This is a genomic window from Chryseobacterium sp. BGA-UO-ETr-SB22 (genome assembly GCF_059567885.1).
In genome coordinates this window covers 2,132,087-2,189,757 of sequence record NZ_JCAQOV010000005.1, presented here as the reverse complement: position 1 = coordinate 2,189,757, position 57,671 = coordinate 2,132,087, and the positions used below count along the sequence as shown (strand labels likewise).

At 34.8% G+C, this 57,671-nt stretch carries 58 protein-coding genes (2 of these 58 running past the window's edge); 42 read left to right on the top strand and 16 right to left on the bottom strand.

Annotated features, from left to right (window positions below; all coding sequences use genetic code 11):
• The 16 genes from AC57AW_RS17360 to AC57AW_RS17285 form a co-directional block, all read left to right on the top strand.
• On the top strand, positions 1-179 hold the 3' portion of the coding sequence (locus tag AC57AW_RS17360; RefSeq protein WP_496352877.1) for a hypothetical protein. 763 nt of this gene lie to the left of the window's left edge; only the last 179 of its 942 coding nucleotides appear in the window; its start codon lies beyond the left edge, outside the window; the stop codon is at positions 177-179.
• Between the two features lie 9 nt (positions 180-188).
• A complete protein-coding gene (locus tag AC57AW_RS17355; protein ID WP_496352876.1) occupies positions 189-3,794 on the top strand; it encodes a DUF6443 domain-containing protein in 3,606 nt (1,201 codons plus the stop codon).
• A 12-nt stretch (positions 3,795-3,806) separates the two neighbouring features.
• A complete protein-coding gene (locus AC57AW_RS17350; protein ID WP_496352875.1) occupies positions 3,807-4,169 on the top strand; it encodes a hypothetical protein in 363 nt (120 codons plus the stop codon).
• 234 nt (positions 4,170-4,403) lie between these two features.
• Complete coding sequence (locus tag AC57AW_RS17345; protein WP_496352874.1) at positions 4,404-5,474, top strand: RHS repeat domain-containing protein; 1,071 nt, start codon at positions 4,404-4,406, stop codon at positions 5,472-5,474.
• Entirely contained in the window at positions 5,471-5,902 is a 432-nt protein-coding gene (locus AC57AW_RS17340; RefSeq protein ID WP_496352873.1) for a hypothetical protein, read from the top strand. The genes AC57AW_RS17345 and AC57AW_RS17340 overlap by 4 nt, the downstream gene beginning before the upstream one ends.
• Before the next feature lie 103 nt (positions 5,903-6,005).
• On the top strand, positions 6,006-7,751 hold the full coding sequence (locus AC57AW_RS17335) for a CocE/NonD family hydrolase (RefSeq protein ID WP_496352872.1): 1,746 nt from the start codon (positions 6,006-6,008) through the stop codon (positions 7,749-7,751).
• Positions 7,752-8,434: 683 nt separating this feature from the next.
• Entirely contained in the window at positions 8,435-8,755 is a 321-nt protein-coding gene (locus AC57AW_RS17330) for a hypothetical protein (protein ID WP_496352871.1), read from the top strand.
• 75 nt (positions 8,756-8,830) lie between these two features.
• Positions 8,831-9,178 (top strand): hypothetical protein, encoded by a 348-nt coding sequence (locus tag AC57AW_RS17325; protein WP_496352870.1) that lies wholly within the window; start codon positions 8,831-8,833, stop codon positions 9,176-9,178.
• 995 nt (positions 9,179-10,173) lie between these two features.
• The gene (locus AC57AW_RS17320) at positions 10,174-10,314 is read left to right on the top strand and encodes a bacteriocin-like protein (protein WP_153816321.1); all 141 of its coding nucleotides are present in this window, start codon (positions 10,174-10,176) and stop codon (positions 10,312-10,314) included.
• A gap of 877 nt (positions 10,315-11,191) precedes the next feature.
• A complete protein-coding gene (gene purB / locus AC57AW_RS17315) occupies positions 11,192-12,619 on the top strand; it encodes an adenylosuccinate lyase (RefSeq protein WP_047377647.1) in 1,428 nt (475 codons plus the stop codon).
• 51 nt (positions 12,620-12,670) lie between these two features.
• On the top strand, positions 12,671-13,645 hold the full coding sequence (locus AC57AW_RS17310; RefSeq protein WP_496352869.1) for a WG repeat-containing protein: 975 nt from the start codon (positions 12,671-12,673) through the stop codon (positions 13,643-13,645).
• 183 nt (positions 13,646-13,828) lie between these two features.
• Positions 13,829-17,524, top strand: a complete 3,696-nt coding sequence (locus AC57AW_RS17305) for a phosphoribosylformylglycinamidine synthase (RefSeq protein ID WP_496352868.1) — start codon at positions 13,829-13,831, stop codon at positions 17,522-17,524.
• Entirely contained in the window at positions 17,505-17,918 is a 414-nt protein-coding gene (locus tag AC57AW_RS17300) for a barstar family protein (RefSeq protein WP_496352867.1), read from the top strand. Before AC57AW_RS17305 ends, AC57AW_RS17300 begins: the two co-directional genes overlap by 20 nt.
• Positions 17,919-18,284: 366 nt before the next feature.
• Complete coding sequence (locus tag AC57AW_RS17295; RefSeq protein ID WP_496352866.1) at positions 18,285-18,914, top strand: SGNH/GDSL hydrolase family protein; 630 nt, start codon at positions 18,285-18,287, stop codon at positions 18,912-18,914.
• On the top strand, positions 18,914-19,246 hold the full coding sequence (locus AC57AW_RS17290; RefSeq protein ID WP_496352865.1) for a gamma-glutamylcyclotransferase family protein: 333 nt from the start codon (positions 18,914-18,916) through the stop codon (positions 19,244-19,246). The genes AC57AW_RS17295 and AC57AW_RS17290 overlap by 1 nt, the downstream gene beginning before the upstream one ends.
• Before the next feature lie 161 nt (positions 19,247-19,407).
• Positions 19,408-19,866: a GyrI-like domain-containing protein gene (locus AC57AW_RS17285; RefSeq protein WP_496352864.1), complete on the top strand. Its 459-nt coding sequence runs from the start codon at positions 19,408-19,410 to the stop codon at positions 19,864-19,866.
• A gap of 136 nt (positions 19,867-20,002) precedes the next feature.
• Here the strand turns inward: AC57AW_RS17285 and AC57AW_RS17280 are convergent, their stop codons facing one another.
• The gene (locus AC57AW_RS17280) at positions 20,003-20,359 is read right to left on the bottom strand and encodes a diacylglycerol kinase family protein (protein WP_496352863.1); all 357 of its coding nucleotides are present in this window, start codon (positions 20,357-20,359) and stop codon (positions 20,003-20,005) included.
• A gap of 332 nt (positions 20,360-20,691) precedes the next feature.
• Between AC57AW_RS17280 and dnaN the strand changes: the two genes are divergently transcribed.
• From dnaN to AC57AW_RS17250, 6 genes are all read left to right on the top strand, one after another.
• Positions 20,692-21,822 (top strand): DNA polymerase III subunit beta, encoded by a 1,131-nt coding sequence (gene dnaN, locus AC57AW_RS17275; RefSeq protein ID WP_318845231.1) that lies wholly within the window; start codon positions 20,692-20,694, stop codon positions 21,820-21,822.
• Between the two features lie 201 nt (positions 21,823-22,023).
• Entirely contained in the window at positions 22,024-22,857 is an 834-nt protein-coding gene (locus tag AC57AW_RS17270) for a M23 family metallopeptidase (RefSeq protein ID WP_496352862.1), read from the top strand.
• A gap of 63 nt (positions 22,858-22,920) precedes the next feature.
• A complete protein-coding gene (locus AC57AW_RS17265; protein WP_496352861.1) occupies positions 22,921-23,751 on the top strand; it encodes an AraC family transcriptional regulator in 831 nt (276 codons plus the stop codon).
• Between the two features lie 63 nt (positions 23,752-23,814).
• Positions 23,815-24,459: a DUF417 family protein gene (locus AC57AW_RS17260; RefSeq protein ID WP_496352860.1), complete on the top strand. Its 645-nt coding sequence runs from the start codon at positions 23,815-23,817 to the stop codon at positions 24,457-24,459.
• 179 nt (positions 24,460-24,638) lie between these two features.
• Positions 24,639-27,041: a phenylalanine--tRNA ligase subunit beta gene (gene pheT, locus AC57AW_RS17255; protein WP_496352859.1), complete on the top strand. Its 2,403-nt coding sequence runs from the start codon at positions 24,639-24,641 to the stop codon at positions 27,039-27,041.
• A 517-nt stretch (positions 27,042-27,558) separates the two neighbouring features.
• Entirely contained in the window at positions 27,559-27,969 is a 411-nt protein-coding gene (locus AC57AW_RS17250) for an META domain-containing protein (RefSeq protein WP_318845236.1), read from the top strand.
• Positions 27,970-28,017: 48 nt separating this feature from the next.
• Here AC57AW_RS17250 and AC57AW_RS17245 read toward each other — a convergent pair whose 3' ends face one another.
• From AC57AW_RS17245 to AC57AW_RS17215, 7 genes are all read right to left on the bottom strand, one after another.
• Positions 28,018-28,257: a DUF8828 family protein gene (locus AC57AW_RS17245; RefSeq protein WP_002977986.1), complete on the bottom strand. Its 240-nt coding sequence runs from the start codon at positions 28,255-28,257 to the stop codon at positions 28,018-28,020.
• Between the two features lie 52 nt (positions 28,258-28,309).
• Positions 28,310-29,200, bottom strand: coding sequence for a 3-hydroxybutyryl-CoA dehydrogenase (locus AC57AW_RS17240; RefSeq protein ID WP_496353889.1), 891 nt, complete (start codon positions 29,198-29,200; stop codon positions 28,310-28,312).
• A 10-nt stretch (positions 29,201-29,210) separates the two neighbouring features.
• The gene (locus AC57AW_RS17235; RefSeq protein WP_496352858.1) at positions 29,211-29,621 is read right to left on the bottom strand and encodes a hypothetical protein; all 411 of its coding nucleotides are present in this window, start codon (positions 29,619-29,621) and stop codon (positions 29,211-29,213) included.
• 33 nt (positions 29,622-29,654) lie between these two features.
• On the bottom strand, positions 29,655-30,533 hold the full coding sequence (gene bla-A, locus AC57AW_RS17230) for a CGA/CIA family class A beta-lactamase (protein ID WP_496352857.1): 879 nt from the start codon (positions 30,531-30,533) through the stop codon (positions 29,655-29,657).
• A gap of 65 nt (positions 30,534-30,598) precedes the next feature.
• On the bottom strand, positions 30,599-32,329 hold the full coding sequence (locus AC57AW_RS17225) for a cellulase family glycosylhydrolase (RefSeq protein WP_496352856.1): 1,731 nt from the start codon (positions 32,327-32,329) through the stop codon (positions 30,599-30,601).
• A 43-nt stretch (positions 32,330-32,372) separates the two neighbouring features.
• Positions 32,373-33,110, bottom strand: coding sequence for a hypothetical protein (locus tag AC57AW_RS17220; protein WP_496352855.1), 738 nt, complete (start codon positions 33,108-33,110; stop codon positions 32,373-32,375).
• 1 nt (position 33,111) lies between these two features.
• Complete coding sequence (locus AC57AW_RS17215; protein WP_496352854.1) at positions 33,112-34,074, bottom strand: Gfo/Idh/MocA family protein; 963 nt, start codon at positions 34,072-34,074, stop codon at positions 33,112-33,114.
• A 134-nt stretch (positions 34,075-34,208) separates the two neighbouring features.
• Here AC57AW_RS17215 and AC57AW_RS17210 point away from each other — a divergent pair, with 134 nt between their 5' ends.
• From AC57AW_RS17210 to AC57AW_RS17190, 5 genes are all read left to right on the top strand, one after another.
• Entirely contained in the window at positions 34,209-34,856 is a 648-nt protein-coding gene (locus AC57AW_RS17210; protein ID WP_496352853.1) for a hypothetical protein, read from the top strand.
• Between the two features lie 101 nt (positions 34,857-34,957).
• Entirely contained in the window at positions 34,958-35,608 is a 651-nt protein-coding gene (locus AC57AW_RS17205) for a protein-L-isoaspartate(D-aspartate) O-methyltransferase (RefSeq protein WP_496352852.1), read from the top strand.
• A gap of 187 nt (positions 35,609-35,795) precedes the next feature.
• The gene (locus AC57AW_RS17200) at positions 35,796-36,059 is read left to right on the top strand and encodes a prevent-host-death protein (protein WP_496352851.1); all 264 of its coding nucleotides are present in this window, start codon (positions 35,796-35,798) and stop codon (positions 36,057-36,059) included.
• A 75-nt stretch (positions 36,060-36,134) separates the two neighbouring features.
• A complete protein-coding gene (locus tag AC57AW_RS17195) occupies positions 36,135-37,121 on the top strand; it encodes a 2-hydroxyacid dehydrogenase (RefSeq protein WP_496352850.1) in 987 nt (328 codons plus the stop codon).
• A 48-nt stretch (positions 37,122-37,169) separates the two neighbouring features.
• Positions 37,170-37,463, top strand: a complete 294-nt coding sequence (locus tag AC57AW_RS17190; RefSeq protein WP_496352849.1) for a hypothetical protein — start codon at positions 37,170-37,172, stop codon at positions 37,461-37,463.
• Positions 37,464-37,574: 111 nt separating this feature from the next.
• Here AC57AW_RS17190 and AC57AW_RS17185 read toward each other — a convergent pair whose 3' ends face one another.
• On the bottom strand, positions 37,575-38,009 hold the full coding sequence (locus AC57AW_RS17185; RefSeq protein ID WP_496352848.1) for an endonuclease domain-containing protein: 435 nt from the start codon (positions 38,007-38,009) through the stop codon (positions 37,575-37,577).
• Positions 38,010-38,257: 248 nt separating this feature from the next.
• Here AC57AW_RS17185 and hutU point away from each other — a divergent pair, with 248 nt between their 5' ends.
• Positions 38,258-40,243 carry a urocanate hydratase gene (hutU, locus tag AC57AW_RS17180; RefSeq protein WP_496352847.1) on the top strand — a complete coding sequence of 662 codons (1,986 nt, stop codon included), beginning with the start codon at positions 38,258-38,260 and terminating at the stop codon, positions 40,241-40,243.
• A gap of 487 nt (positions 40,244-40,730) precedes the next feature.
• Here the strand turns inward: hutU and AC57AW_RS17175 are convergent, their stop codons facing one another.
• The 3 genes from AC57AW_RS17175 to AC57AW_RS17165 form a co-directional block, all read right to left on the bottom strand.
• On the bottom strand, positions 40,731-41,096 hold the full coding sequence (locus AC57AW_RS17175; RefSeq protein ID WP_496352846.1) for a hypothetical protein: 366 nt from the start codon (positions 41,094-41,096) through the stop codon (positions 40,731-40,733).
• Positions 41,097-41,167: 71 nt separating this feature from the next.
• Positions 41,168-42,232, bottom strand: coding sequence for a Shedu anti-phage system protein SduA domain-containing protein (locus AC57AW_RS17170; RefSeq protein ID WP_496352845.1), 1,065 nt, complete (start codon positions 42,230-42,232; stop codon positions 41,168-41,170).
• Positions 42,229-42,537: a hypothetical protein gene (locus AC57AW_RS17165; protein ID WP_496352844.1), complete on the bottom strand. Its 309-nt coding sequence runs from the start codon at positions 42,535-42,537 to the stop codon at positions 42,229-42,231. The genes AC57AW_RS17170 and AC57AW_RS17165 overlap by 4 nt, the downstream gene beginning before the upstream one ends.
• A 146-nt stretch (positions 42,538-42,683) precedes the next feature.
• Here AC57AW_RS17165 and AC57AW_RS17160 point away from each other — a divergent pair, with 146 nt between their 5' ends.
• Together AC57AW_RS17160 and AC57AW_RS17155 are read left to right on the top strand one after the other, a co-directional pair.
• Positions 42,684-42,806, top strand: a complete 123-nt coding sequence (locus AC57AW_RS17160) for a hypothetical protein (RefSeq protein WP_496352843.1) — start codon at positions 42,684-42,686, stop codon at positions 42,804-42,806.
• Positions 42,807-42,873: 67 nt separating this feature from the next.
• Entirely contained in the window at positions 42,874-43,584 is a 711-nt protein-coding gene (locus AC57AW_RS17155) for a DUF6261 family protein (RefSeq protein WP_496352842.1), read from the top strand.
• Positions 43,585-44,085: 501 nt separating this feature from the next.
• On the opposite strand, the gene AC57AW_RS17150 is transcribed toward AC57AW_RS17155, so the two are convergent.
• Complete coding sequence (locus AC57AW_RS17150) at positions 44,086-44,463, bottom strand: helix-turn-helix domain-containing protein (protein ID WP_496352841.1); 378 nt, start codon at positions 44,461-44,463, stop codon at positions 44,086-44,088.
• 572 nt (positions 44,464-45,035) lie between these two features.
• Between AC57AW_RS17150 and AC57AW_RS17145 the strand changes: the two genes are divergently transcribed.
• Together AC57AW_RS17145 and AC57AW_RS17140 are read left to right on the top strand one after the other, a co-directional pair.
• Entirely contained in the window at positions 45,036-45,731 is a 696-nt protein-coding gene (locus AC57AW_RS17145) for a TonB-dependent receptor plug domain-containing protein (RefSeq protein ID WP_496352840.1), read from the top strand.
• Positions 45,732-45,812: 81 nt separating this feature from the next.
• On the top strand, positions 45,813-46,379 hold the full coding sequence (locus tag AC57AW_RS17140) for a hypothetical protein (RefSeq protein WP_496352839.1): 567 nt from the start codon (positions 45,813-45,815) through the stop codon (positions 46,377-46,379).
• A 97-nt stretch (positions 46,380-46,476) separates the two neighbouring features.
• On the opposite strand, the gene tpx is transcribed toward AC57AW_RS17140, so the two are convergent.
• A complete protein-coding gene (gene tpx, locus AC57AW_RS17135; protein WP_496352838.1) occupies positions 46,477-47,046 on the bottom strand; it encodes a thiol peroxidase in 570 nt (189 codons plus the stop codon).
• A 289-nt stretch (positions 47,047-47,335) separates the two neighbouring features.
• Here tpx and AC57AW_RS17130 point away from each other — a divergent pair, with 289 nt between their 5' ends.
• The 6 genes from AC57AW_RS17130 to AC57AW_RS17105 all read left to right on the top strand — a co-directional run bounded on the left by AC57AW_RS17130 (position 47,336) and on the right by AC57AW_RS17105 (position 52,242).
• Positions 47,336-48,964, top strand: coding sequence for an NADP-dependent glyceraldehyde-3-phosphate dehydrogenase (locus AC57AW_RS17130; RefSeq protein WP_496352837.1), 1,629 nt, complete (start codon positions 47,336-47,338; stop codon positions 48,962-48,964).
• A gap of 148 nt (positions 48,965-49,112) precedes the next feature.
• On the top strand, positions 49,113-49,622 hold the full coding sequence (locus AC57AW_RS17125) for an RNA polymerase sigma factor (RefSeq protein ID WP_318845253.1): 510 nt from the start codon (positions 49,113-49,115) through the stop codon (positions 49,620-49,622).
• Between the two features lie 11 nt (positions 49,623-49,633).
• Complete coding sequence (locus AC57AW_RS17120) at positions 49,634-50,449, top strand: hypothetical protein (protein ID WP_496352836.1); 816 nt, start codon at positions 49,634-49,636, stop codon at positions 50,447-50,449.
• Between the two features lie 62 nt (positions 50,450-50,511).
• The gene (locus tag AC57AW_RS17115; protein WP_318845255.1) at positions 50,512-50,871 is read left to right on the top strand and encodes a DUF7716 domain-containing protein; all 360 of its coding nucleotides are present in this window, start codon (positions 50,512-50,514) and stop codon (positions 50,869-50,871) included.
• 257 nt (positions 50,872-51,128) lie between these two features.
• Entirely contained in the window at positions 51,129-51,638 is a 510-nt protein-coding gene (locus AC57AW_RS17110) for an RNA polymerase sigma factor (RefSeq protein ID WP_318845256.1), read from the top strand.
• 13 nt (positions 51,639-51,651) lie between these two features.
• On the top strand, positions 51,652-52,242 hold the full coding sequence (locus tag AC57AW_RS17105) for a hypothetical protein (RefSeq protein ID WP_318845257.1): 591 nt from the start codon (positions 51,652-51,654) through the stop codon (positions 52,240-52,242).
• A gap of 42 nt (positions 52,243-52,284) precedes the next feature.
• Here AC57AW_RS17105 and AC57AW_RS17100 read toward each other — a convergent pair whose 3' ends face one another.
• A complete protein-coding gene (locus tag AC57AW_RS17100) occupies positions 52,285-53,823 on the bottom strand; it encodes a S41 family peptidase (protein ID WP_496352835.1) in 1,539 nt (512 codons plus the stop codon).
• 171 nt (positions 53,824-53,994) lie between these two features.
• Between AC57AW_RS17100 and AC57AW_RS17095 the strand changes: the two genes are divergently transcribed.
• Positions 53,995-55,092, top strand: coding sequence for an MBL fold metallo-hydrolase (locus AC57AW_RS17095; RefSeq protein ID WP_496352834.1), 1,098 nt, complete (start codon positions 53,995-53,997; stop codon positions 55,090-55,092).
• Here AC57AW_RS17095 and AC57AW_RS17090 read toward each other — a convergent pair whose 3' ends face one another.
• A complete protein-coding gene (locus tag AC57AW_RS17090) occupies positions 55,093-55,380 on the bottom strand; it encodes a GNAT family N-acetyltransferase (protein ID WP_318845260.1) in 288 nt (95 codons plus the stop codon).
• 537 nt (positions 55,381-55,917) lie between these two features.
• Here AC57AW_RS17090 and AC57AW_RS17085 point away from each other — a divergent pair.
• The 3 genes from AC57AW_RS17085 to AC57AW_RS17075 form a co-directional block, all read left to right on the top strand.
• The gene (locus AC57AW_RS17085; RefSeq protein WP_318845261.1) at positions 55,918-56,382 is read left to right on the top strand and encodes a hypothetical protein; all 465 of its coding nucleotides are present in this window, start codon (positions 55,918-55,920) and stop codon (positions 56,380-56,382) included.
• Between the two features lie 117 nt (positions 56,383-56,499).
• A complete protein-coding gene (locus AC57AW_RS17080) occupies positions 56,500-57,405 on the top strand; it encodes a helix-turn-helix domain-containing protein (RefSeq protein ID WP_496352833.1) in 906 nt (301 codons plus the stop codon).
• A gap of 86 nt (positions 57,406-57,491) precedes the next feature.
• Positions 57,492-57,671: the beginning of an aldo/keto reductase gene (locus AC57AW_RS17075; RefSeq protein WP_496352832.1), read on the top strand. It continues 822 nt past the right edge of the window; only the first 180 of its 1,002 coding nucleotides appear in the window; it begins with the start codon at positions 57,492-57,494; its stop codon lies beyond the right edge, outside the window.

Below are 57,671 nucleotides of genomic sequence, written 5' to 3'. Positions count from 1 at the left end.
TTGGTGAATTTCAAATTAAACTACTTCAGAAAATTGAAGAACTTACCCTGTACGTTATTAAGCAGGATAAACAATTAAAGAAATTAGAAACCGAAAATGCAGATTTAAAAAACACAGTTTCAGAAATCAAACAGCTGAAGGAACAGTTTCTTATAATGAAATCTAATGCAACCCATTAATAGATAGCAATGTATAAAAAAATATATTTAAGTATTGGGCTGTTGTGGGGGCTTCACCATTATGGACAGGTTGTTTTAACAGCGCCTCCTGCTCCTAATACTGAAGTGGCAGACCCCCAGAGTATACGTATGCTTCCTGGGTTCAAGTTCAGTTCAGCTAATGGAACCTTTCGGGCCTATATTGGGGGATCTTCTTCTGGTAATGGCGGTACCTATACGCCTATTACGGTAGATTATTCGTCCAATATGCCAACCTCGGAAAATTATATCTATACCAGACAGTATTTGGTTCCCACTACCGTTTCAAACGGATCCCTTCAGCAGGTACAAAGTGTACAGTTTTTTGATGGATTGGGAAGGCCTAAGCAGTCTGTCAATATTAAATCCACTCCTACGGGAAAGGATTTGGTAACTCATATTCCTTATGACAATTTTGGAAGACAGGTGGATAGCTGGCTTCCGGTTCCTATGTCCTCATTAAGTGGAAATATTCAGACCGGAGTAGAAGGAAGTGCTAATAGTTATTATCAATCTAATGGTATTAACGATTCTTATCCTTTCAGCCATAAGACTCTGGAAAATTCTCCACTTGACCGTATTCTAAATCAGAAAAATCCGGGTAGTGACTGGCAGGGTAAACCTGTAGTTTTTGGATATGAAGCTAATGTGACAGGTGAAGTTAAAAAGTTCACCACTGTTACCGCTTGGGTGGCTGGTGCTACTTCTTCCGAACTTATATTATCCGGGACATACGGAGATGCACAGCTGTATAAAAATACGGTAACAGATGAGGACAATAATAAAACCATAGAATTTAAAAACGGCAGAGGACAGACTTTACTGGTAAGGAAAGTGATCAGTGCTTCAGAAAATGCAGATACTTATTATGTCTATAATGAATATGACCAGCTGGCATTTGTTATACCGCCTTTAGCTTCGGCTTCAGCCACAGTTTCAGCTTCTGCAATGGAACATCTTTGTTACCAGTATAAATATGATGGTAAAAGCAGGCTTGTAGAAAAGAAACTTCCGGGTAAAGGTCTGGAACAAATGGTATATAACAAAAAAGATCAGATTATCCTGTATCGTGATATTGCCCTCAAAAATGGTATTGCAAATTTTTCAGCTGACCAGTCATGGATGTTTACGAAATATGATCGTTTCGGAAGAGTAGTGTATACAGGAATTTCAAGAGATACCAACCCAAGAAATACCATACAGAGTACTATTGATAATCAATCTGCTGATACTTACGAGACCCGTGGAGGAAGTCTTACCCTGAACGGAATCAGTATTGAATATGGTAGTGCTTCGTATCCTACAACTATTGATAAGCTTCTTACAGTAAATTATTATGATACCTATCCTCAGGGAGCACCGGCAGTAAGTTCGGTCATAGGGCAGGAAGTATTGCCTCAGACTACACAGAATTCGGATGTAAGTACTAAAAGTCTACCAACGGCATCTTATACCAAAAATGTTGAAAATGATGGTTGGACAAAGGTCTATACCTATTATGATAAGAAAGGAAGGTCAATCGCAACGCACTCTTTGAACCACCTTGGAGGATACACGAAGACCGAAAGCTTACTGAAATTTTCAGGAGTACCGGAGTATAGCCTTGTTGAACATAAAAGATCTGCAAGCGATACAAAAGTAAACATCAAGGAAACTTTTGAATATGATCATCAAGAAAGACTGGTAAGACACTGGAATCAGGTAAATGGAGGTACTCAGGAATTGCTTGCGGAAAATCTTTACAATGATCTGGGACAGTTGCAGACTAAAAATGTCGGAAATACTACAGGCAGTCCATTGCAGAGTATAAAGTATGCTTACAATATCAGAGGATGGATGACAAAAGTTAATGACCCGTCTAATCTGCAGAATAAGCTTTTTGCGTACGAGTTGCGTTATAATAAGCCCAACAATCAGTTTTCAGGTTCAGCAAGATATAATGGAAATATTTCCCAGATGTCATGGGTTACCCAAAATGATGTTGTCTTGAGAAATTATTCATACGAATATGATGCTCTTAACCGACTTAAAGAAGGACGTTTTTGGGATGCCATGAATTTAGAAAGAGGAGAATACCACGAGCAGCTTACTTATGATTTTAATGGAAATATTAAAACGCTTTTAAGAAGAGGAAGACAACTTCCGGGATATACAGCACCTGAAGTAATGGATAATCTGGAATACCATTATGAAAACGGGGAACAAAGTAATAAGCTATCTTACCTTAAAGAAATAGGAACTGGAAATGCCATCAGTGGATATCCGTTAGCCTCTGGAACTACAGGAAGTACCATTACTTATGATGTCAACGGAAATATGACTACCCAATTGGATAAAGGAATTTCCTCCATCCAATATAATTATCTAAATTTACCTGAAAAAGTTACCCAAAACTCCAAAGTAACAGATTATATTTACAGAGCAGACGGAGTGAAGGTAAGAAAGGTTTTCGGAACAGAAACAACCGATTATCTGGATGGCTTCCAGTATACAGATTCTGTATTAAAATTCTTCCCAACCGCAGAAGGATATTTTAATGTTGAAACCGGAAAGTATGTGTACAATTATACAGACCATCTTGGAAATACCAGGTTAAGCTATGCGAAAAGTGGAGCAGGAACAGAGATCATTGAAGAGAGTAATTATTACCCGTTTGGACTGAAGCATGAAGGGTACAATGTTTTGACTGGAAATACTGCGTATAAATACAAGTACAGTGGAAAGGAACTTCAGGAAAGTGGAATGTATGATTATGGAGCAAGAATGTATATGCCGGATTTAGGAAGGTGGGGAGTTGTGGATCCTTTATCAGATGCTACATTCCAACCTTATAATTATGCAAATAATAATCCTATTTTTTATAACGACCCAAGTGGAATGATTGGTGAAGCTCATGCAAGTATTGGTGTTATAAAGAATAAGAAAGGAGAATATGAAATTGTAAGTGCAAAAAATGATGGAGATTTTGGAATCTACATTGCAGATGCTAATGGCAAATATGATATTAAGAAAAGCCAAAGAGTTGGAACTTTAAATAATTCTTTTGACTTTTTATTTACAAATGATGCTACAGGTAAATTTGATAATGTTGCAACAAGAAAAAATGGGACTAATATTATCCTTAATACCTCTTTAGATCTATTCGCATTATTAAAGAAATACTCCTATAATGTGGATAATGATAATGAGAGTTATCTTGATGATTTAGTGGGTTTGGCTTATAATTCTGCTAATTATGATGGGAAAAAAGGAAAGTTAGACCTTAAATCATCATTAGGATTAGATATATACACTCCTGTAATGGTAGGTAAAAATTATACTTCTTTAAGAGCTGCCTCAAATATTTTATTTGGATTTAATATGAGGAAAATTTTTGAAAAACATAAAAACAAGGCAGATTTTAAACACCAATTCAAAGATGCCAAAGATTTTTATGGTTTTGCAATGAGATATGTTGGTGCATATAACCAATATCAAAATAATAGACAAAACTTCTTTAATGGTAAAATTTATAATGCAGGCTTTCCTTTCTATGGCGAGCACACCTACTCTGGAACTAATATATATCGAGGATATTTTCATCAATTTTCTCATTAATAAATAAAAATTATGAAACGAAATTTAATTTTAATATTCAAATTACTGTTTTTATTAGGATGTGAGACAGGACAGCTAAAGTCCAAACTAATACATAAGAGAATAGAAACTAAAGATTATTATCTTGAAGGGTATACATATATCAATAATACCAATAAAATATTCCCTAATGAACTTATTCTGATTGATAAAAATAATAATGATACTATTTATCATTGTAAAAATTGCTACAATGATTTTCATATGATATTAGAGGATACATTGCTAGTTTATGGAGGAAATAAGCTTGATAGTATTATAGATAAGAAAATAATACTAAAAAGAGTACCTGTTCCTCAAGAGTATAGGTACAATCTTCCTTTTAAAGAAGAATGAATATTGACGAAGATTGTTACAGCTTATAAATATAATGGAAAAGGATTCCCCCGCTGGCGTGAGCGTCTCGCTCGTATCCACAAATAAAACAAAACCACTGTGTAAAGCAGTGGTTTTTTTATGTTATAAGTTGCCTCAGTCGATTATACTTTCAACCAAAATAATTATCTAAATTTACCAGATAAGATTACCCAAAACTCTAAAGTAACAGATTATGTTTACAGAGCAGACGGGGTGAAGGTAAGAAAGGTTTTTGGAACAGAAACAACCGATTATCTGGATGGCTTCCAGTATACAGATTCTGTATTAAAATTTTTCCTAACAGCAGAAGGATATTTTAACGTAGAGACCGGAAAATATGTTTATAATTATACCGATCATCTTGGAAATACCAGATTGAGCTATGCTAAAAGTGGAGCAGGAACAGAGATCATTGAAGAGAGTAATTATTATCCGTTTGGATTGAAGCATGAGGGGTATAATTTGTTGGCTGGAAATCCAGTATATAAGTATAAGTACCAAGGGCAGGAATTGCAGGAAAATGGTTGGTATAGTTTTAAGTGGAGAAATTATATGCCTGATTTAGGTCGATTTTTCAATATTGATCCACTTTCAGAGAAATTTCAATACAATTCTATTTACGCGTTTCAGGAAAATAAAATGGGTTTAGGTAAAGAATTAGAAGGAGCTGAGCTATTGCAGGAAAGAGGTTTAATAACATCAATAGGTATGACAGAATATGATGTATATACAAAAGAGCAATTACCAGATTATATGTCTTATTTAAATTATAAACCTTCTACTCCTGATCCAGAATTAATGACAGCTGAAGAGTATCCAACAAATTCGGCGGCAAAAGGAGCAGAGAATTCATCTTCGTTTAAAGGAGTTATAGGTATTGTAGAATTATATAACGTTGTAAATAAAGGAATCGAAGGAGTGAAAGGGATGGTTGCTACCGATAAAAATGTAAAAGCAGTTAATTATATGGATAAATTAACTGGAGAGTTTAAGGATATGAAAACTGCATTAAGTGTGGTCAATAAAGCTGATTTAAAATTAGATAATAAAACTAAAACAGAAATTACTAATTATATATTTGATGGTTCTTTCCCAAAAGATATCAATAAAAGAAATAATTCCGTAGTTAGTTTACAATCAAAAACTAATATTGTCAATACTGCAAACACTATTATGAGAAAAAATGGTATTATAGTTCGTAATGGACCGGAAGTTAAAAAAAGGACTGAGTTAAATGAAGCTGCAAGACAACAAAAAGAAAAATTAAAAAAGGTGGGACAATGAGAATTTGGTTATTAATAATATTGTTTAGTGTTATATTAACATCTTGCAATAATAATACTTTGGCTGAAAGGAAAATAAAAAAAACAGTAATCACTTTTTTAGATGCTGTTGAAAAAAAGGACGCAAATAAATATAAATCATTAATTTATGAAAGTGAGGTTTATCCTGGAGTTATATCAATGGAAAAGAAATTTTTCTATAAAAATTACAAAAAAATCAATTCTGATGTAAATTTAAAGGAAAATATAAAAATAAAAGATACTATTTTCAATGGAGCTAAAAGGAAATATGTTCAATATCGTATTAAGAACAATAACCCAGATTATTTTCAAAAACCATTAATTATTACTTTTATATTTTATGATCAGATAGGATATGATCAGATTTATAACCATAGTATTTTTGATAATATGTTGGATTGGGAATAAAATCCCCCCGCTGGCGCAAGCGTCTCACTCATGTCCACAAGTAAAACAAAACCACTGTAATCACAGTGGTTTTTTAGTATCTTGGTCAACAAAAAAAGAAAAAATGATAAAATATCTGTTCATTCTTTTTCTATGTGCAGCGGCTTGTGTTCAGGGGCAGGAGAATACTTCAACAATAGCTAAAACTCAGTATAGTTCTTATGATATTCAGGATAGTGTGATGGTGAAAACCAGAGATGGAGCCATGATTTCTGCGATGGTGGTAAGAAAAAAAGATGAAAAAGGACCTCTTCCGGTGGTTTTTCAGTTTACCATTTATGTTAGGGATACGGGACGGGATCTTCAGAGTTTGAAGAGTGCTGCGGATAAAGGATATATAGGTGTTATGGCCTATGCCAGAGGTAAAAGATTAAGTCCGGGTGATATTAATCCGTATGAATTTGAAGCTACTGATACCTATGATGTGATTGATTGGATCAGTAAACAGAAATGGTGTAACGGAAATATAGGAATGTATGGAGGCAGCTATAATGGTTTCAGTCAGTGGGCAGCCTGTAAAACGCTGCATCCTGCATTGAAAACAATAGTACCTTATGTGGCAAATCGGCCAGGAATGGGACTTCCCATGGAAAATAACATCTTCATTAACCCCAACTATGAATGGGCATTTTACGTAGGAAACAATAAATATCTGGATAATGAAACAGGAAACGACAGAAAGCGTTTCAGAGGAATGATGTTTAGTTGGTGGGATAAAGGGGAAGCATATAATAAAATGGACAGTATTGACGGAACTCCCAACAGATGGTTTCAACGATGGATAAGCCACCCGGATTTTGATGAATACTGGCAAAAAATGGCTCCTTATAAAGAAGATTTTAAACAAATCAATATTCCGGTTCTTGCTTTCGACGGATATTATAACGACTCTCAAAATTCCAGTATTTATTATCTTAAAGAATTACAGAAGTATAGCCCCAATACTCCATTTTATCTGATCATTGGTCCATACGGTCACTTTGGAACCCAGCAGGGAGGTGAGAAAGAAGTGAACGAATACAAAGTAGATGAGGTTGCCCTTTTTGATATCAATAAAATCACTTATGAATGGTTGGATCATATCCTGAAAAACGGACCAAAACCATCAGTTCTTAAAGACAAAATCAATTATGAAGTAATGGGAGCCAATGAATGGCGCAGTGCTTCCTCCTTTGAAAAAATGAACAATAATGTTCTGAAATTCTACCTTTCCAATCAAAAAAAGAGTGGAACGTATTTTCTGGATTCGAAAACGTCCAATAGAAATACATTCCTTTCTCAAACAGTTGATTTTAAAGATCGAAAATTGACTGGTAACAGCGATTATTACCCGTCACCAATAGAGAAAAGTGAGCTGGATAAAAGTTCAGGTTTCATTTTTACCAGTAATCCGTTGGAAAAATCAATGATTGTTAACGGCTCTTTTGTAGGTGGGCTTCATATTTCTATTAATAAAAAAGATGTGGATTTGGGAGTGACTTTATATGAATTGACTCCCGAAGGAAAATATTTCCATTTGTCATATTATATTGGAAGAGCCAGCTATGCAAAAGATATTGCCAAAAGAAATCTCCTGAAGCCTGGAAACAAAACCTGGATAGAATTTACCAATAGCCATTTTGTAAGCAAAAAACTTCAGAAAGGAAGCCGAATTGTAGTGACAATTGATGTTAATAAAAATCCGTTTTCCCAGTTGAATTATGGAACAGGGAAGGACGTAAGCACAGAAAATATAAAAGATGCTTCTATTCCACTGCAGATCAAATGGTATAATGACAGTTATATAAAAATCCCAGTATTAAATGACTAAACAGAACAAATAGTATAAAATTTATATTTTTGAGCCTAATTTTAAATTCATTTAATTAAATAATCAGTTAAGCTAATGATATCATTCAATATTCATCTTAATCCAAAACTGGTGGGTAGATTTTTGTTTCATACATTGATAATTTTCAGCATAAATCTTTTATATTTTTTAATAGTATATTATAATGTTTTTAAACTGGACAGATTTATAAAAGTGTCTAAAGTTAAAGATAGTGTTACCATGATGGAGAATATGATGATTATTGTATATTTTGTTCCTGTTTTGCTTTCCTATATGTACTATGCTATTTTTATTTATTGGAAAGAGAACTTATTTTTTAAGATTAGCTTTTTTGTTTTGGCATTTGCATTGTCTCAACAGCCTTATTCTTATTGGATAAAAAATGTGTTAGGTAAATAATTAGTCAACGAAAACAGGATTAAAAATATTACAACTTATATGTCTTATTTGTATTTTATTATTTGGACTATATTTATTAATGGCATTAGGTAGTGGTCATGATATTCCATTTCAAGCCTATTCCGAGATAGGAATCTTAATAGTATTGTTGATTGTATTCTATTTCTTGATTGGATTTATTAAAAGAAGAAAAACCTTTAATTAATAAAAAAAAACTATAATTTTTTTGTTTATAATGTTGACAAAATCTGAAATACACATTTATGGAAAGTATTTTTGAATTGGATAAATCCAGTAAAAAGCCATTGATTATTTTTGGTTTAATATTCGGATCAATTGTGTTTCTTATAATTTTTTATTTGAATTATAATTCTGATGATCAGACAAAGCAGCGGATATTAGAAATTAATAGATACGAAAAAGTTATTGATATTTATAGGGATAAGAACGAACATAATTTTTTATTTGTAAAATATTCTAATGGATATGTAGAGTTGTTAGATTATCCATACAAAATTGGCGATTCTATTTCAAAAACAGAGGTGATTCAATTGAATATATTTTTAGAAACGATAGTGTTTTAAAAAATAATTTAATTCAACAAATTAGAAAATATAATTCAATCAATTAAATGGAAAGTACCGTAGGATTAGACTAATATGAAATTAAAAAAAAGAAATATAATTATTGTTATTATAATTATTTGTATAAGTGTATTATTTGTGTTTTTCTGGAACGTTAATAAACACAATAAATTTTATACTTTGAGGCTAAATGGTATAATTAAAGATATAAAATCCAATAGAAAGTTTGAAAACTCTAAGGTTGCAAAATTTGTTGGAGATTCTGATTTTAATTACAGTTTTTGGATTTATGCCCCTGATGAGAGTGATTTAAAAATAGGAGATTCAATTTATAAGGCAAAAGACTCTGAAAACTATCAAATCTATCGGATTGATAGTTCAGGAGATTATAAGTTTTATAAAACATTAAAGAATGTGCCTTAACAAAAGCTCTTCGATGGAACAAGGCATTCGAGCATTTTACTATTTTTTACGCTATTATTAGCTATTATTACAGTTTTTTTGTTGCCAAGTATAATCAAACGAAGAAAACATATTCTGGTGAACTACGTGGGAAAGTTGAATCTTTGAGATATATTAGGACGAGGAGATGGTTATCTACAAGTGAAGTTGTAAGAGAAAAAGAATTTAATTCTTTATGTATCATATACGTAGGTAGTGAGAATAAGGATGACCTAAAAGTGAATGATTCAATCTATAAAGTGAAAAATTCTGAGAATTACCAGATTTACAGAAAAGACAATTCTGGAAATTATAGTTTTTATAAAACGTTAAAAAATAAGCCATAATAAAAATTTCTACTTTAAAATGTTAATTTTATTAGTTGCAGCTTATAATATCTGAATTTAGATAGTTATGAAAATGAAAAGCTATTATCGCTTCATTCCTATTTTGTTAGGATTGCTAGCATTTATATATTTTTATCTATACAGAATAGTATTCCTAAATAACAATTATTTCTATAAAAATAATGTACAGGCAAAAATTATCAGAGTTTATAATTATGAAAACAAATCATTACAATTTTATTATAGTAACGATTATTGTATAACCATAGCTGATACTAAAAATGATACCTTGCAGTTTGGTGATTCTATCTCTAAAAAGGCCAATACGGGTAAATTTACTGTTTACAGAAAGAATAATGAGGGCAAATATAAGTTTTATAAAAGCTATAAAAAATAATAAATCCGCTGCTGCAAAGTCTCCAGACGTTGAGTCCCATACATAAGTTTAAAGAACTTATATTGTATATGGATGCCCATCATTTAATGATAATAAACGTTTGTTGTTAGTGTAAGTTGTATAAAATGAATAAGTTATATTTTGTATCCGAAAAAATATGTATATTGGTATTACCAAATTAATGCGTAATCCGAAAAGCATATAGAGTAGGAGAAAAATCAAAAATTAAGACTATGAAAAATCTAAGAAAACTTTCAAAAAGAGAATTAAAAACAGTTCAAGGGGGTATCCCAATGTGTCTGCCAGGATACTTCTGGTGTTCATTTGTGAAAAAATGTATTTCTGTTGGATCACCATGCGGACTTATTGATTAATTTGATTCATAAAAATAATGTAAAGAACAGGCTGTCTCAGAAATGAGATAGCCTTTTTATGTACCGTTTATCAATCGACTTAGGAATCAGGAGCGTAAAGAAAATTTGAATGTAATCCGTTAAAAAATTTCCACTGTCTGAGCATGGGTAATAATATAGAACCGAAGCAGAATCGGTTGATCCATGCGAGTTTGGAAATTTTAGGAGTAGATTTAAATTTTTAGCGGATGATTCCCGTCTTGAACTTTTGTATACTTTTGTTTCAAGACAAAAGTATAAATGAAAATCATATTAAATATTTTACAAGTTATTTGTTTTACTTCTTTTTTAATCTGTGTCTTTTATTTATTAATGGTATTAGCCAGCAGTCACAACATTCCTCCTCATGTATATCTTAAAATAGTAATTGCAATTCTAATTTCTACAATCCTATATTTCTATCTGCGATATATTAAAAAGAAAAAAGTTTCTCCTTGAAGATTGTTATAAATAGGACAAAAGATATCACAGTCTAATCGTATTAGTTTCTAGTATTAAAAAGTAATATGTTACTTATTAATATCTGACTTAGGAATCAGGAGCGTAAAGAAAATTTAAATGTAATCCGTTAAAAAATTTCCACTGTCTGAGCATGGGTAATAATATTAGAACCGAAGCAGAGTCGGTTGATCCATGCGGGTTTGGAAATTTTAGGAGTAGATTTAAATTTTTAGCGGATGATTCCCATCTTGAACTTTTGTATACTTTTGTTTCAAGACAAAAGTATAAATGAAAATCTTTTATTTGATTCGCAATATGGTTGAAAAATCATAAAAGCAGGATTTTTATCTCTCACTGAAAAACCGTATTTTTGTACATCTAAAAAGTAAAAGAACGAATGAATTCCTACAAAAATCCATTGGAAGAGCGCTACTCCAGTGAAGAAATGTTATTTAACTTCTCACACAATAACAAATTCCAGAATTGGAGAAAACTTTGGATAGCTCTTGCTGAAATCGAAAAAGACCTTGGACTTGAAATTACAGACGAGCAGATCGCTGAGTTAAAAGCTAATGCTGAAAATATCGATTATGAGAAAGCAGCAGAGTATGAAAAGAAATTCCGTCATGATGTAATGGCTCACGTTCACGCTTATGGGGATGTGGCGCCTTCAGCAAAAGGAATTATCCACCTGGGAGCAACTTCAGCTTTTGTAGGAGACAATACAGACTTAATTCAAATCCGTGACGGACTTTTAATCTTAAAGAAAAAGTTGGTTAACGTAATGAAGAACTTAGCAGACTTTGCTATTCAGTATAAAGACCTTCCCACTTTAGGATTCACACACTTCCAGCCAGCTCAGTTGACAACGGTTGGAAAAAGAGCTACACTTTGGTTACAGAGTTTGGTTCTTGACATCGAAGAATTGGACTTCTTCCTTGAAACACTTCGTTTCAGAGGAGTAAAAGGAACTACAGGAACAGCTGCAAGTTTCCTTGAGCTTTTCAACGGAGATTATTCTAAAGTAAAACACTTAGATAAAGAACTTTCAAAAAGATTCGGTTTCGATAAAGTTTTCGGAGTTTCCGGACAGACTTACGATAGAAAAATTGATGCTAAAGTAGTTGCTTTATTAGGAAATATTGCACAATCTGCTCACAAATTCACAAACGACTTACGTTTACTTCAGAACCTTAAGGAAATTGAAGAACCATTCGAGAAAAACCAGATCGGTTCATCTGCAATGGCTTACAAACGTAACCCGATGAGAAGCGAAAGAATCGGAGCATTGGCAAAATACGTAATGTCTTTGACAACAAGTTCTGCAATGGTAGCTTCTACACAATGGTTTGAAAGAACATTGGATGACTCTGCCAACAAGAGATTAACAATTCCTCAGGCATTTTTAGCAGTTGATGCTATTCTATTGATCTGGAACAACATCATGAACGGAATTGTAGTATATCCGAACAGAATCAACAAGCATATTATGGAAGAACTTCCTTTCATGGCGACAGAATATATCATCATGGAAGAAGTAAAAGCTGGTGGTGACCGTCAGGAAATCCACGAAGTAATCAGAGTTCACTCTATGGAAGCTTCCAAGAAAGTGAAAGAAGAAGGAAAAGAAAACGACCTTATCGAAAGAATCTTAAACGATGATTCTTTAAAACTGGACAAATCAAAACTGAAAGAAGTTTTAGATCCTAAGAACTTTATTGGTTTCGCGCCGATCCAGACGGAGGAATTCGTCAAAAACGAGGTACAGCCGATTATAGACCAGAATAAAGACTTAATAGGATTAGAAGCTGATCTTAAAGTATAAAACAATATGCAGTCTTTTCGGCTGCATATTTTATTTCCCACTCCAAATAATATGAAAAAACTACTGGTAACCATTGTATTAATACCAATGCTTTCTTTTTCTCAGGGAAAAGAAGCTTTATATTATTTTAAACCCAAAGATTCTTTGGTTGGAGTAAAAGATAAGGCCGGAAAAATAATTGTGGCTGCACAATTCAAAATCTTTTCATTCCTTAAAGATGGAGATCCCGTAGAAGGAGAAACTATTCTTTTTGATGGCAGTAAAGAGGGCGAAAAACCAGAGAAAAATGCATGGGGATATGTCTATGATAAAAATGGAAAATTCCTGTATCAACCTTTTCTTTATGACAATGGTGCAGATTATTTCTCAGAAGGAGTGAGGAGATTGGTTAAAAATGGGAAAGTAGGATTTGCAGACCGTAACGGTAAGATCATTATTGAAGCTGAACACGATTTTGCATCACCCTTTAATTATGGATATGCTGCATTTTGTGATGGCTGTGATTGGGAAAAAACCAATGATGAGCACAGATCTATTGTAGGTGGAAAGTGGGGAGTGATGAATACCAAAGGACAAACCGTTCAGCCAGTTGCAAAACAATCAGGTGATGAAGTTGAAGTAGATGGGAAATTTTATCCAAATCCATTTCAGTACAATGAAAAAGAGAAGAATATTCTTCAGTTCTTTGAAAAGCAGAAGAAAAAGCTTTCAGACCTTTACTATGTAAATTTTTATGATAAGTTATCTGAAAAGGAAAAGAATCTGTTTTTTGAAATTGTAGAAAGACCAAAAGATAACTTTTCCTATTATCAGGTGAATACTTATAATGACAGGAAGAAAGACTTGGATATGCTTTATCGTTTCAAATTCCTGGTTTCAGAAGATGGTAAAACATTTTATGCCATTGAGGATTTTAATGAAAAGAAAGTTCCTTTTGAAAACTGGCTGAAAAAAGAAATTAAAAATGCAGAGGACTATCAGAAAGAACATAAGGATAATCCGAATAAATTTAGAAACAATAAATAAAATTGGAAATTCCAGGGCTCAAATTTGAAGAAGATAAACTTATTCCTTTAAATTTGTATGGAATAATGGTTGAAGGGAAAATCTCTTTCAAAAATATCCAATATAGAAGGATTTAAAGAAAGAAACTTTAAGTTCAGAAAAAGTAAAAGAAAAATAAATCTAATATTAAAAATCTGACATCTAATGTCTAATAACAAAAGAATTTTCGTAGAAAAAAGAGGAATTTTCGATGTTGAAAGTCCAAAAATTTTTGATGAAGTAAAAGCGGTTGTCCCGGGAGTTCAAAGCGTGAAAGTATACAATGTATATGATATTTTCAATTTGAACGACGGTGAATTTGAAAAAGTAGTGAACAATACTTTCGTAGACCCTGTTACTGATATTTTACATACAGAAAACCCGGCAAAAACTATTCATTTCGGAATGGAGTTTTTACCAGGCCAGTATGATCAGAGAGCAGATTCTGCACAACAGTGTATCGCTTTGCTGACAGAAAATGAAAAATCAAAAGTAAGAAGTGGAAAGCTGATCGAATTTGAAGGAGTTTCTGAAACGGATTTGGTTAAAATCAAAGACCTTCTGATCAACAAAGTAGAATCTCAGGAAAAAGACTTATCAATTCTGGATATTCCTGCAGATGAAACCCCATCAAAAGTAATTATCCACGAAAACTTTATCAATTTCAATGATGCAGAACTTGAAAACTTCTACAACAACCATGGCTTTGCATTAGGATTGGATGACCTGAAATTTATTCAGGAATATTTCAAAACCGAGCAGAGAAATCCTACGGAAACAGAATTGAAAGTATTAGACACGTATTGGAGTGACCACTGCCGTCACACTACGTTCGAAACAGAATTGTCAGACATTCAGTTTGAAGGAGATTTCAAACATACATTGGAAACTATTTTCAATGATTATATCGAAAAAAGAAAATTCTTAGGCCGTGAGCTAAAGCCGATTTCCTTAATGGATCTGGCAACAGTATGCGGAAAATATTTCCACAAAACAGGGAATCTTGATAACCTTGTAATTTCTGACGAGATCAATGCTTGTACCATTCAGATCGAAGCAGAATACGATGGTAAAAAAGAACCTTGGTATTTATTATTCAAAAACGAAACACACAACCACCCAACGGAAATTGAACCTTTTGGAGGAGCTTCAACTTGTTTAGGAGGAGCGATCAGAGATCCATTGTCCGGAAGATCGTTTGTATTTCAGGCGATGAGGTTAACAGGTGCTGCAGACGTTTTAGAACCGGTTGATAAGACATTACCAGGAAAATTACCTCAGAAAACCATTACAAAACAGGCTGCCAACGGATACTCATCTTATGGTAACCAGATTGGTCTTGCCACGACAATGGTTTCTGAAATCTATGACGAAGGGTATAAAGCAAAGAGAATGGAAGTTGGTTTCGTTACCGGAGCTGTTCCTGTAGATTGGGTAAGACGTGAGAAGCCTGCCAATGGTGATTCTATTATCATTTTAGGAGGAGCAACAGGTCGTGACGGAGTAGGAGGAGCAAGCGGAAGTTCAAAAGAACAGGACGAAACTTCTATCCACACCATGAGTTCAGAAGTGCAGAAAGGAAATGCGGTAGAAGAACGTAAAATTCAAAGACTATTCAGGAATCCTGAAATAACGAAGCTGATCAAAAAATCAAATGACTTCGGAGCAGGAGGTGTTTCTGTGGCAATCGGTGAGATTGCAGACTCTTTAGAAGTAAACCTTGATGTATTACCATTAAAATATGAAGGATTAAACGGTACCGAACTGGCAATTTCTGAATCTCAGGAAAGAATGGCGGTAGTTGTAGATCCGAAAGATAAAGAACAGTTCATCAAATTCTGTGAAGCTGAAAACATTGTTGCAGTAGAAGTAGCAACAGTAACAGATTCAGGAAGAATGCAGATGTTCTGGAAAGGAGACAAAATTGTAGACCTTTCAAGAGCTTTCCTAGATACCAACGGATGTTCAAAATCTCAGGAAGTGAAAATCACTCACCTTGAAGAAGTAAAAGAAGAAACTAAAGCTTTCACAGCAGAAAACTTCCTGAACATCTTAAAAGATAAAAACGTAGCTTCCCAAAAAGGATTGTTGGAAATGTTCGACTCTTCAATTGGAGCCACAACAGTAGCAATGCCTTTAGGTGGTAAATATCAGCAAACCCTTATGGAAGGAAGTGTGCAGACACTACCAATATTAGGAGCAAAAGACATTAAAACAGTTTCTTTGGCAAGCTGGGGATTTGATGCTGAAATTTCAAAACAAAACTCACTATTAGGCTCATCTTATGCTGTAGTGGAGAGTGTTGCGAAAATAGTTGCTATGGGAGGGGATTACAAAAATATCAGACTAAGCTTCCAGGAATACTTTGAGAAATTAGGACAAAGTCCTGAAAAATGGGGTAAACCTTTAGCTTCTCTTTTAGGAGCTTATGATGCACAGATCAATTTAGGTCTTGCAGCCATTGGAGGTAAAGATTCAATGAGTGGAACGTATCAGGATCTGAATGTTCCGCCAACCTTGATTTCTTTTGCATGTGCCAACGGAGACAAAGAAAATATCATCTCTCCTGAATTGAAAAGTGCAGGAAACAAACTATATTTCTTCAATCACATTGCCCAGGAAAACGGGCTTCCAAACTACAATGCTTTAAAAGACGTTTTTGAATTCATTTTCGAAAATATCAAAGCAGGTAAAATTGTTTCTGTGAAAACAGTGAAAGAAGGAGGTCTTGCCGTAGCTTTAGCAAAAATGAGCTTCGGAAACAGATTAGGGGCTGAAATTAACGCTGATGAAAACATTTTATTGGCTAAAAATATTGGTAGCTTAATCATTGAAGCGAAAGAAGAATTAAGCTTAACTGCTCTTCAGCTTATCGGAGAAGTAAAAGACTCAGGTATTGTAAAAATCAACGGTCTTGAATCCAATATCGTGGATCTTGTATCTGCAAACACAAATACATTCGAAAACCTTTTCCCAACAGTAGAAAAAGAAAAGATGACGGTTGAAGTTGATGAACAGTCAAACTCAATCCACCCAAGAAATATTATCATTAAAAAACACGGAATTGCTCAGCCGAAAGTTTTTGCTCCGGTATTCCCAGGAACGAACTGTGAGTATGACACGCTGAATGCATTCCAGAAAGAAGGTGCTGTAGTGAGCAGCCTGCCTTTGATCAATATCAATCACCAATTATTGGAAGAAAGTATTGATGCATGGGTAGAAGAAATCAGAACATCTCAGATTCTGGCATTCTCAGGTGGTTTCTCTGCGGGGGACGAGCCGGATGGTTCTGCAAAATTCATTGTTAACGTTCTGAAAAACGAGAAAATGAAAAACGCAGTTCATGAACTATTAGACAGAGATGGAATGATCATTGGTATCTGTAACGGATTCCAGGCGCTTGTGAAGTCAGGATTATTACCATACGGAAGAATCAAAGATCTGGATGAAAACTCTCCTACACTAGCACACAATGCCATCAGAAGACACATCTCTCAGATGGTGACGGTGAAAGTGGTGAACGACGAAAGCCCTTGGTTAAAAGGAATGAAAGGTCAGACTTTTACCATTCCGATTTCCCATGGAGAAGGACGTTTCATGGCTTCAGAAGAAGAAATCAAAAAGCTGTATGAAAACGGGCAAATTGCTACCCAATACATAGATTTTGATGGAAACATTGCTCATGGGATGCCGTTCAACCCGAATAACTCATTATTCGGAATCGAAGGAGTCACCAGCCCATGTGGAAAGATCTACGGAAGAATGGGACACCCCGAACGATTTGCTGAAGGTCTCATGAAGAATATACCAACCGCGAATTATCACAATATATTCAAAAACGGTGTTGAATACTTCAAATAACAATACAAGAAAAATGATCGTCATCCATGGCGGTCATTTTTCGTCTTTAGAAGGTTTCTACGAAGAAGCTTCCAATGTTCTGATGAAAGATACAGATTGGAAAGTAGGAACGCTGGACGGCTTTGATGATATTCTCTACGGTGGTTTCGGAGTATTTGAAAATAAAGAAGAAATTGAAATTATCTGGAAAGAATCAGAGAAATCAAAAGAAGATTTGGGACTTCAGACAACTCAGGAATTTTACGAAAATAAGATCAGACAGGGAAAACCCTTCAATATAGAACTGATTCAGCATAAATTAGATGATTTGACCGAAGGGAAAGGGCAGACTCTTTTTGATATCCTGGTGGAAATTATAGAATCACATAGTAATATTACATTGAGGCTGGAATGATAAGTAATAAATAATGAGCAATAAGTAATTAGAAGAATCTTAAACCATTAAGAATAGTAAAGTTTTTAAGGCAAGTTAAGATTGATCTTAGATGAATGAAGTATTCTCCTTAATAGTGGCTTTAGCTTTTATTTTAATAATTCTTCACTTCTTATAAAATCTTAATGATTCAAATCACTTCGTGCAACAAGGGTATAAATAAGTCTATTGCTGAGTGAAGCGCCTTTGCGAACGAAAACATAAAATTAATATAAACACTTAGCGCCTTTTGCGTTAAAAATCACACAAATTGAGGAAAATTATTTCCCTTAAACAGTTTTTTCTTAATACTTTTACTTCAACAAAACAGGAAACAATAAAAGTTGAATGAAGAAAATTATTTACGGGCTGTTCTTTGGTGACAGCATTACTTATGGAGAATATGACGGAATTTTTGGAGGCTGGGTAGATATTTTGAAAAGATATGCCTTACAGCAATTTCACGAAGGAAATGGAGATGAACTGATCTTATTCAATTTAGGAATCGGAGGAGAAACTACAGAAGGATTGCTGAAAAGAATTCCCCACGAACTCAATGCAAGAAACTCAGCTGATGGAAATATCGTTTTTTTAAGTTTTGGAGCCAATGATCTTGCCATAAAAGACGGAGTACAGGTCGTAGATCCTGAAAAATTTAAAAGCAATATGAGTACTGCCATCGCGATTGCCAAAGAATTTTCCAACGAAATTTATCTTGTAAGCATTCTTCCTTTCTCTCAAAAAATAGATGGAGTGGTAGTAAGTTCCGGAAAAAAAAGAATTAACGGAGATGTTGTTATCTATAATCAAATACTTAAAGATCTTGCAACAGAAAATGCGCTGGGATATATTGATTTTTATTCTGCTTTTCTGGAAGACAAAGAGATTCTATTATCTGCAGACGGAGTACATCCCAACGAAAAAGGCTATGGAATGATGGCTGAAGTGGCAATTCCAATTATTGAAAGATATTTATAATGCCAAATTTATTTTCTTACGGAACCTTACAGAAAGAACAGGTTCAGATGGAAACCTTCGGAAGACTTTTGCAAGGTGAAAGAAACATCTTATCAGGTTACAAATTGAACATGCTTGAAATTAAAGATCCTGAAGTATTGCGGAAAAGCAGTCAGAAATACCATCCGGTACTGGAATTTTCAGGGAATGAGGAAGATCTGATAGAAGGTGTGCTTTTTCAAGTAACAGAAGCGGAAATTCTTCAGGCAGACGAATATGAAGTAGATGACTACAAAAGAATTGAAACCGTTTTTAAATCCGGAAAGAAAGGATTTATTTACGTCGGAAAATAGTCATTGTGAGCAAAGCGAAGTAATCTCAACAAACTTTACTATTCAAATTTACGAGACAAAATATTCAATAGGAGTGGGCTTTAGCCAAAACTTAAAAAAACTACTGACATACCCTTGTCACAACCTGTCTCTATCTTTGTCAAGCAACAAAAAATCAAGAAATGAATAACATGAAAGTAGAACCTTTTAAGGTCATCGGGATCGCAGTAAGAACATCCAATGAAAATGGACAGGCAGCCAAAGACATTCCGGTCTTATGGGAAAAATTGATGAATGAAAATATTCTGAATATGATTCCAAATAAGATTGACAATACCATTTATTCCATCTATACAGATTACGAAAAAGACCACACTAAGCCTTATACAACAGTTCTTGGATGTAAAGTAGAAAACCTTGACAATATTCCTGAAGGAATGGCAGGTTATTCTTTTGATGGTGGAGATTACGTGAAATTTACCACAAAAGGAGACCTTTCAAAAGGTTTGGTCTTCAATGAATGGCTGAAAATCTGGGAAATGGATCTCAATAGAATATTTACTGCCGATTTTGAAATCTATGGAGAAAAAGCACAGAATCCGTCAGATGCCGAAGTAGATATTTTAATCGCTGTAAAATAAGAAAAAAAGACTTCTCATCTTCACAGCTTTTGAACTGAAGACGTGAAATTCCCCTCCTCTGGAGGGGTGGCAAAAATTCAAAGAATTTTTGACGGGGTGGTTAAAATCCCCCATTAACATCCCCATTCGTTAGATCTTACCCGAAAACATATTTCCAATATACCAAGACCCCAACAATCACCGATGCAATGGCTGTCAGCACAACAGCTCCTGCAGCAATGTCTTTAATAAAGCCAATTCTTTTGTCGAAATCAGGCTGAATGATATCACAGATCTTTTCAATGGCAGTATTGAAAATTTCGGCACTTAAAACGGCAAAAGAGGCCATAAGAACCAATGCTGCATCTGTGCTGGTTAGTTTAAAATAAAAAATAAAGAAGAGATTCACAAAGAAAGCCACAAGCTCGATCTGAAAATTTCTTTCTGTTTTTATCATCATGAAAACACCCCGGAAAGCATTGAGAAAACTTTTATGAATGGGAGGTTTTTGCATGATTTTGAACTTTTCATACAAAGATAGGCTTTGTATTTTGATTGCTATGGATTATCTTTTATGTTCGAAATGTGGTATTATAAAAGAAAATGAACAATATTTATTCTGTTTTGCCTCTAAAACTGGTGTTTTAAGAAGTTTTGAGGAAGAAAAGTATAAATGTAAATTGGAATAAAGTGAATATTTTGATGGAAATTATACGATCAAAAGAAATTTAAGCATAATATCAAGGTTCAAAACAGATTAAGGATATTTGTGAAAAACTACTCCATATTATTCTTTTCTTTATTGTATCTATTTATTATATTTGTAGAAACTTATTTTATAAATCTATGAAATTTATTATTTCAAGTGGTGAACTGCAGAAGGCGTTGCAAACTGTAAGTGGCGTAATATCAAGCTCTCAATCGAGACCGATTTTAGAAAACTATCTTTTTGAATTAGACGGAAATAATGTTACCATTACAGCATCTGACGGCGAGACAACTCTTGTTACTTCTCTGGAAGTAAAGTCTGATGATACAGGTAAATTTGCTGTTCCTGCTAAAATTTTTCAGGATTTTATCAAGACCTATGGTGAACAGCCTCTGACATTTGTTGTAAAAGACAATGCAGAAGGTACGGGAAGCCAGCTTGAGATTTTAGATGAAAAAGATAATTTCGCAGTAGCATTAGACAATGCTGATGACTATCCTGAATTACCGGAATTTGACGCTTCACAAAGTGTTACAATGCCGGCTGGAGTTTTGTCTGAAGCGTTGACAAACACCCTATTTGCGACAAGTAATGATTCTCTTCGTCCGGTAATGACAGGAGTTCTTTTCCAGTTTGGAGAAAATGAAACCAATTTCGTTTCTACAGACTCCCACAGATTGGTGGTGTACAAAAGAGCAGATCTGATGAATGCTGAGCCGATGGAGTTTATCATGCCTAAAAAACCTCTGAACATTTTCAAAAATATCCTGGCAAGTTCCAATGAAGACGTTAATATCGACTTCAATGAGAATATGGCTAAGTTTACTTTTGGTAAGCATATCTGGATCTGTAGACTGATTGACGGAAAATATCCAAACTATACAGCGGTAATTCCAAAGGAAAATCCAAATGTATTGACAATCAACAGAAATCTGTTATTAGGAGCGATCAAAAGAGCATCTATTATGTCTAACAAATCTACCAACCAGGTAAGATTCAAGCTTTCCGGAAATATTCTTCACCTTCATGCAGAAGATACTGAATATGCAAACAAAGCAGATATGCAGATTCCTTGCGACTACAATGGAGAAGATATCAATATCGGATTCAGTTCTAAATTTTTAACTGAAATGCTGACGATCTTAGGATCTGACGATATCACTATGAAAATGTCTCAACCTAACAGACCTGGGATCATTGAACCTCTTGATGGTCTTGAAGAAAATGAAAATATCTTAATGCTGTCAATGCCAGTAATCGGATTATAACATTAACATATACAAATAAAAGAAAGCTGGAATTTTTCCGGCTTTTTTTGTAATCTTGCCGTCCGGCTCATAGCTGTAAATAAGTGGAATCGACTTAGGAATGAGGAGTACATTTCAATTTTTAGCGGATGATTCCTGTCTTGAACTTTTGTATACTTTTGCTTCAAGGCAAAAGTATAATAAGAAAACATTTTAATAAACATGAAAAAAATAGCAATTCTCGGATCATTTATTTGCTCTCTATGGGCTTTTTCGCAAAAGAGTGCAAAAATGTATTATGAACATACGAAAGATATTATCACTTATTATGCTGATAATATCGAAATCTATCCAATTTCAATCACGTTCTCTGAACAGCCGGAAACAGAAAACCTGAAGAGCCCGGAAGCATTTAAAATGATCAGAGTACTGCCTCCCAAATCAATGAAAAACAGAATTGCTTATTTTGTTGTCAATGATAATAAAAAAGGGTGGAAAATCAAGAAAATGCCAGCTTATTATACATTGGCTGGAGATGTAACAATAAAGACTTATGATGCTGACTATAAATATGATCTTCCTTTTCAAAAAGGAAAATCCTTCAATGTTTATCAGGGATACAATGGAATATTTTCTCACCAGAATGAAAACTCTTTAGATTTCGTAATGCCTGAAGGAACAGAAATTACAGCAGCAAGAGAAGGTAAAGTGATTGATGCTGTTCAGAATAATAATACAGGATGTCCTACAGCAAGTTGTGCTAATCAGGCTAATTATATTTCAATTCTACATTCGGATGGAACCATTGCACAGTATTTTCACCTGAAACAAAATGGAGTTAAAGTTAAAATAGGAGATGAGGTTAAAAAAGGTGATTTAATAGGGTTGAGCGGCAACACAGGCTGGACAAACGGCCCGCATTTACATTTTCAATGCTTTCTTCCTGATCCTTCAAAACCTAAACAAAAGAATACCCTCAAAACCCTTTTCAGAACTGGCAACGGAATTAAAACCGAATATTTGACAGAGAAGAAAACCTATTCAAAAGAATATTAAACAGTATACAAATCGTGCTATTTGTGAATCATTAGAGCCATTAGTGTTTAAAAAGGACTAATCATGGAAATAAAAATACAGTCTTATCACACCTCAGATTTTCCATCAGAATTTACCACTGAAAACTACAGTGTTGTTCTGTGGAAAGGGTCCGGTATTTTCTCTGTGGATGATATCAATTATTCTTACAGCGGATACAATATTCTGTTTCTTTCCCCTTATCAAAAACTGAAACTGGCTTCGGAATCTGATGAAAATATCCATATGCTTTTCTTCCATGGTGACTATTACTGTATAGAATATCATAAAGAAGAAGTGGCCTGCAACGGACTTCTTTTCAATAATATTTATCTGAATCCTGGTGTTGAATTATCAGAAGAAAACTATAACTATATTCTTGAGCTTTTTAATCATATCAGAAAAGAAGAATCTGAAAAACATCATTTCTCAGAATCCATTATCAAGACCTATATACAGCTTATCCTTGCTATTGGCAGTAAACAGAAAAGCAGTATTGAAAACAGTATGTTCTCTAATGATAAACTGCCTAATAAAAATGCTGCAGAATTTCAGAAACTGCTTGAAGCGCATTTTAAAAGTGAAAAAGAACTCTCATTTTACAGTGACAAGCTAAGTATAACCAATAATACATTAAGCAAAGCGGTAAAAAAAGAATTTGCAAAAACACCTACCCAGCTTATCAATGAAAGAATCATCCTGGAATCCAAAAAATTGCTGCATTTAACTTATAGATCGGTAAAAGAAATCGCTTCAGAATTGGGATTTGCCGATGAATTTTACTTCAGCAGATATTTCAAAAAATCGGTAGGATGTTCCCCAAAAAACTACAGAGAACAGGTAGGAATTTCCATAGTGGCGAAAATGTCCATGTAATGTCCTCAAATATCTATGTTGGCGCTGTAGGCATGTGAATACCTTTGTTAAAAAATAAATCACATGCAAGACAACAGACTTTACCACCGTTTATTACAATTGGATACCTGGTTTTTCAATTTTCTCAGAATTTCAATTTTTATCGTTATGGCCTGGATTGGAGGCTTGAAAGCATTCCATTATGAAGCCGAAGGGATTGTACCCTTTGTAGCCAATAGTCCTTTCATGAGTTTCTTCTACAAAAATGCAGGGAATAAAGTTCTTAATGAAGACAAAAAGCTTGTTGCAGAATATACCCTTTATAAAAACCCGGAAGGAAAGGTCATCCAGAAAAATATTGATTGGCATAAAGAAAACAGAACATACATATTTTCTTATGGTTTGGGAACAATGATCGTGATAATCGGGCTTTTGGTGTTGTTAGGAATCTGGTTTCCTAAAATCGGAGCAGTAGGAGGAGCTTTAACGTTTTTAATGTCATTGGTTACCCTGTCATTTTTAGGAACCACTCCCGAAGTATATGTACCGAATCTGGGTGGAGATTATCCCACACCACAGTTTGGATTTCCGTATCTGTCAGGAGCAGGGCGTTTGGTGTTGAAAGATATTATCATGATGGCCGGAGGATTGGTATTATTTTCTGATAGCCTGAAGAAAGTAGTGGACCATCTGAACAATAGATTCCCCAATCAGAAGCAGAACTATTAATAAAAATTAATTATCTTAAAGTCGCTTCTAAATTTCTCTATTTCTCAAAAAAACACGACATTTGTAGCTCGAAAAATCACACTTGAATAAGGGGTGGAATTTCAAATAAAAATTTCAAAATAGAGCAAATGAAACCGAAAGGCTCATTTGACGAATTAAATAAGTAGATAGATTAACAAATGAAAATATCAAACAACTGGCTGAAGGACTTTGTAAAAACGGAATCAAAAACTGAAAGAATCGGTGAATTCCTTACAGATATTGGTCTTGAGGTTGAAGGGATAGATAAATTTGAAAGCGTAAGAGGCAGCCTGGAAGGAATTGTTGTAGGTAAAGTATTAACCTGCGAAAAGCATCCGAATGCTGACAAACTGAAGAAGACAACAGTAGACGTAGGAAACGGAAAAATATTGAATATTGTTTGCGGAGCTCCTAACGTAGAAGCAGGACAGACGGTTCCTGTAGCCGTTGTCGGAACAAAAATCTATGACAAAACAGGAAACTTTTTTGAAATTAAAGAAGCAAAAATCAGAAGCGAGGTTTCTCAGGGAATGATCTGTGCCGAAGATGAATTGGGTCTTAGTGAGGATCACGGAGGAATCATGGTGCTGGATGAAACTAAATATGAAGTAGGGAAAAACTTTGCTGACTATTTTGAGCTTACCAATGATGAGGTGTTTGAAATCGGGTTAACACCGAACAGAACAGATGCAATGTCTCACTATGGGGTTGCAAGAGATTTACATGCTTATCTTTCTACCAACCAACTGAAATCACAATTTAATAAAGTAGCTTCCGAAGCTTTGAATAATGAGGGAACTCATGATTTCACTCTGGAAATTGAAGATGCTGAATTGTGTCCAAGATACATTGGAGCTGTGATTGAAGATGTAAAAGTAGCAGAATCTCCATCTTGGTTAAAAGACAGACTAAAAGCGATCGGACTAAGCCCGATTAATAACGTTGTAGATATTACCAACTATATTCTTCACGGATATGGACAGCCGCTTCACGCATTTGATGCAGATAAAATTGCAGATAAGAAAGTGAAAGTAGGTGTCGTAAAACCGGGGACAAAATTTACCACTTTAGACGGAGTTGAAAGAACATTGAACGGTTCTGAAATCATGATCAAAGACGGTAAAGATAATCCAATGTGTATCGCTGGAGTATTCGGTGGTGCAAATTCCGGAGTATCAGAAACTACAAAAACGATATTCCTTGAAAGTGCTTATTTCAATCCAATTGCGGTAAGAAAAGGAGCAAAAGCCCACAGCTTGAATACAGATGCTTCTTTCAGATTTGAAAGAGGAGTAGACCCGAATCTTACAAGAACGGCAATTACTCACGCTATTAAAATGATTCAGGAAATTGCTGAAGGAAAATTAGTTGGAGACCTATTGGAAGAATATCCTAAGAAAATAGAAGACAACTATGTGATCATCAGATTTTCTAAAATTGAGCAGATTTTAGGAACAAAAATTCACAGAGAAAAAGTAAAGGAAATCTTAAAAGCTTTGGAAATTCAGGTTTTAAATGAAATCCCTAACGGTTTTGAAATCTCTGTTCCTGCTTACAGAGCAGATGTAACAAGAGAAATTGATGTTATTGAAGAGATCTTAAGAATCTATGGATACAACAAAATAGATGCTCCGCAGAAATTTTCGTTTACACCTGTTAAGCTTAGTGCTAACGATCAGGACGAACTTGAAAACAGCTGGGCAAGAACTTTACAGAGCATTGGCTTCAATGAAGTAATGAATAACTCACTGACTTCTGTAAAAGACGAAACTGATGCCGTGAAACTGTTAAATCCTTTAAGTGGAGATTTAGCATTTATGAGAAAGTCTTTATTAGAAGGACTTCTTCAAAATGCTGTATATAACATTAACAGAAAGAATCAGGATATTAAATTCTTCGAATTAGGAAAAATTTATCACAAAAAAGAAAAATACGAAGAAAGAAAACAATTGGCTTTGTTGGTTTCTGGAAGAGATGTTGCTGAAAACTGGCTTCAGCCTAAATCTGCTGTAAGTTTCTATAATCTTAAAGCTTATGTAAAAGTTTTATTAGAAAGACTGGCTGTAGACTATAAAGAAGTTGCTTTGTCTGATGAAAGATTCTCTGATGCATTGGTATATGAAGTTGATGGTAAAGCATTGGTAAGAATCGGGAAAGTATCTCCTGTTTTATTAAAAGACTTTGATATTGATCAGGATTGTTTCTATGCAGAAATTGAACTGGAATACGCTCAGGAACTACGTTCTAAAAATGAGCTGAAATTCAAAGATATTCCGAAATTCAACAAGATCAGAAGAGACTTAGCTTTATTGATTGATAAAAATGTAAACTATCAGGAGTTATATCAGACCGCTAAAAAGAATAAATCTCCATTCATTAAGAGTGTTAACCTATTCGACGTGTATGAAGGTAAAAATCTTCCTGAAGGCAAGAAGTCTTATGCAATGAGCTTTGAGCTGTTAAACGAAGAAAAAACACTGGAAGAAAAAGAGATTACCGAGGTAATGGATTCTCTGATCAAAGCTTTCCAGAAAGAATTCAACGCTGAGTTGAGATCTTAATACTTGAAAATACATATTTCAATATAACAGAAACGGACTTTTTTTAAGTCCGTTTTTTTGTTTTTAATCTTTTTAAAAATCTATTCGTATTAATAGATTTCGGCTAAAGCCAATTGAATACTGATTTTTAAGTAAACGGGCTCCCTTCGACCAGGCTCAGGATAATGTTCCATTCCTATTGAATTGTATTCTGTGAATGTTTTTTTTCTGATCAGTCTATCCAGAATCTTTGTCACTCCGTAGGAGTCTCAGAACTCTTTTATAAGCTAATTGTAATAAAGATTCCTTCGGAATGGCAAAGGCACCATAAAATTTTATTGAAGATGACCTTAGCCCTTGAATAGTAATAAATTTGTGTCTTTTCGATTTCCAATTTACAGTAGCAATGATATCTTTTATTCTAAAAAACAACTAGAAAATTATTCAAAATATCAGGTGTTAAAGAATAATAAAATTCGCCGCAGCCCGTTTAAATAATATAATTTCCGTAAATTTGGATTAATTCAAAAAGAAAAAAATGAAAAATCTTTTTTTAAGTATATGTACAGCTGCAGTATTGGCTTCATGTGGAAGTATGACAAGTCCGTCTGCGTCTAAAGTAGGAAAGGCTCAGCCTGCTCTTGCCAACACAAAATGGACACTGGCTGAAACGGTAAAAGGAAAAGTTCCAACATTGAATATTGAAGGAGAGAAGATCACAGGGAATGCCGGATGTAATAATTATTTCGGAACAGCAACCGTAGATCCGTCTACAGGAGGATTTATAGCCGGACAGATGGGATCTACAAAAATGATGTGCAACAACATCGGAGTAGAGCAGAACTTTATGGATATGATGGGAAAAGCAAACAAATATGTGATTTCCGGAAATACTTTAGAATTGTATAAAGATAATCTCTTATTATTGAAATTCACTAAATCAGAATAAAAAACAAAAGGAACTCAATTGAGTTCCTTTTTTATGTTTAGAGTGTTATTAATCTTCCTCTTCTTCGTCGTACTTAGCCAACTCTTCGTCGCACCATTTAAACGCTGCTTCTACTACCTTAGTAGCTTCGTCTGCCATAGTTTCTTCATCATCACCTTCAAGATCATCTAACCACTCAACTTCTTCTTCCTCAACGTTTAAGATAAATCTTGGGTATTCTGTATGAACTACGAATAGATCTTCTGGAAACTCCGAATTATCTGCTAATAAAAACTTTGGTAATTTCATTTTTTTAATGTTTTAACTTTCTCAAAGATAAATAAAATTATTGACTTTAAAATTACTTCAAAAACATTTTTGAAACTTTTTCAGCTTTTTTGCTTTCAGAATAATCGTAGAATCCTTCCCCTGATTTTACACCAAGTTTCCCTGCTGTTACCATATTTACAAGCAATGGGTTAGGAGCATACTTAGGATTTTTGAAACCGTCATACATTACATTCAGAATTGCAAGACATACATCAAGACCAATGAAGTCTGCCAGCTGAAGCGGGCCCATTGGATGTGCCATTCCCAATTTCATTACCGTATCAATTTCTTCTACACCAGCCACTCCGTTATAAAGCGTTTCAATAGACTCATTGATCATTGGCATCAAAATTCTGTTAGCCACGAAACCTGGATAGTCATTCACTTCTACAGGAACTTTGCCCAGAGTTTTGCTCATTTCATAGATTGCATCAAAAGTCTCTTTAGAAGTAGAATAGCCTTTGATGATTTCTACCAGTTTCATAATAGGAACCGGGTTCATGAAGTGCATTCCGATTACTTTATCAGCTCTTTTGGTAGCAGCAGCAATTTTTGTGATAGATATAGATGAAGTATTGGTTGCTAGGATACAGCCTTCAGGAGCGAGTTCATCCATTTGGCCAAAAATCTTAAGTTTAAGATCCATGTTTTCTGTAGCAGCTTCTACAATAAGATCTGCAGATCCTACAGCATCGTTTAAAGCTGTAAAAGTAGTGATGTTTCCTAATGTTTCAGATTTTTGCTCCTCTGTAAGATTTCCTTTTGCAATGATTCTGTCAAGATTGGTAGTAATGGTTTTCAAACCTCTGTCCAGAGCTTCCTGAGATACATCTACAAGATTTACTTTAAAACCGCTTTGTGCGAAAGTATGTGCAATACCATTTCCCATGGTTCCCGCTCCGATAACTACAATGTTTTTGATCATTTTTCCTTTATTTTTTATAGATAGTTAAATTTTTTACGTCAATAAGATCCGATTGAGAAACAACCGTTGCCGAATCAAAGAAAACGGTTCCTGTACTTTGGGTTTTCTTACTGTTGTTCTGGTTAGAAACAGTAGCCGTTAATCCTCTTATAAGACGGTCTTTTTGATTCTTTGTAAGATAGTCAGTACCAACATATAATGTGAATTCACCTTCTCTGCCTCTACCTTTTTGTTGTAGAATTTCCAGGCTTTTTACCCTGCTTTTATTCTTAAATTCCTTCAGAAAGCTAATGACAGGTTTATCAGATGGCGGGCCGCAGCATACACTTCCGTAGCTGATCTCTAAATAATTCTGATTCTTCTGTGAGTAAAAGAATGTGAAAGCCAGCAGAGCTGTTGTTACTATTATTTTTTTCATGTTAAAAATCGCTTTAAAAATAAGCTTAAAATTTTATTTATTAAAATATTCCCAGACCTCCTTAGAAATATCAGAAATCATTTTGCAGTTTACCGCATCCGTCTCCATTGAATTACTGACAAATACAGCGAGTGCATAATGTGTTCCATTAGGTAAAGTAACGATGCCAATTTCATTTTCTGCGCCTGTTAAACCTTCCTTATTTTTTCCGGAAGCTCCCGTTTTTCTGGCCACAGGAGTATTTTTGGGAAGCTGTTCTACCATTTTGTTTAATCCTGTTGAAGTAGATAACATGACTTGCATCAGATAATCTGTGGATTTTTTCGATACTAATTTTCCGTCATAGAACTTTTTCAGGACATTAACTGCAGATTTTGTGGTGCTGTAGTTTTCATACTGAATCTTCCAGTCTTTATGCATAGCTTCTTCATTATATTTGATCTGAAAACCCTTTATCCCTTTGGAATCCATGAATCTCTGAACAGGCTGAGTTCCGCCCAATAGCTTGAGAAGAATATCGCAGCCATTATTATCACTTTTAGCAACAGTATATTCAATAACTTCACTTAACGGAATTTCAACATTCCCTCCCGGATATTTATCGCGAAGCGGAGACCATGTATTTTCAAGCAGGTTTGATTTGTTGAGTACAATTTTCTGATCTAATGAAAGCTTTCCCTGATCCACAGCATTCAGAACAGCTGCTGCAATGTGAAATTTGAAGACACTTTGCATCGGAAGCTTTTTGTCTGAATTTTTGTCATATTTAAAACTGTTCTCAAAGCCTAAGACAGAAACGCCAACGGTTCCTTTTTTGTTTTTAAGAATTGAGTTTATTTTTTGTTCCAATAGGGATGTCTGAGCAAATGTGAATGCAGAAATCAGAAGAAAAAGAAAGGCTGTTTTTTTCATAATACCGAAATTAAAAAGCTCTCTTTTGAAGACCAAAAGAGAGCTGCAATTTAAGATAATTATTACTATTTTACTTCAAAATAATTCAGATTGACACCATCATTTTCAAAGAATATTCTGATGCTGTTTTCCCCTTTCTGAAGGCTGATATTTTTGACAGAAACCGTTTTCCAGTTCTCATTTCCTCCACTGGAAGCTAAAGATACCATCGCTAAAACTTTTCCGGAAGCTGTTTCAATCCTAATTTTTGAGTCAGTAGTGGCCGCATAACGGATGTCAAACGTATAATTTTTGTCTCCTTTTGACTGTACAGTATATTGAAGCCATTCCCCGGATTCTGTTTTCCCTACATAATACTGATTGGTGACCTTATCATTACACTTATAAATATCTACACCATCATTTCTCATCTGCTGTCCAGAGTTCCATTCTGATCTTTTTGCAGGATCACTTACCCACAGATTAATGAAATCTTTATCCAGATAAGCAGCACCCATTTTTCCAAGATCATATTCTGAAGCAAATATCCTTCCCGGAACCTGATGGTTTTTGAATGGCTTTGTTGAAGGATCCGTTGTCTGTCTGAACATTGCATCAATGACATCTTTTTTAACTTCCGTATTGCTCAGTTTATAGTTGTCAGCAATCTGCATCAAAGCTTTTTTTGCATACTCTTTTGAAGGTTTTTCACCGCCGTTTTTCCAGTAATCCAATAACTTTTCATATTCAGGAGTAATCTTGACATTGGTAATTCCTGCAATATTATCAATCTTTTTCATCGGCCAGAATGCATACCCGATATTATGTTGATCCAAAAGCTGAATAAGCTCAGTAAACCATACATTAGAATTTTCACCCGTTTCGCCAAGCCAGATCGGTATGTTGTGCTTTTCTCTAAGGTCCAGTGCAAACTTCAGTGTCTGATCATCATTGTAATTCCAGTATTTATGGAAACTGAAAACCATATTATTGTCCCAGAGAGCCGGCAACCCGTTATAATTATTTCCCCAACCATTTCCTTCAATAAAAATAATATGCTTTTTATCAACCTCTCTGATAGCAGCCGTGATATCCTTCTGAAGTTTCCAAAGCGGAGCATTAGACATTTCATCAGTACCATTCGGGTTGCTGCCTGTGAAATTGATATTAGGCTCATTAATCAGGTCGTAGCCTCCAATCCATGGACTATCTTTATATCGTGCAGCCAGTTTTTTCCAAAGAGCTACCGTTTTTCTCTGATTCTCTTCATTGGCCCAAAGCGAAGGTTTAGACTTATCATTATCAGAAATATTGGCGTCATTTCCCTGTCCGCCAGGAGCTGCATGAAGGTCAAGGATGAGGTAAATTTTATTAGCGGCACACCATTGAAGCAGGTCATCCGTCATTTTAAACCCTTCTTCCAGCCATGTATCTTTTCCTTTTACAGCTTCTTTTTCAATCGGAAGCGTATAAAGATTGTAATGCATCGGAAGCCTTATAGAATTAAACCCCGATTTGGCCAGAAAATCAATATCCTGTTTGGTGATTCCGTTTTTCAGATATGCCTTGTAAAACTTATTCATTCCATCCTCACCAATCAACTCAGCAATTTTCTCTTTAATTTTATACTGAGGACCGGCAAAGTCAGCTGTTTTCAGCATATAGCCTTCCTGGAGCATCCAGCCACCCGGACCCAGACCTCTCAATTGGATATTTTCACCTTTATCATTAACGATTTTTTGTCCGGAAGTCTTTAATAATTGTGATGTCCCAAATTGAGACAATAAAAGTGCGGATATTACAATAGCTCTTTTCATAATGGTTTCAATGGTTTAAAATAGTAGGGAATGTTTTTAGGAATTAATCATAATGGATGGAGGCTTCATAATAGGAGTCTACACTCAGACCTTTTATTTTGCCAGGTATCCATTGGGTATGTAAAACAAAATCTTTCAATTGTTTATTGAATTGTTTTTCAAATATATTGTTTTTTTTGTTTTGAAATTCACTTTCTACTGATAAATCTTTAATTTGTCCGTTTTTGGTAAGGATAAATGATGCAGAAGTATAGGAATAATATTTTTCATTTTTTTTGATATAATCTGAAGGAGTCGGGTATTTTGCTGTATAATCAGCTTGCATTTTTTTAAATTGATTATCCGTTGTAGAATTAGGATAACGGGAAAGATCATCACATTGTTCATAAGAGAATACTTCATCAGGATGATTGTTTATGAACTGTTTTTTAGCAGTAAAGCGTAACGAGTCCATAAATTTCTTTCCGAAATTTTTCAGAATAAGCCTGTTCATCTCAATTTCCCTGCAATTTTCATACTGATCATTCTGAACTTCTACACAGGATGTAGGAATGAGTTGGGTTTTTATGTGATTTTGGTTCAGAAGGAGTATAAATTCTTCCTCTCCAAGAAAATCATGGCCTAAACCGGAAAAGATGGTCCAGGTATAATTTTTATAGTTAAAATCATTCTGAGCCTGTTTTTTCTGATGATCACAATCTATCTCGTAACCATTCTTTTTCTGATTACAAGATAGCATTGTGAGTACTGCTAAAGAATATAGAGCAGACTTTATGTTCATGTTAGCTGATAAGCTTCATAATTTGCAGAGCAATTTTCAATGCTTCAGTTCCATCTTCAAGAGAAACCTCTACATTTTTATTGTCTGTGATGGCATCCGCGAAAGAGTTCAGCTCATCCAAAATAGCATTGTTGGACTGAATATTCGGATATTCAAACAAGATCTGATTCTTTTCTCCATCAGCATTTTCAATGATCATATCAAATGGAGTAGGGCTTTCAGGAGCATCCTTCATTCTGATCACTTCAGCCTTTTTTTCAAGGAAATCAACAGAAATATAAGCATCTTTCTGGAAGAATCTGCTTTTTCTCATGGCTTTCATAGAAATTCTGGAAGTCGTAAGGTTGGCCACACATCCGTTTTCAAATTCTATTCTCGCATTGGCAATATCCGGAGTCTTGCTTACCACACAAACACCGCTTGCATGGATGTTTTTAACCTTAGATTTAGCCATACTCAACAGAATATCCAGATCGTGGATCATAAGGTCCAATACTACAGAAACATCTGTTCCGCGGGGGTTAAATTCTGCCAGTCTGTGGATTTCAATAAACATCGGATTGCTGATGTATTCTTTAGTGGCAATAAAAGCCGGATTGTATCTCTCAACGTGTCCTACCTGTGCTTTAATTCCTTTTTCCTGGCATAAACGTAAAATTTCTTCTGCCTGTTCAAGCGTCTGGGTTACCGGTTTTTCAATAAAGAAATGCAGACCTTTTTCAATAGCCTTTAAAGCATAGTCATAATGATAAACTGTAGGAGTGACAATATCAAGCATGTCAATCTGCTCAAGCAATTCATCAAAATTTTCAAAATATTTATATCCGAATTCGGCTTCTAATTTCTTTCCGTTTTCAACATCTTTATCATGGAAACCTACAAATTCATATCTATCTGATTGATTAAGAAGTTTTAAATGTATTTTCCCCAAGTGTCCGGCACCTACCAAACCTGCTTTTAACATAGCTGTATTAAATTTCTGTAAATATAGTGAATGTACATTTATAAAATACATGACTTTTCACTTGGAGATATTTAAGATTGAACGCATGTATTCATTAAAGAAATTACAGTAAATTCACGGTCAGAAAAATAACGATGAAAAGACTCATTTCAATAGTACTCATCTTTGGATTATGTACTGCCGGATGTATAGGAGACAGTCCATATGACCCGCAGGCTAAATGTGGAACTCCAACAAATTTGAATTTTGTAAAAGGAAGTAACCAGCTTTCATGGAATATGATTAGTCAGGGCGAAGGATATTATGAAATACAGTATGGAGAACCTGGTTTTTCTTTAGGAAAAGGAACCACAGTTGTAACCAATAAAAATTCGTATAACCTTCCACTATATAAGGATAATAAATATGACCTTTATGTAAGAAAAAATTGTGGAATAGACAATGGACAGAGCAACTGGGCAGGCCCCATTACTGTTTTGGCCAGTAATACAACTACTTGTATAAAACCGGGGTATGCAACGTATTCAAAAACAACTTCTTCCACATATTCTTCTATTTTTGATGCTACAGTATCCTGGGAAAATGATGGGATTTCTGTGTATGAAACAGTCTTAACAACCAGTCCTGTACCACCTGCGAGTGGAGAATTAGTGATCACAGGTCAAAAAGCCATTTATATAGGATTAAGTAAAACAGTGAACTATAACTTTTTTGTAAGAAAAAGATGTGCAGATAATACCTTCAGCGATTTTTATGGGCCTTATCCAATAAAATGGGATTGATAAATAAGAATAAAGCAGTCATTTTTTGATTGCTTTCTTTTTGTGGATAATTCTTTGCTCCAATTTCTGAAATCTAATTTCTAATTTCTTACTTTTGTCAAATGCAGGATTCGTTTGTACATAAAGGAAAAAGAAAGATTTTAGTAGATTACCTTCGATACAGAATTGGAATTTCGGACGAAAATGTACTTTCGGCAATGAGCGAAGTTCCAAGACACCTTTTTATCGAAAGTATTTTTGAAGATTTTGCCTATGAAGACAGGGCATTTCCCATCTTGGCGCATCAGACCATTTCCCATCCTTCAACGGTAGCGGAACAGTCTGAACTGCTGCAGGTAAAACCAGGTGAAAAAGTGCTGGAAATAGGCACAGGATGCGGATACCAGACGGCTGTTTTAATAGCAATGAAAGCCCATGTATATACGGTTGAAAGACAGAAAGATCTGTTTGACTTTTCTAAAAATAAACTCAGAGAACTTCATCTGTTTCCAAAATTTCAGAGCTTCGGAGATGGCTTTGCGGGGCTTCCTACTTTTGCTCCTTTTGATAAAATCATTGTAACCTGTGGTGCTTCAAGTTTACCAACAGAGCTTTTAAAACAATTGAACATAGGAGGAATTATGGTGATTCCATTGGGACCTACTGACGAACAGGTTTTATACAGATTTACCAAAATAGGCCCTACAGAATTTGAAAAAGAAGAATTCGGAGCGTATAAATTTGTTCCTATGCTTGGGAATACCAACCAATAATTTTATTTATTAGAATTGTAAAAGAACTGGCCTCAAACATCAATGCTTTTGTTAATTAATAGAACTGGCTTTAATCCTTTTTTATTAATAAATATTCAACTGATTTTAGCTAAAATTTAAAATATTTTAACTCATTTCGGAATGAAAATTGGATTCATAAGAGAACCCAATCACTAAATCTATTATTATGGACACGAACAGATTCAAAGCGTCACATGATTTTAGTAATCTTCAGAAAAACCTGAATAATAATCCAGGATATAGCGTAGAAAGTTATTCCCAGCAGGTAAAAGATTACATTCATGACATGAAAAGCAGGAATCAGGAAGCAACCAAACAGGGATTTATGACACAAACTCAAAAATCCGCGAAAGAAGTTTGGACAGAGATTCAGGAAATTGCTTCTGAAGCCTGGGAGAAGAACAAAGACCATTCAGATGAAAACAAATAATTTTTTAATATTAAAGTTCAGGAACCTTACTTTTTGCGAGTGAGGTTTTTTATTTATAATCATTAATCCATACCAATGAAAGTCTTTATCAATAAAAGAATTCCCGAAACAGGAATTAAAATGCTGGAAGAAGCAGGACTGGAAATTACAATTCCGGAAAAAGAAAACCTTTCTTATGAAGAATGGCTGAATTACTGTAAAAATACCGATACCATTTTAAGTATTGGAGCAGAATTTAAATATGACAAAAACTTCTTTGAAGCCTGCCCTAATGTGAAAGCAATTGCTTTATATTCTGTAGGGTTTGATCATGTAGATATCAGAGAAGCTACCCAAAGAAATATTCCGGTGGGTAATACCCCTGATGTTTTGAGCAGGGCAACTTCAGATGTTGCTTTTTTACTCATGCAGTCGGTGGCAAGAAGAGCAAGCTACAACTTCGGGAAAGTAAAAGACGGGAGCTGGGGTGCATTTGATCCTTTGCATGCTTTAGGACAGGAACTTTATGGGAAAACCCTCGGTATTTTCGGACTAGGACGTATCGGTTATGAAATGGCTGAAAAATCAAAGAAGGCTTTTGGAATGAATATCATTTATCATAACCGCCATCATAATGAAGAAGCTGAGCTGGAACTTGGAGCAACGTATGTTTCTTTTGAAGAACTGATCAAAAACTCAGATGTATTGAGCGTTCATGCCAGTTTTACTCCTGAACATAAAGAATTATTCAATGAGTCCATTTTTGAACAGATGAAACCGGAGGCTATTTTCATCAATACAGCCAGAGGAGGTTTCCACAATCAAAAAGATTTGTATCAGGCGTTGGTTGATCAAAAAATATGGGGAGCTGGTCTGGATGTTACCAATCCGGAACCTATGTCAGCAGATGATCCTATTCTTGAGCTGTCAAGTGTCTGTATCCTGCCACACATTGGTTCTGCCACTATTGAAGCCCGAAATGGGATGGCCAGACTGGCTGCAGGAAATATCATCGCTTTTTCAAAAAATGAAAAAATGCCGCATTGTGCAAATCCTGACATTTATTCTGACCACTCATCATAACTTGGAATTATTTTTGTTCTGAATATATAAACCTAAAATCTTACCATTATGGCACCAGAGAAAAATATTAATCAACAGAACAAGAGGTTAGAACAGATGGATTATAACCCTAACGAAGATATATTTAAGAGAGAAAAACACATATCGCTTGATGGAGACGGGAATCCTATTTTAGATGAAGATTTTGACGAGGATAAAATTGATAAAGGTCTAGATATTCCAGGAGCTGATGACGATGATGACATGGAAGAAATAGGAGAAGAAGATGAAGAGAACAACTACTGGAGCCTCAGCGATAATGAAGATGACCATGAAGAAGAAAACGATGATGTTTTAACTTAAACGATAACAAACCGGCCTTGCTGAATTTCAGTAAGGTTTTTTTATGTTGAATAACGACTAATAGTAGTAAGGGCAATTCCCCTCCCTTGGAGGGGTGGATTCAAAAATTCTTTAAATTTTTGAAGACCGGGTGGTTCCATAGTGCAAAACAATAAAATCCTCCAATTCTCTCATTATCACATTCAAATTATTCCTCACATCAAAATCACTAATTCTGAAAACCAATAATCCTAATGACTCAAGATATTTCTGTCTTACTCCATCATAAACTTCTTTCTCATCATGACTTAAACCATCAATTTCAATGATAAGACCCAAAGTTTTCACATAGAAATCAACAATATAGTTTCCAATAATTCTTTGCCTGTCAAAATCAATATGATGAAAGGTCTTTGCACGGACTTTCTTCCAGAAGATCACTTCACCTAAAATACGGGCTTTGCGTTTTTCTTTTAATAATACTTTTAAATAAGGATTGTAGGGCAGATTTTCAACGAAATTCTTGCGGATAGGAATTCCATTGATTATGGTGAGAATTTCTTTCATTGTTGTGTTTTAAACCACCCCGTCTTCCAAAGTTAATAACTTTGAAATCCACCCCTCCGGAGGAGGGGAATTGAGGTGTATTTATTCAAATATAGTATTAATGTCAAATTGTGAGATATTCAGATTCAATAATTTTGCTTAAACCTTAAACTCAAAGCCATTTTCATCCTTTCACTTGCCTATATTTCCTATTTTGAATATCTTTAAAACTTCAAACATTGTTTCAACATAGATCTTTAAATAGCAATATGACATTTCAAGAACAGATACAGCAGGGGATTCCTAATCAGCTGCCACAACCAAAACCATACGAGACCAATATCAACCATGCTCCGAAGCGTAAAGAAATTCTGGGAGAAGAAGAGAAAAAACTGGCATTGAAGAATGCATTACGTTATTTTGATCCTCAGTTTCACGCAGCACTGATTCCTGAATTTAAGCAGGAACTGGAAGACTATGGAAGGATTTATATGTACCGGTTCCGTCCGGATTACGAAATGAAGGCGAGACCTATTACAGACTATCCCGGACGATCTGAGCAGGCGAAAGCCATTATGCTGATGATTCAGAATAACCTGGATTATGCAGTGGCACAGCATCCTCATGAACTGATTACTTATGGTGGAAACGGAGCTGTATTCTCCAACTGGGCGCAGTATCTGCTGACGATGAAGTACTTGTCGGAAATGAGCAATGAGCAGACGTTGGTGATGTACTCAGGGCATCCGATGGGGCTTTTTCCCTCTCATAAAGATGCACCAAGAGTGGTTGTAACCAATGGAATGATGATCCCAAACTATTCAAAACCGGATGACTGGGAGAAATTCAATGCATTGGGGGTTACCCAATACGGGCAGATGACAGCGGGAAGTTATATGTATATCGGTCCGCAGGGGATTGTTCACGGGACAACCATTACTGTTTTAAATGCTTTCAGAAAAATTAAAAAAGAACCGAAAGGAGGTCTTTTCGTAACTTCAGGATTAGGAGGTATGAGCGGGGCTCAGCCAAAAGCGGGTAATATCGCTGGCTGCGTTACTGTATGTGCAGAAGTGAACCCGAAAATCACCAAAATTCGTCACGATCAGAAGTGGGTGAACGAGATCTATGAAAATCTTGACGAGCTTGTAACAAGAGTAAGAGAAGCACAGGACAATAAAGAAACGGTGTCTTTGGCTTACCTTGGAAATATTGTTGAGGTTTGGGAAAAATTTGATCAGGCAGATTTAAGAATCGATATTGGGTCAGATCAGACGTCACTTCACAATCCTTGGGCTGGAGGATATTATCCTGCAGGACAAACTTTTGAAGAATCTAATGCGATGATGGCTGAAAACCCTGAATTATTCAAAGAAAAAGTTCAGGAAACATTGAGAAGACATGCTGCAGCCATCAACAAACATACAGCGAAGGGAACGTATTTCTTCGACTACGGAAATGCCTTTTTATTGGAAGCTTCCAGAGCCGGAGCTGATGTAATGGCAGATAATCCTACATTGGGAAGAGAATTCAAATACCCTAGTTATGTACAGGATATCATGGGGCCTATGTGTTTCGATTACGGTTTCGGGCCGTTCCGTTGGGTATGTTCCAGCGGAAATCCGGAAGACCTTCAGAAAACGGATACTATTGCGTGTACAGTATTAGAAGAAATGGTGAAAAACTCACCTGAAGAGATCCAACAGCAGATGAAAGACAACATCCAGTGGATCAAAGGAGCACAGGAAAACAAGTTGGTAGTAGGTTCGCAGGCAAGAATCCTTTATGCAGATGCAGAAGGAAGAATGAAAATTGCAGAAGCCTTCAATAAAGCCATTAGAAACGGTGAGATTGGGCCTGTAGTATTGGGTAGAGATCATCATGATGTTTCAGGAACAGATTCTCCGTACAGAGAAACTTCCAATATCTATGACGGGTCAAGATTCACTGCAGATATGGCCATTCACAATGTGATTGGTGACAGTTTCCGTGGGGCTACCTGGGTTTCCATTCACAATGGTGGTGGAGTAGGCTGGGGAGAAGTGATTAACGGAGGTTTCGGAATGTTGCTGGATGGAAGTGATGATGCCGACAGAAGACTGAAGTCTATGCTTTTCTGGGACGTAAACAACGGAATCTCAAGAAGAAGCTGGGCAAGAAACGAAGGCGCTGTTTTCGCTATCAAAAGAGCAATGGAAGCAGAACCCAATCTGAAAGTAACCCTTCCGAACCTCGTAGATGAAAATTTACTGTAAAAACATTTTAGATATAAAGAAAACCTGCTGTGAAGCAGGTTTTTATTTTTTATTTCTTTTTGTAATAAGAGTTCATATTCCTTCGGAAAGACAAGGTGAACACGTAGGAATATATATGGACATTTATTTGCCCAGACTTTAATACAAACTATCCGCTTAGATTATCCATACACTCTGTCATTCCGCAGGAATCTCTGCTTTATTAAGGAGTTTTTTAGATTCCACGCTTCACTTCGTTTCGCTCTGAATGACAAACATGGTGTATATTTTAATGTCTTTTTAAAGGATCATTCTTACTAGCACAATTATCGAAAAACTTTTTAGCATCCTCTTTGTCATTCCGTAGGAATCTCAACAGAGATTATGTATGAAATCCTGGAACAGCTAATGAGCATATTCATATTTTTTCTCAAAAAGAGAAGAGCTTTCCAACAAATCTTGAATTTCAGTAGTTTGTCTGTCTGTAAGCTTTGTTTTTATTTTGTATTCAAATCTCATTTTTGATTAGTTTGAATATATAAGGATTATCTAAAAACCTATATTCTTTTAATTCTTTTAAGTTTTCATCAATTGTTATTTTTTTTATATTGAAAAAAGAATCTAAAAATCTTTTCCCAGAAATTTCATTTACATTATACGGTGATATTTCATCGAATATTGTTTCAACATCAAGTTCACTAATTTTAGAAATTAGTTTAACATATCCTTTTTTATGTTTTGGTAGTGTTTTAGAAAAAATTTCATCTTTTTCTTTATAGATTATACTTCCTTCTAATTGTTCAACCTCAGAATTAATAGGAAAGTTTATAATTACAAAATCTTTCCCATTAATATTTAAATCGATACATTCCATAATATTTATTGTTTTTGTTGAGAATTTAAATCTATTTTTTAATGTAGATATAGTTGATTATATGTAAGTTTTTATAAAATAGAAGGTAAAATCTTATCATCTTTTTTGTCAATTGATTCTTTGAGCTGCTTACTATAGTAAGATATAATGTTGTCCCCACATAAATATAAATAGTCATACGAAATTATTTGTATGTGATTAAGGCTTGAATTTAACATTCTTAATGCTTCAAACTCTAAATCTGTAAATTTATTTGTCCTTCCTACTATAATTTTGATTCTAGGCCTTAATAATTTAAACTTATGTTGTTTTTCTAATATTAGTTTATAATCGTCAAGAATTTTAAGATATTGCATACATTGACCTATAACTTTTGATAGCTCCTTCGAAGGATAATAGCTTTTATGGTTGGTGTCGTAGTCAAATAATCCAAATTTTGGACGCTTCAATTCTATTAAATCTATAAATCCATCAGTAGTTTCCATTATTAAATCACTTTCCGAATTAATTCCAATTTGTCGGGCAGGATGTTTTTGAATATAATCGATTCCTAATGTCCAAATATTTTTTTCAATCCAATTTTGAAAAATTTTTTCTGATTGACCTGCTGAATATTCAGATAAGTTTTCGTGTAATTTGATACTTTCTGTTATTGTGGTTGTATCTTCTAATTCAAGTAATTGTCTAAGATTGTTTAATGATTTTTTATGACTAGTTTGCCTAATAGAAGCATGAAGATTTTGTATCTCACTTTCGTTTAGGGCTTCTAGTACTAAAGCGAGTTTTTCATTTTCATTCACCTTGTCAAGGATGGACTTTACAAGTGTACTATCGACAGTTTTAATAATAGCAAAAATATCGGCAATATTATCTGTAACTTCAATAAATTCTGTAGTATATGTTGCACCATTATTTCTTATAATCGAAACACTATTTAAATGATTATAAATTTCTTGTATATTATTAAAGGGTAATGTTTCTGAAAATACTTCTATTAAATTTTTTCTATCTATAGCAAAGATGGAAAGAGATAATTCATCCTTATTCATAGTGTTTGCTTGGCTTATGCCAGTAAAATTTATAAATAATTTTAAATTATCATTTGAAAAAATTTCTTTTTGATATTGTACACTCATATTTTAACAATCACTCTTGAATATTGTTTTGAAACAGGGTTGTATCCGTCAGCAATAGAAAAAATATTATCTAATATTATAACATTTCTTATATTTTTAACATTATATTGTCTCCATGCAGGGATAGGTTTCATTGGATCTGATTTTACCCCATCAATTTTATATATATCGATATTTACATTTCCGGCAGTTGAAATAAATATAGCGTGGGGATTTCCAATTCTTACACCAACAGCTCTTCCCGTTGATTCATATTCGTAACTAATTTGTTTTTTTTGTTGAATAGCATTTGCTAAAATTTCCATAGGATCCATAGTTTTAGTTTTATATTAATTCAAATATACATAATATCAGTAACTTATAATTATGGTTTTCCATAATCCAAAAATCTCCCCACTTCAAAACACCCCCGTTTGTAACCACCCGACACCTCCGGAAGTCTAAAACAATAGTGAAACAAACCTCCGGAGGTCTCCGTTTGTTTAAAACAAGTATGTTTGTTACTTCCGGAGATCTCCTGAAGTCTCCTGCAAGTTGTGGGAAATCTCCGGAGTACTCCGGAGGTTTGTTGTAAGTATGTTTGTAACCAAACAACTTTTTTATATATTTGATTGTTAATTTATTAAAACAAAAACACAAGTATGAAAATTGCACTCACTAAGTTGAGTACTAAAGATCTTGCGACTTTAGCTCAAAGAATTATTTCCAATGCCCAATCTGGCAAATATCCTGTTATCATCAATCATCCACTTATAGACGCTTTGGAAGCTTCGTATGCAGATTATGACAAAGTCTATACAAAGCAGATCTACAGCGGAAAAGGAATAGATGTGGCAACAGCAGATCAGGAAAGGGACATGGCATATAGAAACCTGAAAGCCTTCCTGAACGGCTACAGAAAATTATCCTCCGCCAGTAATTATCAAGCTGCAGAGGATCTCTATCAGGTATTTAAGAAGTTTGGGCTAAACCTGGACAGGCTGAGCTACTCTTCCCAAACCGCCCAAATGAAAAAGCTGATAGAGGAACTGGAAAAACCAGAAAATATAGAGAAACTATCTATTCTCTCTCTGGATACAGCATTTGAAGATATGAAAACGAAACATTGGGATTTTGAAACGCTTTTTTCCGAACAGGCAGGTGCTAATGCTGATCTTCGTCAGATGAAAAGTGCCAGTGCAATCCGTACAAGTCTGGAGAAAATACTGAAGTCTTATTTCAATCTGATTACAGCAATGAAGGATGTTTCCGGCTGGGAGCTTTTCTATAGTGATACCAATGAGCTGGTGAAAGCTGCCAAAAATTCTTCGCTAGGGAAGAAAGAAGGTGGTGATACAGTACCACAGAAATAAGCTCTTTTATTGCAAGGGCACAAGATTTTCAAAACCACAAAAGTCACAAAAGCTTTCATTTTAAAAGACTTTAGTCTTTAAATAAGTTTAAAATGATTCCGAAGAAAAGCTCACATAAGATGAAAATCTTAGATTTTCACAAAACTTAGGTGTACTTATTTTACATAAAGTTTGGCTCTAAAAACTTAAGTGTTTAAAACTTTTGTGTCTTTTGTGGTTAAAAATAATCAATGTAAATGTTTATATAGTTTCATAATTTGCGCCTTTGCGTTTACCAATAAGATACGTTTTTGACGCAAAGTTTTTAATTTGATCTTTGCGTTTTCAACTATGGTACAAAAAAACTCAGCAATATGCTGAGTTTTATTTTTTTCTGAACCATTAAGGATTTTTAAGTTGTGAAGAGTAGTTAAGGGAAACATCAAAGACGTTTTTTAAGCTAGGTGCTTCATCTTAATATTCTTAATACTTTCATTTATCTTAATGTTTATAGGATATTTTTTATTTATTCTGAAGGGCTTTTATCTCTTCCTGCAATCTTTGGTTTTCCTTTTTCAGGTGTTCTATATAGTCTCTTTGGTTTTCCAGAAGGAATTCGGGTACATTACAATAGAGATTACCATTTATATTATTTCCAAAGCCACTACTTGCTGTAATATTATCGAAGTTATTGATCTGCTTTGCTTCCTCTTCTTCATAGATTTCCTCTACAGGTACTTCCAGATAGCGGGCAATCTTTTCCCATTCTTCCTTTCTGATGGCTACATCTCCGCTTTCTTTTCTGCTGTAGTTGGATACATCTGTGGCGATGATGTCAGCAATCTGCTGTTGTGTGATGCCTTTTCTTTTTCTTACGTTGCGTAGTTTTTCTTTTTGCATGACCCGTATTTTCTACAAATATGCAAAATATTAGCGGAAAAAAATATTTCTTTTTAGAGGAAATTGCAGGGAAGTAGAATTTCTCAATCATCGGCGAGTTTTTTACGTTCTTATTGTCATTCCGCAGGAATCTATGCAGTAAAAGCTAGATTAATGAAAAAAATAAGAGTTTAGATTCCTTCGGAATGACAAGGTGAGCACGTAGGAAGTATATGTGAACATTATTAGTCCAGAATTTAATATAAACTATGCGCATAGATTATCCATACAGTCTGTCATTCCGCAGGAATCTCTGCAGTAAAAGCTAGATTAACGAAAAAAATAAGAGTTTAGATTCCTACGGAATGACAAGGTGAGCGCGTAGGAAGTCCATATGGATACTTATTTGTCCAGACTTTAATACAAACTATTCATTTAGATTATCCTACAGTCTGTCATTCCGCAGGAATCTAAACAGAATTAGATGCTTAAAAACCTTTGCGATTTTTCAACAAAATTTAAAATGTTAGAAAATTTCACAACCCATTCCAACCTTTTTTATCATTCCAGCATCTTTATAATAAAAGCTTACTATGAAAATTACGATACCCAAAGCTTGCCATGAAAACTGGAATGCGATGTCACCAGATGAAAAAGGAAGATTCTGTGCTGTTTGTTCCAAAACAGTGAGAGATTTCAGGAAAACTTCGGATGATGATATTATAGATGTCTTCTCTAAGACTTCGGAAGAGATCTGTGGAAATTTTAATCCATCACAGCTTAATAGGGAGTTGCATTATTCTTATATCAATTCTCTTTTTGTGAAGTTTGCGGTAGGTGCTATCCTGACAACGGGAGGAATTGTAAGTGTGAATGCCCAGCAAAATAAAAGCTGTGATACCCTAAAGACTGAAGAAGTACAGGAAATTGTTTTCAGCACTCAGAGAGACAGAAAATTGCTTGGATCTGTTTCGGTAGTGCCTGCCAGCGCTTTATTAGACAGCAAAGAAAAAGAAAGAAAAGAAATGGTATCAAAATTATCAGGAGTAATTGGGAAGTCTCCAAGGGATGATAACAGTATACGTATTGGTGGAGCTCCCTCAAGTGGAGCAGTATACAAACCTATGTACATAGTGAATGGAAAAATAAGCGATTATGAAAAAGTAAAAGCGCTGGATCCTAATCTTATAAAAACAATGAATATCCTGAAGGGCGCTTCTGCCTCTGCAAAGTATGGTGAAAAAGCCAAAGACGGAGTAGTAGTGATTACTACTAAGAAGAAACGGTAAAAAAAATAAAACAAGCATAAATTATACGATATATTCTAAATTTTCTATTATTACTCTATCTTAGTAATAAAATAACTGACCATGAGACTAAATATTGCAAACCCTTGTCATGAAAATTGGGAAGAAATGACAGGCGATGAAAAAGGGAAATTTTGTTCCGTTTGTTCTAAAAAAGTAACCGATTTTACATACTTTTCAGATGAAGAACTTATCACGAGCTTTAAGTCTGATAAAAATGTATGCGGAAGATTTACTGAGGATCAGCTGGGACGGAATTTGAGTTTTTCATTAACCAGTAAAGTGGCTTTAGGATTACTAGCTGCAAGCGGAGTGGTTACCACAGCCAAAGCCCAGGAATTAAAAGATGAAGAAGTAAAAAAAGTTGATTTTAAAAAAGGAATTGGTGGCGTAGAAGTTATCAACAAAACTCTCAATAAAACCATGTGGCTGGGCATGCCTACCCAGGAACAGATTGAATCTACACAACCATTGATTCTTCTGGATAATAAAAAAATATCTGAAGAAAAGATGAAAAAAATAAACGGAGATAACGTGAAAAGTGTAAAAGTACTTTCCGGTGAAGGAGCCACTAAACTGTATGGAGATAAAGGAAAGTTTGGCGTTATAGTAATTGAAAGTAAGAAATAGAATATACTGGCAGAAAAAGATCTGATTGCAGATCGTAAAACAAATATTCCGGCGATCGCAGATCGCCGGAATATTTTATATCAAAGTAAATTACGTATTATTTCACCGCTGCAATAGCCGCTTCATAATTCGGTTCTTGTGAAATATCTGCTACCTGCTCTTCATAGATGATCTTTCCGGAAGGGTCTATTACCACTACAGCTCTGCTCAGAAGGCCTTTCATTGCAGAATCTACCAGTTCTACACCATAGTTCCATCCAAAATCTGAACGGAAATCTGAAAGCATCACAACATTTTTGATTCCTTCTGCACCACAGAATCTTTTCTGTGCAAATGGTAAGTCTTTAGAAATACAAAGCACTACCGTATTGGGAAGGTTTCCTGCCTCTTCATTGAAATGGTGTACAGAAGCTGAACACACGCCTGTATCTACACTAGGAAAGATATTTAAGATCACATTCTTCCCTTTGTAAGACTCCAACGTCTGATCATTCATATTCACATCAGTAAGGGTAAATTTAGGAGCTGGCTTATTCAGGGCCGGCAATTTGGCATAGGTATGTACTTCTTTTCCTCCCATTAAAACCGTGTTGGTTGCTTTAGATTTTTGTGCAAAGCTCATTGCGGAAAAGAATAATAGTGTACTGAAAACTAATTTTGAAAACATGAAATTTATTTTTAGGCTAAATTATTCTTTTTTCAGGAGCTGAGATTAATTTTAATTCAAATAGATCGAATCTATGAGCAGATTGTTTTTTTCAAAACATTTTACTTCTACCTTTATATTATTAAACGAGGCTGTCTCAAAAGTCAAATAGTTTGGCTTTTGTCATTCTGACGAAGGAAGAATCTTATTGATCTCTGGATATATTAGATTCTTCACTACATTTCATTTCATTCAGAATGACACTTTTGAAATAGTCTCAATCTTATCACATAAAAAAATAGAAAGATTTATGAGTTCAGAAAATACCGCATCATTCCATCACATTTTTAAGGGTGAAAACGAAATTCCGGAAGAGTATAAAGTTCCGGTCATTCATCAGAGAACCTATCTTTTGAATGGCGAACTGGTAGAGTGGACCGGAGATGTCACCGAAATCTATTCCCCAGTGTGCATCCCTACAGAAAACGGATTAGAAAGAAAACTTTTGGGAAGTATCCCGAATATTGGCCCAAACGAAGCTATGGAAGTCCTTGAAGCTTGCGTAAAAGCTTACGACAATGGTCTTGGCGAATGGCCTACCATGTCTGTGGAAGGACGTATCAAATGTATGCAGAAATTCGTCTACCTGATGATCCAGCAAAGAGATCTGATCATCAAGTTGCTGATGTGGGAAATTGGAAAAACACTGGCTGATTCTACCAAAGAATTTGACCGTACCGTAGATTATATCAACCAGACTATTGATGCACTGAAAGATCTGGACAGAGAATCTTCCCGCTTTCAACAGGCAGAAGGAACAATTGCACAGATCAGAAGGGCTCCGCTTGGAGTGGTTTTAAGTATGGGACCGTTCAACTATCCTCTGAATGAGATTTTCACTACATTGATTCCCGCTTTGATCATGGGAAATACCATTCTGTTTAAGCTTCCGAAACATGGTGTACTGGCACATTATCCTTTATTAAATGCTTTTAAAGAAGCATTCCCGAAAGGAACTGTAAATACATTATACGGAAAAGGATCAGAGATTATCACGCCAATCATGGAAAGCGGAAAAGTAAATGTTCTGGCCTTCATCGGTTCAAGTAAAGTAGCTAATGGCTTGAAAAAACTGCATCCGAAAGTGAATCGTTTAAGAGCTATTCTGAGTCTTGATGCTAAAAATGCAGCCATCGTGACCAAAAATGCCAATCTGGATGTGGCGGTGAGCGAATGTATTTTGGGTGCGCTTTCTTTCAACGGACAGCGATGTACAGCACTAAAGTTGATATTTGTTCAGAAAGAAATAGCTGAGGAGTTTACAAAAAAACTGAGTGAAGCGGTTTCTGCTTTGAAACCGGGATTGCCATGGGAAAAAGATGTAAAAGTAACTCCGCTTCCGGAAGTCAATAAACCTCCTTATTTGAAAGAATGTATTGACGATGCATTACAGAAAGGAGCAGCGGTTTTGAATAAAGACGGAGGCTATACGGATGAATCTTTTGTTTTTCCGGCAGTAGTGTATCCGGTAAACAGTGATATGAAGCTGTATCATGAGGAACAGTTTGGTCCGGTAATTCCAGTTGTTCCTTTTGAAGACATAGAAGAGCCAATAGAATATCAGGTGAATGCTTCACATGGGATGCAGGTAAGTATTTTCAGTGAAGATCCGCAGGAAGTCGCCAGGCTGATTGATCCGTTTGTAAATCTCGTAAGCCGTGTCAATATCAACTGCCAGGCGCAAAGAGGCCCTGATGTCTTTCCTTTTACCGGAAGAAAAGACAGCGCGGAAGGAACGCTTTCTGTTTTTGATGCGCTCCGCTCATTCTCAATTCGGTCTCTGGTAGCAGCAAAACTTACAGATTCCAATAAAGAATTACTCAATACGATTGTCAGAGAACATGATTCCAACTTTTTAAGCACAGATTACATTTTCTGATCCTATTGTATTTAACATAAATAAAAATCCTCAATAAACTTCTTTGTTTGTTGAGGATTTTTTTATCTTAATGGCGGAAATAAAGTTTTGTGTTATAAATAAGATGACGTTTTTTGTAAATGCCATCTAAGGATCAGTTGTGTAAATCATGTCTTCACCAGAAAAAGAATTTTTAGAGAAAATAGAAAAGCACAAAGGTGTTGTTTTTAAGATCTCTAAAATGTATATGGATAATAAGGACGATCAGAATGATCTCTATCAGGAGATCATCTACCAGGCCTGGAAATCATACGGTGATTTTCAAAAGAGGAGTGATTTCTCTACTTGGCTGTACAGAACTGCGCTAAACACAGCAATTGTTTTCCTGAGAAGTGAAAAAAAACGTAGTTTTATACAGAATCAGAATGTAGATGGGCTAAGTGCCCGGCAGGAACCTTATAATGATACGGATGATGTGAATATGAAGCTGATGTATGAAGCTATTCATAAGCTGAGCCCCATTGATAAAGCGCTTATATTTTTCTTTCTGGAAGGCTTTTCCGGAAAAGAAATAGCCGTTCAGCTGGGAATAACCGAAGTGAATACACGGGTAAAGCTGAAAAGGGCAAAAGAGAAGCTGAAAGACATCATTACCCAACAAAGAACAGGTTCTTATTAAAAGATAAAAGGATGGAACTAGACAATTTTAAAGAACTATGGAATAAAGATACGGGACAGGAATCTCCTGAAATTTCTCTGGAAAAACAGACGGAAATACACTCTCCGTTACAGATGCTGAAAGTAAATATGGAAACTGAGTTTTGGCTGATGATTGTAACGCTGCCTCTACTTTTAACCAATTTCCCGTTTGCTTCTGCTGATTCTAATATTAAAATCATATCCGCATTTGTCACCATCCTGACCATTGTTATTATCGTCTATTTTTATTCCCGGTTTCTGAAATTGTATAAGCTGCTTCAAAAGAATAGTATCAATACAAATTATGATTTATTCAACCTCAAAACCCAGCTTCTCATATCGAAAGAAATTTACATTGCCTATTATATTTCCTATATTCCTCTTGGGTTTCTTCTCTCTCTGATCAAAATTAACTTTCATTTTGAGAGGGAATATAATCTGGCCATCTTCGGAATCAGCCTTCTGATTACACTGCTCCTGATTGCTTTTATCATAAAATACTGGATCTATTATATGTACGGAAGGTATATTGATGATGTAGTACGTTTGGTAGATGAACTCAATGAAATTGAAGTAAGCCCCAGACTGGCAAAGAAAAAAACTTGGTTTGAGCGGTCACAGAAATTTTTCATGAATAAAATGGGAATCAAAGGAAATATTCTGAATACGGTTATCTGGTTTGTATCTATGTATTTTTTTATCATTCTATTTCTGACAATTGTTCTTTTGATTATTATCATAGTGGGAGCAAAGCTTGATTTTCTGGATGTTGGATCTTTGCAGAGGGCTTTAAATAAACTGAATTAGAAATTATTTTATATTCCGCAAAATTTCTATCTTTAAAAAATTGAGTTGTAAAAAAATATCAGATGGATGATTTTAAAAATCAAGTGTATTCTATAGAAGAATTCCTGGAGCTTGTAAAGAATAAACAGGATCGGAAAGCATCCTTTGACCCGGAATATAATTATGCAGTCTATTCTTCAAAAGACGAATTTGAACCCGAAATGAAAGTTTTTATTGGTGACCCTTTGGATATAGGAGGGAATGACAGCGAAATCTTACCTGATTTTGTATATCATAATAAACTTAACTATATATGCTCTGATGAGAATATTCAGGATGTAGTGGATCTTGCTTTCAGGCAGCATGCCGATGTAACCTCTTTCCAGCTTATTGAAGCCCTGAATCACTATCTTGAAAAAGATGATTTCTTAGATTTTAAATAATTGTAGAATTATATATTTTAAACGAAGAACCTGATATAAACAAATATCAGGTTCTTTATTTTTATGCCTTGATGGACTATTAAAGATAAAATTCGACAAAAATGATTTTGAGTAAAATAGTATCTTAAGAAATAATAAATTTAAAAACATTTATAATAAGTGCCTGACGGTGTTTTTCTGTTGGTTTTTTTATTTCTTTTGTAAAAATACTGTAACAATTTTTTTAAATGAAAACTAACTCTATAGAGTAACAAATCATGACCTCATTAGAACAAGAGTTTATAAGTCAAATTGAAAAGCATAAGGGAATCCTATTTAAGATTTCTAAAATGTACATGACTGAAAAGGATGATCGGGATGATCTTTTTCAGGAGATTACCTATCAGCTCTGGAAAGCATTTCCTGGTTTCAGAGGTGAAAGCGAATTTTCAACATGGCTGTACAGAATCGCTTTGAATACGGCCATTATCTTCCTTAAATCAGAAAAAAGAAGAAGCTTTATTGCCCATGAAGATTTTTCTAATCAGATTATTGTACAGGAAGACTATGATTACCGGAAAGAAGAGCGCCTGGCTGAAATGTATAAGGCTATTCATCAACTCAATTCCATTGATAAAGCCTTTATATTCTATTATCTGGAGGATTTTTCAGGTAAGCAGATTGCAGAACAGATGGGAATTTCTGAAGGAAATGTAAGAGTGAAAATGAACCGCGCAAAAAATAAACTTAAAGATATCTTAAGCCAAATAAAAACCAACAAACATTAAAATCAGTAATCCAATGAATATCGATGAATTGAAAAATACCTGGAATGAAGATATTATGGAGGAAACTCCTGAAATAAGTATTGAACAAAGAAATAAACTGAATCTTCCTCTTGAAAAAATACGTAAAAACATGCGTGTGGAATTCTGGTGGGTGATAGGAATTTTTGTTTTTGCATTTTTAGTTTGCTCAGTCTGCAGACCTTTTAAATTGCAATTGTATATAACGGTTTTAATTGCTTCCATGCTTATTGTTACCGTTTTCTTTTTCAGTAAGTTCTTTAAACTGTATAACGAAATCAGTAACCCTGCACCTAAGACCTACGATTCTCTGAAAGATCTTGTAATGCAGCTGAATCTGAATAAACAATATTATCTGTCATACTATATCAGTTTTGCACCGTTTCTGGTATGTGAGATCCTTATTGTTCTGGAATTTATCCCATGGCCAAAACCTTTGAGTGAACTAAAAATTGCAGTGATCTTAATAGGTTCTGTGATTGGAGGATTATTTTTGCTCTATCTGGCCGGAAAATTCTGGTTTCACCGTTATTACGGAAGATATATGCAGCATATTGAAAATCTTTTAGAAGAATTGAAAAAATAAAAATGAGTTCGGCGGGCTGAAAGCCCGCCGAACCTTTATAAATTATTGTCCTTTATTATCTTTTTCCTTAGCAATTTCATTTTTTATCCAATCCAGCTGTGGGTCTTTCTTATCAATGATATCCTGCATGCTTTCAGTAACCACTACATCAGGAATCACCCCTTTCCGTGAATCTGAGAAATTGATATTAGGCTGTACCAGAAGTAATCCGATAGGAAACCTGATTGCAGAATTAGGAAGCTTCTGGTAAGAATAAAAGCCTGCTACTGTTCCGTCATTGGCACCACCGGTTTCTTCACCTACAAGAGTTGCTCTTTTATCGTTCTTAAGCTTGGCTGTAATAATAGAAGATGCTGAGAAGCTTCCTCCATTGATCAATACAAAAACTTTTCCGTGGTAAGCTTGCTTATTGGGTTTTGTGGGTTTATCAGCTTTCATTTTATAGAAAACCTTTCCGTCTTTTTTATAGGTGCTGAAAGCCTGAGCGAAAAAATAACTAGGATAAGCAATGCTTTTAAGAGCATATTCTAGAGGGTTGCTTTTTCTGAAATAGTTGGTAAGCAGTGGAGTATTTCTCGATGTTACCTGAGAAGGTTTGATCAAAGTAAAAGGTGCATCTGCTAAATAAGAATACAGGTTATTGATCTCATAAAGAGAACCTCCATAATTATTTCGGACATCTATGATGAGGTAGGGAGATTTGGCACCATTAATCTTGGCAAAGGTCTTTTTATAAAATTCATCAGAATAATCTCTGGAGAAACTCTGTACCTTTATGTACGCAATAGTACTGTCTTTATCCAGAAATTTAAAACTTCTGTTATAAGAATTACTTGAAGCTACATAATCGTTCAGTTTCTTTTCCAGTGTCTTTTTCTGCATTTCCTTATCCTTCTCAAGATCAGAGTCAGATTTTGTCTCTCTGCTTAAAGTATACGTTCGTTTTTCTCCCTGATAAAGAGTTTCAAGGGTGGCTTTACTTCCAAAACCGTTTTCTGCAGTATAAAAATTAAAGAAAAGATCTTTTAGAAAATAAGGATAGAAAGTTGTATTGTCACCATCACTGCTGATCAGACTTCTGTATTTCTTTATATAATCCGAAACAGGAACATTGTTGATTGATATAATCTCAGTTCCGGGTTTTATATTTTCAATAGAATCTCTGTTTTGAATGATATACATCTGATCACCTGATATATAATATTCGAAACGGCTGAACATTCCTTTCTGATTCTCCAGTCTTTTAAACTCTCTTTTGGTAAATTTCTTTCTGGGAATTCTCAATGAAAGATGTCCCTCACGGATTCCTGCAATAACAGGCTGAAGTTTAAAATAAAACTGAAGAGGAGTAAGAGATTCATTGAGAGTCTGCTTAAGACTGTCAAATTTATGGTCCAATTCCTTCTTGGGAATATACCAGTATAATTGAGGATGCATTTGCTGTAATTTTGAATAAGCAAAGTCCACATCCTCTTTGAGTTGCTCCGGTGGAATACATGAAGCCCGCTGTTCGTTGTGTTTTCTTATAGAAGCACAAGACGAAAGTATTGCGAGAAGAAATATTACCGAATAATTTTTCAATAGATCTGAGTTTTTTAGGGTGCTAAAATAGAAAGTTTAAAATTAACCATGACTTAAATGAATAATAAATTTTCCAAAATACATGATAAATTTAGTTAAAAAATGCAGTGAAACTGAATATATTTTCATTTAAAGACAAAAGTCTATACATTTGATATTTATTTTCTACAGATGATTTATTGGATTATTACGACAGTAGCTGTGCTTACAGTTACCTTTTTTATAGTGATTAATATGAGGGCATTTGGCGGGGTACCAAAAGGAGAGAGGCTGAAACGTATCAAGCAGTCAAAACTCTATAAAAAAAGACAGTTTCAGAATATCAGTCATACACCCTCTATTACAGAAGGCTACAAAATGTCGAAAGTGACTTATGATTTCTTTTTAGGAAAAAAAGATCCACTCTTGAAGCCTTTAAAGGAAATTCCATCCCTTCATACCGATTTAAAAAACATAGACAAAAATCAGGATGTATTTATCTGGCTGGGACATTCATCTTATTATATTCAGACAGATGGTGTTTCTTTTCTGATTGATCCTGTATTGAGTTTGTATGGTTCTCCTTTTAAATATTTCAATAAGGCGTTCAAAGGATCGGATATTTTTAAACCTGAAGATCTTCCGAATATTGATTATCTGGTAATAACCCACGATCATTTTGACCATTTGGATTACCCTACTGTAAAATCTATCAAAGACAGAACAGGAATGGCCATTTTACCTTTGGGAGTGGGAGCGCATCTGAAAAGATGGGGATATGCTGAAAATGCATTGATTGAAGAAGAATGGGGAACAGAAGTGAACCTGAAGAATGATATAAAAATTGTTTTTACTCCTGCGCGACATTTTTCCGGAAGGAGAATCAGGCAGAATGATACCCTGTGGAGTTCCTATGTTCTGATAACGCCTACAAAGAAAATTTTCTTAGGAGGCGACAGCGGTTATGATACCCACTTTAAAACAATTGGTGAGCAATATGGTCCTTTTGATTATGCGATTCTTGAGAATGGACAATATGGGGAAGCATGGAGGTATATCCATACAATGCCGGAAGATGTTATTCAGGCTGCTATTGATCTCAATGCTGAGCGTATCATCCCTGTTCATGCAGCAAAATTTGCACTCGCTCTTCACCCATGGAATGAACCTTTACAAAAGATAACTGCTCTCGGAAAAGAAAACGGGTTGAATATCCTCACTCCAATGATTGGAGAGGTAGTAGATCTGAATCAGGATGAACAGCAATTTACAGCCTGGTGGGAAAACTGATCAGGCATGCCAGATATCTTTATATCTTACGGGATGATTTTCAAACTGTTGTCGTACAAAATCACATTCCGGGTCTACAAGCAAATCTTTTTCTTCTGCATAGCGTACCAATTCATCCAGTAATAGCTTAGCGTATCCTTTTCCTTCACGTTCTTCATCAAGCTTCGTATAATACACGATAAGCAGTCTTCCGTCAACCTCTATAGACATATAACCTGCCTTTTCTCCATCAATAAGGAGCTGTAATTCATCCTGATATGGCGATACCTGAAACTTTATATTTTCCATGATAATGTAAGATTTGGTTGATTAAAAATAATTTTGAGAACTTCCCAAAAACATTCTTTTCATTAAAATTACGAAATTAAATAATATGAAATAATAGTTTTCAGGAATCTTAACGAAATTTATAATATAAATAGATAAAAGATAAAAGATGAAAGATGAAAGATGAAAGATGAAAGATGAAAGATGAAAGATCTTGTCGTTAAAATTCAATAGAGGTGGGGTTTGCCCCTTCTGACAATAAAGTATCCATCCATTGGCTTTCGTCAAAACTTAAATATTTACTTTTTAAAATCCCAAATTCAACTCCAATTTACTGATTTTCATTTGCTTATTGAAAATTTTTGTTTAATGAAATTAATCGTATTCTGATTGTAATTTCAAGATGATTAACATGTAATAATTTCATGAAAATGTAGAAAATATTTCAAAGATAATCAGTTGTTTATGATTTTTCTTAACAAATATTAGTATTTGCAATTAAAACTTGGCACTTTAATTGAGTGTGTCATCATGTTTAATTTTTTAAAGGGGAACGAAATGAAAAAGTTACTATTAACAGCATTTTTGGTTGGGACATTCAGTTTGAGTTATGCCCAGTCAGATTATTATAATGATTACAGAAGGAGTATTTCGGATGTTAACTGGCAAAGAGTTGTTGCTGATCTGGTGCTTTCTACAACACAGGCAAATCAGATCTACGTATTAAATGACCGATATCGTGATTATGATAATTGGAACAGGGTATATGTAGTAGAGCCGGGAAGATGGAGAAACGACCGATATTCTGAGCTGGAAAGAATCATGGGTAGAGAAAAGTATATTGTCTTTAAAAAGAGATATTATAGAGGTCAAAATCCTGTGATTGTTTATGGCAGAAATAAGAATGATTATAAAAAATACCGTAAACAACAGGAGAAATATTATAAAAACCAGGAAAAATACTATAAAAAACAGTCTAAACATCACGGCCGTGGTCATGGTCATGATGATGATTGGGATTAAACTATTATCAACGGTATATTCACTTTTAAATGGCTGGCATCTTTGTTAGTCATTTTATTTTTTTTAATCAGGATTATTTTTTTTAATTAATTTGTTTGAATTTTATAATTTTGATCTATGGAATCACACGAATCAGTCAAAGGTTTTTATGAAAGGAATGCTCTCAATCTGGCATCACACTGTCTTGGGGTTAACAGAATGGGGCACTTCAATGTTTTTTCAAGGGAATATTGTTCTCCGTTGACTCCCTACAGCAGGAGAGATTATTATAAGATTTCACTGATCATAGGAAAAGGAAAACTCCATTATGCTGATAAATGGATTAAAGTAGATCGTCCGGCATTACTATTTTCAAACCCCATTATTCCTTATTCCTGGGAGGCCGATGATGAAGACCAGAAAGGCTGGTTTTGTCTGTTTACCGATCAGTTTTTGCATAATGGAAGCCGTATGGGAAATCTTCAGGATTCTCCGCTTTTCAAGATTGGAGGAACTCCGGTTTTCTTTGTGGATGATGAGCAGCAGCAGATACTTTCTGATATTTATACGAAGATGATGACGGAGATTCAGTCGGATTATATTCACAAATATGATATGCTGAGAGCTTACCTTCACCTGATGATTCATGAAACCATGAGAATGCAGCCGGCAGAAAGTTTTGAACCTTATCAGAATGCTTCACAAAGGGTTGCTTCCTTATTTATGGAACTTCTGGAAAGACAATTTCCCATTGACAGCCCCGAAGCCTTTTTAAAATTAAAAACACCCAATGATTACGCTCAGAGCCTTTCCATCCATGTGAATTCTCTAAACCGTTCTGTAAAAGAGATCACTGGAAAAACCACCAGCCAGCAGATTACAGGAAGAATTATTCAGGAAGCCAATGCTTTGCTGAAGCATACAGACTGGAATGTAGCTGAAATCGCTTACGGACTGGGCTTCGAAGAACCCGCTTATTTTACCAATTACTTTAAAAAACAAACCGGAATTACTCCTAATGCCCTAAGAATGGACATTGTTTGAATTTTATAATTCTTAGTTTGAATTCTATATCGGAATTGGCCTTTTCATGTTCTAATTTTGTCTTATAAAATTAAATCATACTTATCATGAAATTTAAAAAATTAGGAAACACAGACGAACAGTTATCAGCAATCGGCTTAGGATGTATGGGAATGAGCTTTGCTTATGGCCCGGCAGATGAACAGGAAAGTATCAATACTTTACACAGAGCATTAGATTTAGGCGTTAATTTTTGGGATACTGCAGATATGTATGCCAACGGAGAA

Coding starts and splice junctions, on each gene's coding strand:
- AC57AW_RS17355 (WP_496352876.1), top strand. CDS start 189: ATGTATAAAAAAATATATTTAAGTATTGGGCTGTTGTGGGGGCTTCAC.
- AC57AW_RS17350 (WP_496352875.1), top strand. CDS start 3,807: ATGAAACGAAATTTAATTTTAATATTCAAATTACTGTTTTTATTAGGA.
- AC57AW_RS17340 (WP_496352873.1), top strand. CDS start 5,471: ATGAGAATTTGGTTATTAATAATATTGTTTAGTGTTATATTAACATCT.
- AC57AW_RS17335 (WP_496352872.1), top strand. CDS start 6,006: ATGATAAAATATCTGTTCATTCTTTTTCTATGTGCAGCGGCTTGTGTT.
- AC57AW_RS17330 (WP_496352871.1), top strand. CDS start 8,435: ATGGAAAGTATTTTTGAATTGGATAAATCCAGTAAAAAGCCATTGATT.
- AC57AW_RS17325 (WP_496352870.1), top strand. CDS start 8,831: ATGAAATTAAAAAAAAGAAATATAATTATTGTTATTATAATTATTTGT.
- AC57AW_RS17320 (WP_153816321.1), top strand. CDS start 10,174: ATGAAAAATCTAAGAAAACTTTCAAAAAGAGAATTAAAAACAGTTCAA.
- purB (WP_047377647.1), top strand. CDS start 11,192: ATGAATTCCTACAAAAATCCATTGGAAGAGCGCTACTCCAGTGAAGAA.
- AC57AW_RS17310 (WP_496352869.1), top strand. CDS start 12,671: ATGAAAAAACTACTGGTAACCATTGTATTAATACCAATGCTTTCTTTT.
- AC57AW_RS17305 (WP_496352868.1), top strand. CDS start 13,829: ATGTCTAATAACAAAAGAATTTTCGTAGAAAAAAGAGGAATTTTCGAT.
- AC57AW_RS17295 (WP_496352866.1), top strand. CDS start 18,285: ATGAAGAAAATTATTTACGGGCTGTTCTTTGGTGACAGCATTACTTAT.
- AC57AW_RS17290 (WP_496352865.1), top strand. CDS start 18,914: ATGCCAAATTTATTTTCTTACGGAACCTTACAGAAAGAACAGGTTCAG.
- AC57AW_RS17285 (WP_496352864.1), top strand. CDS start 19,408: ATGAATAACATGAAAGTAGAACCTTTTAAGGTCATCGGGATCGCAGTA.
- AC57AW_RS17280 (WP_496352863.1), bottom strand. CDS start 20,359: ATGCAAAAACCTCCCATTCATAAAAGTTTTCTCAATGCTTTCCGGGGT.
- dnaN (WP_318845231.1), top strand. CDS start 20,692: ATGAAATTTATTATTTCAAGTGGTGAACTGCAGAAGGCGTTGCAAACT.
- AC57AW_RS17270 (WP_496352862.1), top strand. CDS start 22,024: ATGAAAAAAATAGCAATTCTCGGATCATTTATTTGCTCTCTATGGGCT.
- AC57AW_RS17265 (WP_496352861.1), top strand. CDS start 22,921: ATGGAAATAAAAATACAGTCTTATCACACCTCAGATTTTCCATCAGAA.
- AC57AW_RS17260 (WP_496352860.1), top strand. CDS start 23,815: ATGCAAGACAACAGACTTTACCACCGTTTATTACAATTGGATACCTGG.
- pheT (WP_496352859.1), top strand. CDS start 24,639: ATGAAAATATCAAACAACTGGCTGAAGGACTTTGTAAAAACGGAATCA.
- AC57AW_RS17250 (WP_318845236.1), top strand. CDS start 27,559: ATGAAAAATCTTTTTTTAAGTATATGTACAGCTGCAGTATTGGCTTCA.
- AC57AW_RS17245 (WP_002977986.1), bottom strand. CDS start 28,257: ATGAAATTACCAAAGTTTTTATTAGCAGATAATTCGGAGTTTCCAGAA.
- AC57AW_RS17235 (WP_496352858.1), bottom strand. CDS start 29,621: ATGAAAAAAATAATAGTAACAACAGCTCTGCTGGCTTTCACATTCTTT.
- bla-A (WP_496352857.1), bottom strand. CDS start 30,533: ATGAAAAAAACAGCCTTTCTTTTTCTTCTGATTTCTGCATTCACATTT.
- AC57AW_RS17225 (WP_496352856.1), bottom strand. CDS start 32,329: ATGAAAAGAGCTATTGTAATATCCGCACTTTTATTGTCTCAATTTGGG.
- AC57AW_RS17220 (WP_496352855.1), bottom strand. CDS start 33,110: ATGAACATAAAGTCTGCTCTATATTCTTTAGCAGTACTCACAATGCTA.
- AC57AW_RS17215 (WP_496352854.1), bottom strand. CDS start 34,074: ATGTTAAAAGCAGGTTTGGTAGGTGCCGGACACTTGGGGAAAATACAT.
- AC57AW_RS17210 (WP_496352853.1), top strand. CDS start 34,209: ATGAAAAGACTCATTTCAATAGTACTCATCTTTGGATTATGTACTGCC.
- AC57AW_RS17205 (WP_496352852.1), top strand. CDS start 34,958: ATGCAGGATTCGTTTGTACATAAAGGAAAAAGAAAGATTTTAGTAGAT.
- AC57AW_RS17200 (WP_496352851.1), top strand. CDS start 35,796: ATGGACACGAACAGATTCAAAGCGTCACATGATTTTAGTAATCTTCAG.
- AC57AW_RS17195 (WP_496352850.1), top strand. CDS start 36,135: ATGAAAGTCTTTATCAATAAAAGAATTCCCGAAACAGGAATTAAAATG.
- AC57AW_RS17190 (WP_496352849.1), top strand. CDS start 37,170: ATGGCACCAGAGAAAAATATTAATCAACAGAACAAGAGGTTAGAACAG.
- AC57AW_RS17185 (WP_496352848.1), bottom strand. CDS start 38,009: ATGAAAGAAATTCTCACCATAATCAATGGAATTCCTATCCGCAAGAAT.
- hutU (WP_496352847.1), top strand. CDS start 38,258: ATGACATTTCAAGAACAGATACAGCAGGGGATTCCTAATCAGCTGCCA.
- AC57AW_RS17175 (WP_496352846.1), bottom strand. CDS start 41,096: ATGGAATGTATCGATTTAAATATTAATGGGAAAGATTTTGTAATTATA.
- AC57AW_RS17170 (WP_496352845.1), bottom strand. CDS start 42,232: ATGAGTGTACAATATCAAAAAGAAATTTTTTCAAATGATAATTTAAAA.
- AC57AW_RS17165 (WP_496352844.1), bottom strand. CDS start 42,537: ATGGAAATTTTAGCAAATGCTATTCAACAAAAAAAACAAATTAGTTAC.
- AC57AW_RS17155 (WP_496352842.1), top strand. CDS start 42,874: ATGAAAATTGCACTCACTAAGTTGAGTACTAAAGATCTTGCGACTTTA.
- AC57AW_RS17150 (WP_496352841.1), bottom strand. CDS start 44,463: ATGCAAAAAGAAAAACTACGCAACGTAAGAAAAAGAAAAGGCATCACA.
- AC57AW_RS17145 (WP_496352840.1), top strand. CDS start 45,036: ATGAAAATTACGATACCCAAAGCTTGCCATGAAAACTGGAATGCGATG.
- AC57AW_RS17140 (WP_496352839.1), top strand. CDS start 45,813: ATGAGACTAAATATTGCAAACCCTTGTCATGAAAATTGGGAAGAAATG.
- tpx (WP_496352838.1), bottom strand. CDS start 47,046: ATGTTTTCAAAATTAGTTTTCAGTACACTATTATTCTTTTCCGCAATG.
- AC57AW_RS17130 (WP_496352837.1), top strand. CDS start 47,336: ATGAGTTCAGAAAATACCGCATCATTCCATCACATTTTTAAGGGTGAA.
- AC57AW_RS17125 (WP_318845253.1), top strand. CDS start 49,113: ATGTCTTCACCAGAAAAAGAATTTTTAGAGAAAATAGAAAAGCACAAA.
- AC57AW_RS17120 (WP_496352836.1), top strand. CDS start 49,634: ATGGAACTAGACAATTTTAAAGAACTATGGAATAAAGATACGGGACAG.
- AC57AW_RS17115 (WP_318845255.1), top strand. CDS start 50,512: ATGGATGATTTTAAAAATCAAGTGTATTCTATAGAAGAATTCCTGGAG.
- AC57AW_RS17110 (WP_318845256.1), top strand. CDS start 51,129: ATGACCTCATTAGAACAAGAGTTTATAAGTCAAATTGAAAAGCATAAG.
- AC57AW_RS17105 (WP_318845257.1), top strand. CDS start 51,652: ATGAATATCGATGAATTGAAAAATACCTGGAATGAAGATATTATGGAG.
- AC57AW_RS17095 (WP_496352834.1), top strand. CDS start 53,995: ATGATTTATTGGATTATTACGACAGTAGCTGTGCTTACAGTTACCTTT.
- AC57AW_RS17090 (WP_318845260.1), bottom strand. CDS start 55,380: ATGGAAAATATAAAGTTTCAGGTATCGCCATATCAGGATGAATTACAG.
- AC57AW_RS17085 (WP_318845261.1), top strand. CDS start 55,918: ATGAAAAAGTTACTATTAACAGCATTTTTGGTTGGGACATTCAGTTTG.
- AC57AW_RS17080 (WP_496352833.1), top strand. CDS start 56,500: ATGGAATCACACGAATCAGTCAAAGGTTTTTATGAAAGGAATGCTCTC.